This window comes from Pseudomonas sp. MM213 (assembly GCF_020423045.1).
Taxonomy (GTDB): Bacteria; Pseudomonadota; Gammaproteobacteria; order Pseudomonadales; family Pseudomonadaceae; genus Aquipseudomonas; species Aquipseudomonas migulae.
Genome location: NZ_CP081943.1, coordinates 1,837,952 through 1,895,622, shown reverse-complemented (window position 1 = coordinate 1,895,622; position 57,671 = coordinate 1,837,952). Strand labels below are relative to the sequence as shown.

General features: G+C 54.7%; 49 protein-coding genes, 7 pseudogenes and 1 riboswitch (2 of these 57 running past the window's edge). Of the genes and pseudogenes, 26 read left to right on the top strand and 30 right to left on the bottom strand.

The genetic code is table 11. From position 1 onward, the window contains the following. The 3 genes from kefC to K5R88_RS08510 form a co-directional block, all read right to left on the bottom strand. On the bottom strand, positions 1 to 1,768 hold the 5' portion of the coding sequence (gene kefC, locus K5R88_RS08520; RefSeq protein WP_226299723.1) for a glutathione-regulated potassium-efflux system protein KefC. It extends 59 nt beyond the left edge of the window; 1,768 of the gene's 1,827 nt are visible here — the first part of the coding sequence; it begins with the start codon at positions 1,766 to 1,768; its stop codon lies off the left edge, out of view. A 1-nt stretch (position 1,769) separates the two neighbouring features. Further along, positions 1,770 to 2,291, bottom strand: coding sequence for a glutathione-regulated potassium-efflux system oxidoreductase KefF (gene kefF, locus K5R88_RS08515; RefSeq protein WP_226299722.1), 522 nt, complete (start codon positions 2,289 to 2,291; stop codon positions 1,770 to 1,772). 188 nt (positions 2,292 to 2,479) lie between these two features. After that, positions 2,480 to 2,698 carry a tautomerase family protein gene (locus K5R88_RS08510; RefSeq protein WP_226299721.1) on the bottom strand — a complete coding sequence of 73 codons (219 nt, stop codon included), beginning with the start codon at positions 2,696 to 2,698 and terminating at the stop codon, positions 2,480 to 2,482. A gap of 297 nt (positions 2,699 to 2,995) precedes the next feature. On the opposite strand from K5R88_RS08510, the gene K5R88_RS30870 reads away from it, so the two are divergent. Continuing rightward, a complete protein-coding gene (locus K5R88_RS30870) occupies positions 2,996 to 3,856 on the top strand; it encodes a hypothetical protein (RefSeq protein ID WP_226299720.1) in 861 nt (286 codons plus the stop codon). A gap of 157 nt (positions 3,857 to 4,013) precedes the next feature. On the opposite strand, the gene K5R88_RS08500 is transcribed toward K5R88_RS30870, so the two are convergent. After that, positions 4,014 to 5,132, bottom strand: a complete 1,119-nt coding sequence (locus tag K5R88_RS08500; protein ID WP_226299719.1) for an alkene reductase — start codon at positions 5,130 to 5,132, stop codon at positions 4,014 to 4,016. A gap of 44 nt (positions 5,133 to 5,176) precedes the next feature. Further along, positions 5,177 to 5,509, bottom strand: coding sequence for a carboxymuconolactone decarboxylase family protein (locus K5R88_RS08495; protein WP_226299718.1), 333 nt, complete (start codon positions 5,507 to 5,509; stop codon positions 5,177 to 5,179). A gap of 311 nt (positions 5,510 to 5,820) precedes the next feature. Here K5R88_RS08495 and K5R88_RS08490 point away from each other — a divergent pair, with 311 nt between their 5' ends. Further along, the gene (locus K5R88_RS08490) at positions 5,821 to 6,432 is read left to right on the top strand and encodes an acyl carrier protein phosphodiesterase (RefSeq protein ID WP_226299717.1); all 612 of its coding nucleotides are present in this window, start codon (positions 5,821 to 5,823) and stop codon (positions 6,430 to 6,432) included. Positions 6,433 to 6,477: 45 nt separating this feature from the next. Here the strand turns inward: K5R88_RS08490 and K5R88_RS08485 are convergent, their stop codons facing one another. Then, the gene (locus tag K5R88_RS08485) at positions 6,478 to 6,981 is read right to left on the bottom strand and encodes an Lrp/AsnC family transcriptional regulator (RefSeq protein WP_008015727.1); all 504 of its coding nucleotides are present in this window, start codon (positions 6,979 to 6,981) and stop codon (positions 6,478 to 6,480) included. Between the two features lie 275 nt (positions 6,982 to 7,256). Here K5R88_RS08485 and K5R88_RS08480 point away from each other — a divergent pair, with 275 nt between their 5' ends. The 8 genes from K5R88_RS08480 (at position 7,257) to K5R88_RS08445 (ending at position 15,072) form a co-directional block, all read left to right on the top strand. Then, on the top strand, positions 7,257 to 8,078 hold the full coding sequence (locus K5R88_RS08480) for a substrate-binding periplasmic protein (protein WP_028941113.1): 822 nt from the start codon (positions 7,257 to 7,259) through the stop codon (positions 8,076 to 8,078). A gap of 46 nt (positions 8,079 to 8,124) precedes the next feature. Further along, the gene (locus K5R88_RS08475) at positions 8,125 to 8,928 is read left to right on the top strand and encodes an amino acid ABC transporter ATP-binding protein (protein ID WP_226299716.1); all 804 of its coding nucleotides are present in this window, start codon (positions 8,125 to 8,127) and stop codon (positions 8,926 to 8,928) included. Further along, positions 8,912 to 9,580 carry an amino acid ABC transporter permease gene (locus K5R88_RS08470; RefSeq protein ID WP_226299715.1) on the top strand — a complete coding sequence of 223 codons (669 nt, stop codon included), beginning with the start codon at positions 8,912 to 8,914 and terminating at the stop codon, positions 9,578 to 9,580. Before K5R88_RS08475 ends, K5R88_RS08470 begins: the two co-directional genes overlap by 17 nt. A gap of 10 nt (positions 9,581 to 9,590) precedes the next feature. Further along, positions 9,591 to 10,256 (top strand): amino acid ABC transporter permease, encoded by a 666-nt coding sequence (locus K5R88_RS08465; protein WP_226299714.1) that lies wholly within the window; start codon positions 9,591 to 9,593, stop codon positions 10,254 to 10,256. Between the two features lie 70 nt (positions 10,257 to 10,326). After that, positions 10,327 to 11,637, top strand: coding sequence for an NAD(P)/FAD-dependent oxidoreductase (locus tag K5R88_RS08460; RefSeq protein WP_226299713.1), 1,311 nt, complete (start codon positions 10,327 to 10,329; stop codon positions 11,635 to 11,637). Positions 11,638 to 11,915: 278 nt separating this feature from the next. Then, complete coding sequence (locus tag K5R88_RS08455; protein WP_226299712.1) at positions 11,916 to 13,418, top strand: FAD-dependent oxidoreductase; 1,503 nt, start codon at positions 11,916 to 11,918, stop codon at positions 13,416 to 13,418. Positions 13,419 to 13,522: 104 nt separating this feature from the next. Beyond that, positions 13,523 to 13,900, top strand: coding sequence for a Rid family detoxifying hydrolase (locus tag K5R88_RS08450; RefSeq protein ID WP_226299711.1), 378 nt, complete (start codon positions 13,523 to 13,525; stop codon positions 13,898 to 13,900). A 32-nt stretch (positions 13,901 to 13,932) separates the two neighbouring features. Next, positions 13,933 to 15,072 carry a PLP-dependent cysteine synthase family protein gene (locus tag K5R88_RS08445; protein ID WP_226299710.1) on the top strand — a complete coding sequence of 380 codons (1,140 nt, stop codon included), beginning with the start codon at positions 13,933 to 13,935 and terminating at the stop codon, positions 15,070 to 15,072. 101 nt (positions 15,073 to 15,173) lie between these two features. On the opposite strand, the gene K5R88_RS08440 is transcribed toward K5R88_RS08445, so the two are convergent. Next, positions 15,174 to 15,488 carry an EthD family reductase gene (locus K5R88_RS08440; RefSeq protein WP_226299709.1) on the bottom strand — a complete coding sequence of 105 codons (315 nt, stop codon included), beginning with the start codon at positions 15,486 to 15,488 and terminating at the stop codon, positions 15,174 to 15,176. 25 nt (positions 15,489 to 15,513) lie between these two features. Next, a complete protein-coding gene (locus tag K5R88_RS08435) occupies positions 15,514 to 16,581 on the bottom strand; it encodes a TauD/TfdA dioxygenase family protein (protein WP_226299708.1) in 1,068 nt (355 codons plus the stop codon). Between the two features lie 101 nt (positions 16,582 to 16,682). On the opposite strand from K5R88_RS08435, the gene K5R88_RS08430 reads away from it, so the two are divergent. Then, positions 16,683 to 18,281, top strand: a complete 1,599-nt coding sequence (locus K5R88_RS08430) for a phytoene desaturase family protein (protein ID WP_226299707.1) — start codon at positions 16,683 to 16,685, stop codon at positions 18,279 to 18,281. Here K5R88_RS08430 and K5R88_RS08425 read toward each other — a convergent pair. The 5 genes and pseudogenes from K5R88_RS08425 to K5R88_RS08405 all read right to left on the bottom strand — a co-directional run bounded on the left by K5R88_RS08425 (position 18,278) and on the right by K5R88_RS08405 (position 23,817). Further along, entirely contained in the window at positions 18,278 to 19,393 is a 1,116-nt protein-coding gene (locus tag K5R88_RS08425) for an AraC family transcriptional regulator (RefSeq protein WP_226299706.1), read from the bottom strand. The genes K5R88_RS08430 and K5R88_RS08425 overlap by 4 nt on opposite strands. A gap of 313 nt (positions 19,394 to 19,706) precedes the next feature. Next, positions 19,707 to 20,282, bottom strand: coding sequence for a peroxidase-related enzyme (locus tag K5R88_RS08420; protein WP_226299705.1), 576 nt, complete (start codon positions 20,280 to 20,282; stop codon positions 19,707 to 19,709). Next, the gene (locus K5R88_RS08415) at positions 20,279 to 20,776 is read right to left on the bottom strand and encodes a CMD domain-containing protein (RefSeq protein WP_008015713.1); all 498 of its coding nucleotides are present in this window, start codon (positions 20,774 to 20,776) and stop codon (positions 20,279 to 20,281) included. The genes K5R88_RS08420 and K5R88_RS08415 overlap by 4 nt, the downstream gene beginning before the upstream one ends. An 82-nt stretch (positions 20,777 to 20,858) precedes the next feature. Further along, positions 20,859 to 22,291, bottom strand: a pseudogene (locus K5R88_RS08410) (NAD-dependent succinate-semialdehyde dehydrogenase). A gap of 413 nt (positions 22,292 to 22,704) precedes the next feature. Continuing rightward, the gene (locus tag K5R88_RS08405; RefSeq protein WP_226299704.1) at positions 22,705 to 23,817 is read right to left on the bottom strand and encodes an AraC family transcriptional regulator; all 1,113 of its coding nucleotides are present in this window, start codon (positions 23,815 to 23,817) and stop codon (positions 22,705 to 22,707) included. Between the two features lie 127 nt (positions 23,818 to 23,944). Between K5R88_RS08405 and K5R88_RS08400 the strand changes: the two genes are divergently transcribed. Both K5R88_RS08400 and K5R88_RS08395 read left to right on the top strand, forming a co-directional pair. Beyond that, positions 23,945 to 25,615, top strand: a complete 1,671-nt coding sequence (locus tag K5R88_RS08400) for a GMC family oxidoreductase (RefSeq protein ID WP_228750502.1) — start codon at positions 23,945 to 23,947, stop codon at positions 25,613 to 25,615. After that, positions 25,602 to 28,037 carry a flavin-containing monooxygenase gene (locus K5R88_RS08395; protein WP_226299703.1) on the top strand — a complete coding sequence of 812 codons (2,436 nt, stop codon included), beginning with the start codon at positions 25,602 to 25,604 and terminating at the stop codon, positions 28,035 to 28,037. The genes K5R88_RS08400 and K5R88_RS08395 overlap by 14 nt, the downstream gene beginning before the upstream one ends. Before the next feature lie 72 nt (positions 28,038 to 28,109). Here K5R88_RS08395 and gorA read toward each other — a convergent pair whose 3' ends face one another. The 5 genes and pseudogenes from gorA to K5R88_RS08375 all read right to left on the bottom strand — a co-directional run bounded on the left by gorA (position 28,110) and on the right by K5R88_RS08375 (position 32,291). Further along, positions 28,110 to 29,468, bottom strand: coding sequence for a glutathione-disulfide reductase (gorA, locus tag K5R88_RS08390; protein WP_226299702.1), 1,359 nt, complete (start codon positions 29,466 to 29,468; stop codon positions 28,110 to 28,112). 390 nt (positions 29,469 to 29,858) lie between these two features. Further along, a complete protein-coding gene (locus K5R88_RS08385) occupies positions 29,859 to 30,491 on the bottom strand; it encodes a response regulator (RefSeq protein ID WP_226299701.1) in 633 nt (210 codons plus the stop codon). A gap of 27 nt (positions 30,492 to 30,518) precedes the next feature. Beyond that, positions 30,519 to 30,716 (bottom strand): annotated as a pseudogene (locus tag K5R88_RS30865) (cache domain-containing protein); the annotation flags it as partial. Between the two features lie 209 nt (positions 30,717 to 30,925). Further along, positions 30,926 to 31,678: an alpha/beta hydrolase family protein gene (locus K5R88_RS08380; RefSeq protein ID WP_226299700.1), complete on the bottom strand. Its 753-nt coding sequence runs from the start codon at positions 31,676 to 31,678 to the stop codon at positions 30,926 to 30,928. 280 nt (positions 31,679 to 31,958) lie between these two features. Then, on the bottom strand, positions 31,959 to 32,291 hold the full coding sequence (locus tag K5R88_RS08375) for a carboxymuconolactone decarboxylase family protein (protein ID WP_226299699.1): 333 nt from the start codon (positions 32,289 to 32,291) through the stop codon (positions 31,959 to 31,961). A gap of 536 nt (positions 32,292 to 32,827) precedes the next feature. Between K5R88_RS08375 and K5R88_RS08370 the strand changes: the two genes are divergently transcribed. Next, on the top strand, positions 32,828 to 33,427 hold the full coding sequence (locus K5R88_RS08370; RefSeq protein WP_226299698.1) for a SagB/ThcOx family dehydrogenase: 600 nt from the start codon (positions 32,828 to 32,830) through the stop codon (positions 33,425 to 33,427). Positions 33,428 to 33,601: 174 nt separating this feature from the next. After that, a riboswitch (cobalamin riboswitch) is annotated at positions 33,602 to 33,796 on the bottom strand. Between the two features lie 33 nt (positions 33,797 to 33,829). On the opposite strand, the gene K5R88_RS08365 is transcribed toward K5R88_RS08370, so the two are convergent. Both K5R88_RS08365 and K5R88_RS08360 read right to left on the bottom strand, forming a co-directional pair. Further along, positions 33,830 to 35,002, bottom strand: a complete 1,173-nt coding sequence (locus tag K5R88_RS08365) for a DUF1624 domain-containing protein (RefSeq protein WP_226299697.1) — start codon at positions 35,000 to 35,002, stop codon at positions 33,830 to 33,832. 112 nt (positions 35,003 to 35,114) lie between these two features. Next, positions 35,115 to 35,323: pseudogene (locus tag K5R88_RS08360) on the bottom strand (hypothetical protein). Between the two features lie 1,204 nt (positions 35,324 to 36,527). On the opposite strand from K5R88_RS08360, the pseudogene K5R88_RS30785 reads away from it, so the two are divergent. Continuing rightward, a pseudogene (locus K5R88_RS30785) lies at positions 36,528 to 36,782 on the top strand (ParA family protein); the annotation flags it as partial. A gap of 852 nt (positions 36,783 to 37,634) precedes the next feature. After that, a complete protein-coding gene (locus K5R88_RS08355; RefSeq protein WP_226299696.1) occupies positions 37,635 to 37,829 on the top strand; it encodes a DUF7740 domain-containing protein in 195 nt (64 codons plus the stop codon). 463 nt (positions 37,830 to 38,292) lie between these two features. On the opposite strand, the pseudogene K5R88_RS08350 reads toward K5R88_RS08355, so the two are convergent. The 8 genes and pseudogenes from K5R88_RS08350 to K5R88_RS08315 form a co-directional block, all read right to left on the bottom strand. Next, positions 38,293 to 38,732 (bottom strand): annotated as a pseudogene (locus tag K5R88_RS08350) (transposase); the annotation flags it as partial. 122 nt (positions 38,733 to 38,854) lie between these two features. Further along, on the bottom strand, positions 38,855 to 40,342 hold the full coding sequence (locus tag K5R88_RS08345) for an aldehyde dehydrogenase family protein (protein WP_226299695.1): 1,488 nt from the start codon (positions 40,340 to 40,342) through the stop codon (positions 38,855 to 38,857). A gap of 264 nt (positions 40,343 to 40,606) precedes the next feature. Beyond that, positions 40,607 to 41,464, bottom strand: a complete 858-nt coding sequence (locus tag K5R88_RS08340; RefSeq protein ID WP_226299694.1) for a GNAT family N-acetyltransferase — start codon at positions 41,462 to 41,464, stop codon at positions 40,607 to 40,609. A 59-nt stretch (positions 41,465 to 41,523) separates the two neighbouring features. Beyond that, a complete protein-coding gene (locus K5R88_RS08335) occupies positions 41,524 to 42,708 on the bottom strand; it encodes an NAD(P)/FAD-dependent oxidoreductase (RefSeq protein ID WP_226299693.1) in 1,185 nt (394 codons plus the stop codon). Next, positions 42,705 to 44,096, bottom strand: coding sequence for an FAD/NAD(P)-dependent oxidoreductase (locus tag K5R88_RS08330; RefSeq protein ID WP_226299692.1), 1,392 nt, complete (start codon positions 44,094 to 44,096; stop codon positions 42,705 to 42,707). The genes K5R88_RS08335 and K5R88_RS08330 overlap by 4 nt, the downstream gene beginning before the upstream one ends. Next, on the bottom strand, positions 44,078 to 44,386 hold the full coding sequence (locus tag K5R88_RS08325; RefSeq protein ID WP_226299691.1) for a (2Fe-2S)-binding protein: 309 nt from the start codon (positions 44,384 to 44,386) through the stop codon (positions 44,078 to 44,080). Before K5R88_RS08325 ends, K5R88_RS08330 begins: the two co-directional genes overlap by 19 nt. Then, positions 44,383 to 44,802 (bottom strand): RidA family protein, encoded by a 420-nt coding sequence (locus tag K5R88_RS08320; protein ID WP_226299690.1) that lies wholly within the window; start codon positions 44,800 to 44,802, stop codon positions 44,383 to 44,385. Before K5R88_RS08320 ends, K5R88_RS08325 begins: the two co-directional genes overlap by 4 nt. Then, positions 44,792 to 45,928, bottom strand: coding sequence for a DSD1 family PLP-dependent enzyme (locus K5R88_RS08315; RefSeq protein WP_226299689.1), 1,137 nt, complete (start codon positions 45,926 to 45,928; stop codon positions 44,792 to 44,794). The genes K5R88_RS08320 and K5R88_RS08315 overlap by 11 nt, the downstream gene beginning before the upstream one ends. Positions 45,929 to 46,023: 95 nt before the next feature. Here K5R88_RS08315 and K5R88_RS08310 point away from each other — a divergent pair, with 95 nt between their 5' ends. Next, on the top strand, positions 46,024 to 46,908 hold the full coding sequence (locus K5R88_RS08310; protein WP_226299688.1) for a LysR family transcriptional regulator: 885 nt from the start codon (positions 46,024 to 46,026) through the stop codon (positions 46,906 to 46,908). A gap of 69 nt (positions 46,909 to 46,977) precedes the next feature. Here K5R88_RS08310 and K5R88_RS08305 read toward each other — a convergent pair whose 3' ends face one another. Then, complete coding sequence (locus K5R88_RS08305) at positions 46,978 to 48,426, bottom strand: FAD/NAD(P)-dependent oxidoreductase (protein ID WP_226299687.1); 1,449 nt, start codon at positions 48,424 to 48,426, stop codon at positions 46,978 to 46,980. Next, complete coding sequence (locus K5R88_RS30780; protein WP_329959897.1) at positions 48,423 to 48,548, bottom strand: FAD-dependent oxidoreductase; 126 nt, start codon at positions 48,546 to 48,548, stop codon at positions 48,423 to 48,425. The genes K5R88_RS08305 and K5R88_RS30780 overlap by 4 nt, the downstream gene beginning before the upstream one ends. Before the next feature lie 542 nt (positions 48,549 to 49,090). Between K5R88_RS30780 and K5R88_RS08300 the strand changes: the two genes are divergently transcribed. The 9 genes and pseudogenes from K5R88_RS08300 to argE all read left to right on the top strand — a co-directional run. Further along, a complete protein-coding gene (locus tag K5R88_RS08300) occupies positions 49,091 to 49,759 on the top strand; it encodes a haloacid dehalogenase type II (RefSeq protein ID WP_226299686.1) in 669 nt (222 codons plus the stop codon). Between the two features lie 38 nt (positions 49,760 to 49,797). Further along, entirely contained in the window at positions 49,798 to 51,072 is a 1,275-nt protein-coding gene (locus K5R88_RS08295) for an NAD(P)/FAD-dependent oxidoreductase (RefSeq protein ID WP_226299685.1), read from the top strand. A 94-nt stretch (positions 51,073 to 51,166) separates the two neighbouring features. Beyond that, positions 51,167 to 52,804, top strand: a complete 1,638-nt coding sequence (locus K5R88_RS08290) for an ABC transporter substrate-binding protein (protein ID WP_226299684.1) — start codon at positions 51,167 to 51,169, stop codon at positions 52,802 to 52,804. Between the two features lie 45 nt (positions 52,805 to 52,849). Beyond that, on the top strand, positions 52,850 to 53,806 hold the full coding sequence (locus K5R88_RS08285; RefSeq protein ID WP_226299683.1) for an ABC transporter permease: 957 nt from the start codon (positions 52,850 to 52,852) through the stop codon (positions 53,804 to 53,806). Next, on the top strand, positions 53,803 to 54,678 hold the full coding sequence (locus K5R88_RS08280; RefSeq protein WP_226299682.1) for an ABC transporter permease: 876 nt from the start codon (positions 53,803 to 53,805) through the stop codon (positions 54,676 to 54,678). Before K5R88_RS08285 ends, K5R88_RS08280 begins: the two co-directional genes overlap by 4 nt. A gap of 1 nt (position 54,679) precedes the next feature. Further along, positions 54,680 to 56,524, top strand: coding sequence for an ABC transporter ATP-binding protein (locus tag K5R88_RS08275; RefSeq protein ID WP_226299681.1), 1,845 nt, complete (start codon positions 54,680 to 54,682; stop codon positions 56,522 to 56,524). Then, positions 56,521 to 56,661, top strand: a pseudogene (locus tag K5R88_RS08270) (2Fe-2S iron-sulfur cluster-binding protein); the annotation flags it as partial. The gene K5R88_RS08275 and the pseudogene K5R88_RS08270, both read left to right, overlap by 4 nt. Continuing rightward, positions 56,628 to 56,780: pseudogene (locus tag K5R88_RS30860) on the top strand (FAD/NAD(P)-binding oxidoreductase); the annotation flags it as partial. The pseudogenes K5R88_RS08270 and K5R88_RS30860, both read left to right, overlap by 34 nt. Positions 56,781 to 56,851: 71 nt before the next feature. Then, positions 56,852 to 57,671 carry the 5' portion of an acetylornithine deacetylase gene (gene argE / locus K5R88_RS08260; RefSeq protein WP_226299679.1) on the top strand. It continues 338 nt past the right edge of the window, so 820 of the gene's 1,158 nt are visible here — the first part of the coding sequence; the start codon lies at positions 56,852 to 56,854; its stop codon lies beyond the right edge, outside the window.

Below are 57,671 nucleotides of genomic sequence, written 5' to 3'. Positions count from 1 at the left end.
GAGCACGGTCTTCGTTGAAAATTTCCGTCAGAAGGGCGTTGGCCCGCTTGTATGCGTCGTACTTGAACTCAGTGTCGTCCTCGGGCTGCGCGGCCATTTCTTCAAGCATTTCCTGGTTCAGGCGGCGGAATCGATCCGCGCGTTCACGGGCCTCGTAGGGCCCTACGCCCAGTTGTTCCAGCGCTTTGCGTCCAAGGGACAAAGCGCTCTCAAAAGTTTCCCGCTCGACTGCCTCTATGCCCATCTGACGTAGGGTAATGATGTGCCCCATATCGCGAGCGCGCACCACCAGCTTCAGGGAAGGAAAATGCTCTTGAGCCAGCCGGGTCAATGCCAGGTTGTCTTCCTGATTGTCGATCGCGTTGATCAACACCACTGCTTGTGCAGCACCGGCGGCGTGCAGCAAATCGAGGCGGGTCGCGTCGCCGTAGAACACCTTGACCCCGAACTTGCGCAACGTCTCGATATGATCGGGATCGTGATCCAGCACCACTACTTCAAAGCCACAGGACATTAATAGACGGCCCGCGATTTGGCCGAATCGACCAAAGCCGGCGATGATTACCCGAGGATTGCGCTGGTCGATGGTGTCCGCTTCCTGATTGTCCTGTTTTCTTGCGGACTCCAGGCGATTGAGCACAAGGATCAGCAGAGGTGTGACGCACATGGACAGCGCTACCGCCAAGGTCAGGCTTTTACCCCAGGGGTCGACCAGGATGCCGGCAACCGTTGCTGCGCCAAACACGACGAAGGCGAACTCACTGCCCTGACCGAGAAACACCGCCTGCCAAGAGCGCTGTTCAGTAGGGACACTCAGGAAGCGACCAAGGAGTTTGATAATCAGCAGCTTGATCAGGATAAAACCCAAGGTCAGCGTTAAGACTTTCAGTGGCGCATCGATCAGCGTGCCGAAGTCGATCGACATGCCGACGCCGATAAAGAACAAACCGAGCAGCAGTCCCTTGAATGGCTCGATGTCACTTTCCAGCGCGTGCCGGTATTCCGAACTGGCTAACAGGACGCCGGCGAGAAATGCGCCCATAGCCATGGACAATCCTGCCTCTTCCAGCAACAACCCGAATCCAAACACCAGAAACAGCGCAACGGCACTGAAGATTTCGCGCAAGCCTGAGCGCGCGACAAAGCGCAGAACGGGCCGGGAAACGTACTGACCCAAGAGCACCACCGCGACGATCGCACCGACGATTTTTGCGATGGACAGCGCGAGTTCTGCGCCGGAAGGCGTACCACCATTTGTTGCTAACAATGGAATCATCGCGACCAGCGGAATCGCCGCGATGTCCTGAAACAACAGCACGGCAAAGCTGCTGCGACCCACTGCGGTAGGGATCATGTTTCGCTCGTTCATGGCCTGCATGGCGATGGCGGTCGACGACAGACTCAGCGTCAACCCAACCAACAGTGCTGCTGTCCAGTTCAAGCCCAGTGCGGCGCAAAACACGGCAATTGCAACACCGCAGGCCAGCATCTGCAATGCGCCGCCACCGAAGACCATTCGGCGCATGGCCCAAAGACGTTTGGGATCAAGTTCGAGGCCAATGATAAACAACATCAAAACTACGCCGATTTCAGCAAAGTGCAGGATGGATTCCACATCAGTTACCAGCTTCAGGCCCCACGGGCCGATCAGGCAGCCGGCCAACAGATAACCTAGAACCGGGCCAAGTCCTAACCGAACGGCGATTGGGACTATCAAGGCAGCCGAGCCCAAGTAAATGAGCATCTCAATCAGACTATGAGTCTCCATATCAATCTTCCTTCCAGGAGGCCAAGCGCGCGTAATAGTGCTCGATTTGTGAGTCTAGGGCCTCGGGTGCAGCTGCATACGCGCCGTGCACCACAATCGGGTTCAGCCAGTGCATGTTGCAATAGATTGCCGTTGCGTGAAGGGGTTGAGCCAACACCGAGAAACCTGGGTGGTCGCCTATGTGGAAATGATCGTGCTCGCCACCCGTCGTGACGGCCCAAATCAAGCTCTTATCTTTGAGGGCGACAGAGCCTTTACCGTATGCCCAACCGTGAGTGAATACTTTATCGATCCACAATTTCAGAAGAGGCGGGGAGCTGTACCAGTACATCGGATGTTGCAATACGAGCAGCTGTGCTTGTTCGACTACCCGCTGTTCGGCTTCAACGTCGACATTGAAGTCTGGATAAAGGTCGTACAGGGAGCGTATTACCACGTCGGGATTGCTGGATGCTCGTTTGAGCATTGCTTGGTTAACATGTGATTTTTCGGGGTAGGGATGGGCGTAAATGATAAGAATCAATGATGGCCTCCAGGATGTCCGTTAGGTCGATGGGTATTAAAGTATTCACATAACGGGTGGTTACCATTCAAATATCTAAGGCGCAATGGATGCGCCTTCAATGAAAAAGCCCTCCTTGAAGATAGGGGCAGGTCTCGAAAGACCTGATGCACCAAAATCAGGAAGGGCTGAATAATCAGGTTAGCGCTTTATCCACCAGCTTGGATCTTCAGCACCTTTTCAGCTGTGATCTGCTCGCCGGCAATACCCCAGCTACCGCTTTTAACTTCCTCAAAAAGAACCCAAGTGAGGGCGCGCATGTTTTCACCCTCAACTGAGACCATGGCCTCGGTAACTTTATGAATCGCCTCGGCTTTTTGTTCTTCCGTGAAAACGCCTTCAATACCTTTAATGATGACTAATGGCATAGTGTGCTCCATTTCAATGAGGGCTATTGGTCAGTGTCGAAGACGCCCATATCTTCGTGACTTTGGGAGGTCGGATTGCAGGAACAGCTTTTCACATACACCTGGACATGACAGGCAGGTCTGTATTACGAGGCCCATCCAACGCAGAGCTGAACGTAAGGTGTTTGTCTGAACTATTTACGCTTCAGCCCAAGCAGCTTGGACAGGCACATAATTTAGGTAGACAAACTACCTAGATGAAGCCACCGCATCTGAGCCGATACCACCGACCCGGATTCTGGTTTCATTGGAAGCTACTTGATTTCTACCCACGCGATCCGAGCCATCAGCGGCCAGGCTTTTGGCCCCGACATGGTCGGCACCATCGGAGGCTACGCTTTTGGCCCCGACATGGTCGGCACCGTCAGCGGCTACGCCTTTTGCCCCAACATGGTCGGCACCATCGGCGGCTACGCTTTTTGCTCCGACGTGGTCGGCACCGTCAGCAGCTACGCCTTTTGCCCCAACATGGTCGGCACCGTCAGCAGCTACGTCTTTTGCCCCGACATGGTCGGCACCGTCAGCGGCTACACGTTTTGCCCCGACATGGTCGGCACCATCGGAGGCTACGCTTTTTGCCCCGACATGGTCGGCACCGTCAGCGGCTACACGTTTTGCCCCGACATGGTCGGCACCATCGGAGGCTACGCTTTTTGCCCCGACATGGTCGGCACCGTCAGCGGCTACGCCTTTTGCCCCAACATGGTCGGCACCATCGGCGGCTACGCTTTTTGCTCCGACGTGGTCGGCACCGTCAGCAGCTACGCCTTTTGCCCCAACATGGTCGGCACCGTCAGCAGCTACGTCTTTTGCCCCGACATGGTCGGAACCGTCAGCAGCTACGCTTTTTGCCCCGACATGGTCGGCACCATCAGCAGCTACGTCTTTTGCCCCGACATGGTCGGCACCGTCAGCGGCTACACGTTTTGCCCCGACATGGTCGGCTCCATCGGCAGCCACCTGACCTGTGCCGTGCTCAGCCCCACTTCGTGCCACTGCGCCTGCTCCGACATGATCAGCCCCATCAGACGCGACCGTGGTAGGTGTGGCTTGGCTATCAACCACAAATGCTCTGGAGACTTCTTGTGCCTCTGCAAGGAATTGCGATTGAAGCCCTAAAGCGTATATTCCTACTGCTGATAAAAACAATCCGGAAACAAATTTACGGTTCATAATTTTTCTCCCTAACGTCCTTCATGTTTATTTTCAATAGCCGGTGAAGGTTTAGAGCGTGACAGCCTACGTATTGCTAAACGTAGGCTGTGCTTTAACGTAGTTACGCCGGAACAGTTTGCGCAGCGTTTACGTAATTCGGGTAATCGGTATAGCCCTTGTCAATCGAGCCGCTCACCCCGTAGTAAGTCGAGCGATCGCCCTCTGCCAACGGCCAGCCGTTCTTCATACGCTCTACCAGATCAGGGTTTGCGATGTAGGCGGTGCCGAAAGCGATGAGGTCGAGTTCACCTTTGGCCAGTTCAGATTCTGCGATTTCTTTGGTAAAGCCACCGGCAGCCATCAAGGTGCCTTTGTAAGCCTCGCGGAACGCTGCGCCGAAACCTGGTGGTGTTTGCGCGGCGAGGATGGTCGGCTGGTAATTCAAGTGAACAAACGCCAGCTCTCTTTCATTGAGGGCAGCCGCCATGCTCATCCAGGTTTCTTCTTCGCCTTCGTACACACCGAAGTCATACAGGCGACCAAACGGCGAGAACCGCACGCCGATCTTCGAACCACCGATTTCAGCAGCAATCGCGTCAATGGTTTCCAACAGGAAGCGTTGACGGTTGGCGATGGAGCCACCGTACTGGTCGGTACGAGTGTTCAGGGCGCTGCTAAGGAACTGATCGAACAGGAACCCATTGGCAGCCATGATTTCGATACCGTCAAAACCGGCATCCATCGCCATGCGCGCAGATTTCACGAAGTCCGCGATAACGCGTTTCACTTCGTCAGTTTCCAATGCACGTGGTGCGCTGGGTTGAACTGGGCCGGCTTTGCCAGGCTCAATCCAGGCATACACCGTAGTGTCCACAGCAGGCACTGTCCCCGAGGAGACGGGCGCCATGCCATGCACCGAGACATGGGACATGCGGCCAACGTGCCAGAGTTGCGCAAAAATCTTCCCGCCCTTGGCATGCACAGCGTCGGTAACTTTGCGCCAACCTGGCAAGTGCTCATCAGCGTAAATGCCAGGGGTGTAAAGATAACCACGAGCCTCGTCGGAAATCGGCAGGCCTTCTGTGATCAGCAAACCGGCAGAGGCACGTTGTGCGTAATACAACGCATTGGACTCATTTGGAATGTTGTCCAAGGTTCGGGTGCGAGTCATGGGGGCCATGACGACGCGGTTCTTCAAGGAAATACCGGCCAGATTGTAGGGAGTAAACAGCTTATTCATGATGAATCTCGACGTCGTTGAAGGGTGGTAGGTCGGCGTTTGATTTAGGATTTGTCGAACGCGTCGAGTACGTGGGTGCTGTAGACCAGCGCAGCACCAGCGTTCATGTTGATGGCTACACCCAATGCTTCGGCTACCTCTTCGCTGGTCACACCAAGTTTCTTGGCTTCAGCTGCGTGGAAAGCAATGCAGCCATCACAGCGGGTGGTCACCGCCACAGCTAGCGAAATCAGTTCCCGGGTTTTGGCATCCAGGTGGTTTGTTTTCGCGCCGGCACCACCTAGCGCAGCCATGCCTTTCAAGGTCTCAGGAGACAAGCCATTCAGCTGTACCAAGCGGGCATTGATGTCTTGACGAGTTTGCTTCCAATCTTGCATAGGATTCTCACATGGGCGTTAACGCCCTGTAGGTTCGCGGGATAATTTTGAATCTGCATATACGCTACCATCTAGTTGGTAGGCTTGCAATAGGTGATGCGACATTCGGTTTTATCATGTCATTCTGAAGGCATATACGGTCGACCGTTAGCTGCCATACGAGGGTGGTTGGGCGGCTCTAAATCTGGTATTGATGACCTACCTAGTGAATGGTAGTGTTCCTGTGGAGGGGATTTCGGACGGGAGGAGCCCGACTCCATCAATCCGACGGATGCTCATTCAGAAAGCCACATAGCTAGCAGGAATCGCTGATGAACTACCTTGCACATCTTCACTTAGGCGGTCAGGAGCCGCAGCAGCTGCTGGGGAGTCTCTATGGGGATTTTGTAAAGGGGAGGCTTTCAGGAAATTATTCTGCAGCGACTGAAGAGGCAATCAGGCTGCATCGCCAAATTGATGCTTTTACGGATTCCCATCCATTGGTTAGAAGGGCGCTTGATCGATTCCCGGCAACAAGACGTCGCTATGCGGGAATCGCGCTCGATATGTTTTTCGATCATTGCCTAGCGCGGGATTGGGAGCGATACGCCAATGTGTCCCTAGACGTTTTTTCTCAGAAGGTCTACCGGCTTTTAGAGGACGAGCCCGCTTTGCCGGAACGATTGGCTCAAATCGCGCCGTTGATCATCGCGGAAGATTGGCTTGGAGCGTATAGGGATTTTTCGATGATCGGCCATGGGCTGGAAGTCATCTCCCTGCGCCTATCCCAACCAGATGGCTTGCGTGGGGCATACGAAGAGCTGACAGCTCTGTATGAGCCGCTAAGTGCGGATTTCCTAGAGTTCTATCCATTGCTGTGGCAGTACGCCCAACCCGGTTCGGAAATAGGAAAAAAATTGCCAATTCCGATGGTTAGCGTTTAGACCAGGCAGCTCGTCTGGATACGAAGAGCTGCCTCTGAAGCTGATTTAGTCTGGAATAAAATCAAGCGGTACTTCACTTGTTGATTTTATTTCTTCCATTGCAAACATGGACGTGATGTTCGCTACGGGTAACTGACCGATGATTTTTTTATAAAGCACGTCATAGGCTTGGATATCCGGCAAGAAAGCGCGGATCAAATAATCAACCTCGCCGCTCATCCGATAGATATCAACAATTTCTGTCATATCGCGAGTCGCTTGATAGAAACGATCTATCCATTCGATGGAGTGCTCTCTAGTTTTAATCATGATGAACACTGTCACTTTTGCATTCAGCGTCGTTCTGTCGAGGATGGCGACACGTTTCTTTATGAAACCTTGCTGTTCCAGGCGTTGAATTCTGCGCCAGCAAGGCGTCATGGAGAGCCCGACCTGCTCTGCGAGCTCGGTCACGGGCTGAGTAGCGTCGCGCTGAAGGCCCGCCAGTATTCGACGATCGATACGGTCTAGACGGGAGGAGCGATCCGGCAGCTTTGAAGAACTGGTCATTTACACAGCCTCGAAAAAATATTGCACAGATAGAGAAAACATTGGAAGTGGCTTCCAAGTCAAGAGGTTCAGGTGTGGAAATTTTGCAATAGTTTACCTATTGTCAAATGGTAGTCTTTTTTCAACAACGAGACGGATCGAGCGGAGTGCTTCATCAGGGAGAAAAAAAGAGGTGCGTCCCAGCCCCAAAGCGGGCGCGCTGAAAATAACAAGAGGCTCAGAGGGCCATCCCCTCGAATCTGCGCTTGGCCGGCGCATCACTGGGAGATACCGATATGATTTTCAAACGTATGGGCATGCGTCTGTTACCGGCATTGGTTCTAGTAGGAGTGGTTTCCGGATCATCAGGCGTTTACGCCGAGGGAGAGGGGGATGGCATATGGGCCGCAGCCCAAAAATCTGGATCTATTCGATGTGGCACGGCGGAGGCTCCGCCCTACATCATGAAAGACCCGGCCACAGGGGAGTATTCAGGTTTCTTTGTCGACGCATGCAGAGAGTTCGCAGAAATACTGAAGGTCAAGCCGGTCTTTGTGGACACCAGTTGGGACAACATGATCGCTGGCTTGCAATCCAGAAAATGGGATTTGGCACCGGCACTTACGGCTACCCCGCAACGTGCGCTCTCTATCGTGTTCTCTAAAAACCTTTCAGCTACCGAATCGACCTTTATTTACAACCAGAAAAATCCCAAGACGAATCAGCCTAAGGGAGTTGCTGATATCGACCAACCGGGAGTCACCATCGCGGTGTCATCTGGCACGGCTCAGGATAAATCTTTAACGGCCATCATCAAAAACGCATCGATCATGCGGCTGCCTGGCCCCGACGAAATCCGTTTGGCTGTTATGTCCAAACGAGCTGATGTGATTTTCGATACATCGGCAGCTAATGACCTTTTCGCCGCTTCTCACCCCGACTGGGCGGTAGTTCTTAGACCTGTACCAGCGATCGATAAAAAAGGTGTTTCATTCGGCCTACGGCGTGATACCTCATACGCTGATCTTCAAGTATTAGACCTTTATATCAATGATGCCGTCGCGACCGGTCATATGGATGAGCTAATCAAAAAAGCTATCGCGCACGAGACTAAATAATTTTCTTGTGAATGGTAGTGGCTGTCTGAATTTGGAGTAGAAGCTAATGGCAAATACAAACTATCTCGTAGAAATGAAGGGGCTGCACAAGAGCTACGCAGGCGGCGTAAAACCTGTGCTGCAAGGTTTGGACATTAGCATGTGCCCTGGTGACCGTGTCGTCGTGATTGGGCCGAGTGGTGGCGGAAAAAGCACGTTGCTACGAGTGTTGATGGGTCTAGAAGATATTGATAAAGGCCAATTACTGTTTCAAGGTAAAAACTATATTACGACTGATAAGTTCGGAAGAACCGTAATTGATAAGGATATTCGTCGTAACATCGGTATGGTTTTCCAGCATTACACTTTGTTTCCGCACCTGAATATTTTACAAAATCTGACACTTGCGCCGATCAAGGCTCGGGGAGAGTCAAGACAATCGGCAGAACAGCGAGCGCGTGGTTTGTTGGCCAGATTTGGATTGGAAGGAAAGGAAAAAGCCTATCCAGCCCACCTGTCTGGTGGACAAAAGCAGCGAGTGGCTATCGCCAGGGCTTTGATGCTCGACCCAAAATTGATGCTATTCGACGAAGTTACGTCGGCTCTTGATCCTGAGCTTGTCGCTGAAGTCGAGCAAGTCATTATGCATTTGGCTGAACAATCCATGCCGATGGTGATCGTGACTCACGATATGCACTTTGCCAGGAATATCGCTTCTCGCGTCATTTTCTGCGCTGGCGGTGTGGTTGTCGAAGATGGCCCCCCGGAACAGGTACTTGGGAGGCCCAAGGAAGCTCGAACGAGAGAGTTCATACAGAGAGTCTTTCATATTGGCGAGACTGTAGGAGTCGGACGTGAACTATCAATTTGATTTGTTCTTTATCGCGAATGGGCTCTGGCCACTACTGAAAGGGTTGGTCGTAACCCTACAGCTCACCGTGGCGGCGAACATCATAGGGTTGACTCTGGGTTTCGTTATTGCGCTCTTGGTAATGAGCCCCAATCCGATACTCCGTTGGCCTTTCACTCTGTTCATTGAGTTCTTTCGCTGTACTCCTGCTCTCATCCAGATCGTATGGTTTTTCTACTGCATACCTATCATATTCGATGTGTACATAGATGCATTGACTATGGGGATCTTGGCGATTGGGCTTAATCTCGCAGCGTTCAACGCAGAAGCGTACAGGGCGGCCATCCAGGGAGTGCAAAGCAATCAGTACGACGCGACTATTGCGTTGGGCCTCTCTCCGTTTCAACGAACGGTCTATGTAGTCCTGCCCCAGGCGTTTCGCTCAGCTCTTCCTGTATTAGTTGCAAATGGTATCGGCGCTTTTCAGCAAACGGCACTCGTGGCGATCGTAGCGTTGCAAGACCTTATGTATATGGGAAAGATCTTGGCCACAGATACCTATCGTCCTATCGAGGTGTTCACGGTTATTGCACTCATATACTTTGCGATATCGTTCCCAATATCTCAGCTCGTAGAATACATAGAGCGCCGCCGCAAAGCGGAAAACTCATGAGGACGCGGCCATGGAACTAGACTTCTCAGTAATCTTCGATTACAAGGCTGCTTTGCTATATGGCCTTTTACTAACTCTAAAGCTCACCGCGATCTGTGTGATATTGGGATGCGCTTTAGGCTTTATGGTTGCCATAGCGAGGAGCTCAAAAAACAAAATTATATATGGAATTAGCACCGTATATGTGGCGTTGTTTCGTGGGACTCCTGTTCTGATTCAGCTGTTCTGGATGTTCTTCTGCTTGCCTCTAGTATTGGGTATTGAACTCTCAAACCTGACTTGCGGAATTATTGCACTTACGTTGTATATGGCGGCGATAACCAGTGAGACATTTCGTGCGTCGTTCAGCTTCGTTAGCAAAGAGCAACATGATGCGGGGGTTGCTCTCGGACTGACTTACCGTGTCCATACATTGTACGTTCTTCTACCGCAGGCGCTCCTCAGAGCGGCCCCCACGCTTTTATCGAATTGCACTAGCTTGTTTAAGGAGAGTGCACTCGTCTCCGCCGTGGGTATGGCCGACTTGATGTTCGTTAGTCAAAACATATCTAACCGAACGGGGCATCCGGTGGAGCTGTTGACCGCTGCTGCAGTAATTTATTTTGTAATTGCGTTTCCTATTACTCGCGCTGTCACGGCGCTGGAGCGGAAGATTTTGCATACCATGGCTATTTAGTTAAGCAAAAAACAAACCCTTTGTAGCGATTGATAACGGTTAATAATTTAAGCGCTCGTAGCGAAGTAGGATGACTATGTTTAATGGCGATAGACCTTTCATTAGCGGACAAGAATCTGAGATCGGCCATTCAATGTGGTCTGCGACTGGTGGGGCAAAGCCAGAAAGCGTGATCCTTGCACGGCAAGAATCGTGCGATGTGTTGATCATCGGTGGCGGATTTAACGGCGTGACGGCCGGACTCCACTGTGCGGAGCGCGGTGCTAAGACGATATTGGTTGAGGCCCAAGAAATTGGTTCTGGTGCGAGCGGTCGGAACGCTGGGCAAGTGAATCCCGGCCAGTTCCTCTCGCCCGAACAAATCCTCCGCGCGTTAGGCCCCGATTATGGCCAGCTCTTCTTGAAGGAATTGGGTAGCGCCCCAGACGTCGTCCGTCAGTTGATACGCGATTACGATATTGATTGTGCCGCTGACGAGAGGCCTATCATCCGCTGTTCAACGTCTCCTCAGAAAACACGAGAACTCGAAACCCAAGCCTCGGATTGGCAAGCCTTGGGCGCGAATGTTCAGATGGTCTATGGCTCTGAACTCGAAGAGATGAACGGATCGACCCGATACAAAGCTGCGCTGATCGATCATCGCGGATTTACGCTTCAACCGCTTGCCTACGTGCGCGGGTTAGCGCGAGCCGCAGTCGCCAGAGGTCTTAGAATTTCCACCGGGTCTAAAGTGACATCCCTGGAACCTTCAGGTAACGGATGGGTTGCTACCACCGGCAATACCACAATAAAAGCCGACAAGGTCATTCTCTCAACCAACGCATACAGCAATGATCTGGTACCAGGTTTCAAAGAGGAAATAATGCCTCTGGGTGCTTTCGGTATCGCCACTGCTGATCCGTTGCCTCCTGAGTGGAGAGAACGAATTTTGCCTCATTACATCGCCATGTGGGACACCCATAAGATACCGCTGTGGTTCAGATATGACCCGGTAGGGCGTCTTCATGTTGGATCTATTGGATTCCTTCCCATTCATTCAGAAGGGGATAACTGGGTAAACCGCGCAATGAAGTTTGTCTACCCATTCGCGCCTACATTCAAATGGGGCTATCGGTGGTCGGGCACGCTTGGCCAAACGGTCGACAGATTGCCGCATCTCGTTGAACCGCGCCCGGGCATCTTTGCAACCATTGGATGCAACGGGCGAGGCATTGCGCCAAACGCTTATTTCGGAAAAATGCTGGCTAAGATCGCACTCGGCGATGACGTAGTTACTCCGTTGCCACTAAGAAAGTCTACGAAATATCCAATGCGTGAGATCGCGTTAGAAGCATATGACGCTGGAATTCGTTTCTATCGTAATACGTTACTTTTTACGTAGCCAAAACGAAAAAAAATCGTGGGCTCTGCAGTGCTGTTGGAGGACTTCGTTCACGCGTTAGCGAATCCTGGGAAAATAATACCAAGAGTTGTGCATTTTTTAGAAGTTTATTCGGTTTTTCCTGGGTTTAGCGGTGAAGATTGGAAACTGCTTTTGATGAAGGAAGAATACACTGACTTTATCGAGCCCGATTAGCAAAATAGCGATATGAGTGGCCTCTAGGGCTGTTTGCGACGAGATGACCTATATTTCGGATCTATGTTGATAGGTGAAGAAAAATGAGTGTGAAATCAACAGAATGTAGTGCTCTAGATGAACTGGCGTCCAGGGTACAGGCCGATCTCCACGTTCTACGTTTTCCCCATGACCCTTGGGTGCTGCCCAAGACGCACCCTAGCGGCAAGCATGTCTATGACGTTGCTATCATCGGGGGAGGCCAAGGCGGGCTGGCAATCGCGGCGGGTCTTTTGCGCGAACGGGTTGATAACATCGTAGTTTTTGATCAGCAGCCCAAGGGACTGGAAGGCCCATGGAACAATACGGCGCGGATGCGCACTTTGCGTACCGTAAAGCATTTGCCAGGTATTGATGCGTCCTTAACCAGTCTTGCACCTCAAGCCTGGTACACAGCCAAATACGGCGAAGAGGCTTGGGAAGAGCTGATCAAAATTCCGAAAGGTGACTGGCAAGAGTATCTTACATGGTGTCGCGATACGCTGAAGATTCCAGTCGAGAATCTTACTGGTGTCTCCAACGTCATCCCAGAAGACAAACTGTTTCGACTAGAGCTGAACAGATTCGACGGTCAAGGGGAAATATCGGCTCGCGAGGTTGTTTATGCTCGCAGAGTAGTTGTAGCCACAGGTGTTGATGGCAGCGGGGCATGGCATGTACCTAAGTTTATTTCATCGGCATTGCCCAAAGATCGATATGCTTCTTCAGGAGAGTATATTGATTTTTCCAAGCTTGTAGGGAAGAAGATAGCTGTTCTCGGTGCAGGCGCATCTGCATTCGATAACGCTTCGACCGCGCTTGAGGCGGGAGCGTTAGAAGCGACTGTTTGTATTCGTCGCAAGGATATCCAGCGTATTAATCCTCAGATCTGGATGGCAAAAGCAGGGTTTCTTAATCATTACGCTGATATGGATGATCGCCTGAAGTGGAAATACATGCGGCATATGTTCAGGTACAACATTCCAGCTCCGCAGGACGCCTACAATCGCTTGTCAGGCTTAGAAGGTGCGAGCGTTCGTACCAATGCGGCCTGGGAAGGAGTAAAACTCGTAATTGATGATGGAAAAGAACAAGTTGAGATCACCCTTGCGTCTGGGGACAAGCTCAAAGTGGACTACTTGATAGTCGCCGTTGGTTTTGTGAATGATTTTTCTCTACGTCCGGAGCTTTCAAAAATTGCCAATGACATAGCACTCTGGCAAGACATATATAGCCCGATTCATGGAGAGGAAGACGCTCAAATTTCCAGTCATCCATACTTGGGCGATAATTTTGAGTTTGTCGAAAAAAGGCCTGGGGAAGCTCCCTACATTTCGAAGATATTTAATTTCACCTACAGTGCGCTCGTAAGTATGGGGCTTTCCGGCTCTGCTATCAGCGGGTTTAGATATTCGGTTCCTCGCGCGGTGTGTGGTATCACCAAATCGCTATATCTTGAGGATGCTGAAGAAATTTATAATAAATTTACCGATTATGCTGAGCTTGAGATGGTAGGGGTCGTTCCCTTCAGTAATTCAACTCAAACAAGCAAGATTTTCGCTGATTGAATTAAGTGTCGTTGTTCAGCCCATGAAAGGTATCGGCAATCGGTACCTTTACTAATTTCGAAGCTGTGAATTTTAATATTCTTAATAAGGGGTAGGATATTTTTATGAAAAATATTTCCACTTTGTTAGCGCCTGCTGCAGTTGGCCCATATTCGCAAGCAGTATGTCATGGCGAATATCTGTTTGTTTCGGGACAGCTCGGTATTGACCCTTCCAAGGGAGAGCTAGTGGCGGAAGATGCCTTGCTTCAAATGAAACAGTGCCTCAGTAATATTTCAGCGATTGCTGGAGCAGCGGGTACCGATATTTCGAAGACTATCAAAACAACAATAATGGTTACGAACTTAGGTGATTTCGCCAGGTTGAATGAAGTGTATGCGAGCTATTTTTCTTCACCGTTCCCCGCTCGCGCCACGTTCGAGGTTTCCGCACTACCGAAAGGTGCCCTCGTCGCAGTAGACGCAATTGTCGCTTTGGACTGAATGTTGAGTCAGTAGCCAAATACAGGATATTTATGAATCTTAATCTCGGAAATCAGGATAAAGAGTGGACACGCTGGGCGATTGGCGTGTTGCAGGGGGATGCTAATCGTTCTGCCGATACACATCTGATTCCTTTAGATTTTAATGGGTTGCCTGGAATATCGATTTATCTGAAAGATGAGTCTACTCATCCTACAGGCAGTCTGAAGCACCGCTTGGCACGATCGCTTTTCCTGTATGGCATCTGCAATGGCTGGATAAAAAAAGGTACTTTGTTAGTCGAGGCATCTTCTGGCTCAACAGCTGTCAGTGAGGCGTATTTCGCCAAGCTCCTAAATCTGCCTTTTACTGCAGTAATGCAGCGTTCCACCAGTTGCCAAAAAATCGATGCTATCAATCGATTAGGGGGGACATGTCACTTTGTTGACAATCCTGGGGCTATCTATACGGTCGCCGAGCAACTTGCTCATGAAACGGGTGGTCATTACTTAGACCAGTTTACAAATGCAGAACGCGCTACTGACTGGCGTGGCAACAATAACATCGCCGAAAGTATATTTTCGCAAATGGCGATGGAGAAAGATCCTGAACCAGCTTGGGTGGTTATGAGTGCCGGCACTGGAGGAACGTCAGCCACAATCGGAAGGTATATCAAGTATAAGCATCTGAATACTCGACTTTGTGTAGTTGATGTTGAACATTCCGCTTTCTACGAATCCTACGATACTGGGGATAAGGCGAGCACTTGTGCGACTCCGTCTCGCATCGAAGGTATCGGTCGGCCTAGGGTAGAGCCTTCGTTTATCCCTGATGTCATCGATCACATGATCAAGATTCCAGACGCCGCTTCACTTGCTGCCATGCACGTTCTTTCAGAGCGGTTATCGCGCCGTGTTGGTGGTTCTACGGGAACGAATTTCTTTGGTGTTTGTTGTATCGCGGAGCAAATGCGCTCACAGAAACAGACAGGTTCGATAGTATCGGTGATTTGCGATTCGGGAGATCGTTATGCCTCTACGTATTACGATGCTGATTGGCTTAAAGAAGCCAATATTGACATAAGGCCTTATGAGAAATATTTGAATTTGTTTCTCGACGGAAAGAGTTCGGATGTGTCACTGATCAGCCTCTGTAAAAATATATGCGGCAATAGTGTTGTGGCTCATTATTAGTTATTAATAATTTTATGGCTCTTATGCAAGCTTTAAATGATTAGGCACCTGGTTCTTGAAAACAGGTGCCTCTCGGTGTGCGCCAATCGGTTTTTTGGGGATCAGCCGACGATCACTTCGCTGATCTGAATGATGGGCTTGATACTGGTGTAATTGGCGATGTCCGCTCCGATAGCCTTGGCATGCGGCCCGAATGCGGAGGCGAATGCGTCGAGTGATTCGAAGAATAGATGACCTATCGCAATGTAGGTCGGAGCGCTTCCAGGTACTGGGCCTTGAAGGCCTTTTTCAATAGTGAAGTGACTGCAGGCCCCGGCCATCTTCTGCTTAATCATCGTCATATGCTGCTCACGATAGTAATCGAAGTCGAAGGTTGCACCAGCTTCATTCGGGTACAGAATGCTTACGTCAATCATTGGGTGTATTTCCCTGGTTTATTGATTAAACGACGGCAACACCAATGGGGCGTTCGCCTGAGATGGTTGTTCGATGCATGAGCCGTAGGTGACCGTCGTAGCCACCGTCTGCATTGTGTAGCGTACAGCGGTTGTCCCACAGGGTAAGCATGTCCGGCGCCCATCGGTGACGGTAGACATATGTGTCCTGCACCATGTGCTGATACAAATAACTCAGCAGCGCCGTTGATTCTCCATGAGTCAAACCCTGAATACCCTGCGTGTAGACAGGGCTCACGTAGAGAGATTTGCGACCCGTTACGGGATGTACACGTACCAGCGGGTGTGGCCAGGTTTTGTCGGCGTCTTCACTGACCACTATCTTCATTGAGCGTGCTTCAGTCTCTTTTGCGAATAGGCCATTTTTGCCATAGGGCATGCTCGCAGAATGTATCGCGACGAGATGATTCATGAGTCCTTTCATCGTCTCAGAAAGGTCATCGTAGGCACGATAGCCGTCGGCAAATAACGTATCGCCACCCACGGGCGGAGTGATCTTGGAATGTAGGATGGTTCCCGCCGGCGGCTGTTCCTGAAAGCTCCAGTCTGAGTGCCACTGGGCACCAAAGTTAACTGCCTTTTCATCAGCCTTGCGTCTGAGTTCGAGAATGTGCGGATGAGCCTCCATCGGGACGATATAAGGGTCTATTCCGAACTCACCAAACTGAAGCGTGAACGCCTCCAGTTGTGTGTGGGAGAGTGGCTGATCCGGAAAGTAAATGACTGAGTGCCTGGCCCACGCTTTCTTTACCTCTTCAAGCACAGCTGTCGCTAATGGCTGATCAATCGAAATACCAGTAACCCTAGCTCCGAAACCGTGAGCCTCGGGTTCCACATGAATATGCCTGAAGTCGCTCTCCATCATCGCAGTCCCTTCTCTCGTTTTTACTAAAAAAATCACAGGATGACCGTGAAGCGATTCTCCGATGTCAGTCCGCTGCTGTCGTTGCTCCCTTGCGACAGAGAATTGATCTGAGATGCCAATACCTTCGGCGGCTGTTTTCCCCGCTTTTGAATTGTCGTGTCGTAACAAATCTTTGGCGTGTGGTGCCATTCACGCCGATTGCCTACGTACCCACACTGAGCCGACCTGCGTAGCGACTGCGCCGCAATGATCAATAAAAATCCCGGGAAGGGTATGGAAGGGGACGAACGATGGGCGGTTACGATATGAGTTTTAAGCGTGCGTTGGCCCGTGGTGAGCTAGACGGCGGGTTCGACACGATCGTTATCGGTTCCGGTGCAGGCGGCCTAAGCACAGCCGCATTGTTGGCTCTCGAAGGACAGCGCGTTTTGGTGCTCGAACGCCACGCGGTGTTGGGCGGCTGTTTGCAGTCCTTCAAACGCCAAGGCTTCGAGTGGGACGTAGGCCTGCACTATATGGGGGAGGTACACCGCAAAACGAGTGGACTCTATCGCCTTTTCGACAAAGTCTCAGGCGGTCAGCTTGAATGGGCGCCCATGCCCGAAAATTACAATCGCATTATTGTAGGTGCCAATAGCTACGATCATATGGCCGGTGCACAAGCCTACAAGGATCGGCTTAAGGACTACTTTCCGAAGGAAGCGAGCGCGATCGATCGTTACGTAGAGCTAGTGGGTGAGGCAAGCCGGGCTGCGAAATCTTTCTTCGGAGAGCGGGCCTTGCCACATTCAGTTTCTGAGGCAGCTTTCACCAAGGCTCAGGCTGCATTCATGCCACTTGCACAGCGCACAGTGCAGGATGTTTTGGACGAGTTAACTGACAATGCTGACCTCAAAGCAGTCTGGTGTGGGAACTACGGCGACTACTGCAATTCCCCTGCGGAGGCCTCTTTTGCGATTCATGCCATGGTATTCAGCCACTACATCGATGGCGCTAGCTACCCCGTTGGCGGCTCGCAACGCATCGCCACAGCAATGGCCGACACCGTTCGTGCTGCAGGAGGAGCTTGCCTGGTGGCGGCAGAAGTTGTGAGCATCGAAATGTGTGATGGTTGTGTGGTGGGTGTACAAACCGCTGATGGAAGCCAGATTCGCTCGGACAGAGTCGTCAGTGCGATTGGTATCTCTCAGACCGTACCGCTTCTGGCTAATGCTGATCCTGAACTGACCCAGCCTTTGGGCGAGGTAACTAAGAGCATTGGTACCACTCAATGTTTTGCTGTGCTTAACCTTGGCTTCGACATCGCAAATGCAGATCTGAACATTCACCCAGCCAATCTTTGGGTGCACCCAAGCAACGATCTCCCAGCGAATCTCGCTCGGTACAAAGCTGATCCAGTTCGACAGCCCATGCCCCTGCATTTCATTGCCCATCCATCACTACGGGATCCCAGTTGGGCCGACCGCCACCCTAAGCAGAGCACGATGGACATATGCGGCCTGACTGATTGGTCGGTGTTCGAGCGTTTCACCGGCACGAAGTGGAAGCACAGAGGTGCAGAGTACGAGGACATGACGGCAAGACTGAGCGAAGACCTCTTGGCCGTGGCCTTAAAACATTATCCTCAAATCGGCGGACGCATTGCTCATGCCGAGTTAGCTACACCTCTAACTTTCAATCACTTTCTAAACCGCAGCCACGGCAATTTCATGGGTTATGAGCAAACGCCGCTTCGTTTTGCACAGCGATGGATGCGTGCACACGGCCCTGTTAAAGGCCTGTACTTCGGCGGACAGGATGTGACTGCTGCCGGAGTCAGTGGCGCGATGGTCAGTGGGCTGGTCGCGGCGAGTGCGGTTCTTGAGCGCGACCTTTTTCGAGAGCTTTAGCCCTCAACTTCGCACCGGGTTGAATTGGCTTCACATGTCGTAATTTGGTGGTGGGAACTCTCAGTGCTGTTGATTGCAAGGGCCTTTCCTCCTGCAGATAAGCTGCCTGCCAATTCATGGCGCAGTGCACTGGGTGCCTTACCGAAGTGACCTCGCACAGCATGCGAAAACGCACTGGGCTCAGCGTAGCCCAGCCGTTCTGCCAGCAAGACAAGCGGTAGTTCGGGATCAGCCAGGCCTTCCAATGCCTCGCTCATACGCACCGCTTCCAGTAATTGGCGGAAGGATGAACCGCGCTCAGCCAATCGACGCTGAAGAGTACGTCTGCTGAGATCCAGCGAGCGCGCTACGCTGTCGCAATTCGCCTGGGAAAATCCCTGCGCGGCGATGGCTGCACTGACGTAATCAAGAAGCGTGTCCGAGCGACCCTGGGTTTTAATCATCGCCTCAGCGCGCCCGAGTAGAATGCGAAGCAGTGTTGGATCAGCAGCCTGCCAGGGTGAGTCCAGCTGTTCAGCGCCAAATACGGCACGAGCGTGCTCGACTCCGAGAATGACCGGAGAATCAAAATAGACTTGATAGCGGTCGGCTAAACACGCGTCAGTACCAGGTAGCTCAATTCTGGTTGGCCTACGGTCAGCCGGCATACAGTTATAGAGCAGGCGCATGTACGCGGCAAACAGCGAATCTATCTGGGCTGGATGCATGGCAACCGGGCTGGGTGTTACGTGGTAAACCAGCTGAACACCATTGTTGGAAGCAGGTTCAATTAAAAAACGACCAGAGTTGCTAACCAATTGCTGCAGCCTGACCGTATGGGCGAGCGCCTGGCGTAAGGAGCTACTGTGCATCAACACCAGTGCTACGACGTTCATCGATTGCAGTGGCAGTGCTACGCCAACCTTCAAGCCGAGCAGCGGATCCTGGGAGAGTTGCATCGCGCGCTGCCAAAGCCTCCTCACTTGCACGAGTTGCAGCTGCCGCGTAGGCGCCACGTCTTCCCAGTGTTGAGTCCAGGGAGCGCCCAAACGGGAAGGCTCGATACCTTGCCGAGTCAGTTCCTCGATGACGCCTACAAGCCAAGTGGCACTGACGGTGAGAGGTCGGGTCATTTTATATCCGTTAGCCGCAGTGCATTGCTTGGTTGGAACGAGACGAGACCCTACTAGGTGTTGTATTGCAAATCGGTTGCTCAGGGCCATCGAAGTGTTACGACAAACTGTGTAGCACGTCTGATAGGGATATTCCAAGGCCTGGCCGGCCGCGTCGATTTCGCTTCGAGATACGCGTAGTGGGTTGGGAGTCAAAGAAAAGGGAGGGGGGTAAATCGTAGTGTGGAGCTGCAGCTATTGAACTCAATCATTTTGACAAGCGGGCAGTTTGGGGCTGCCCGCTATTTTGATATCACTTCAATGGAACGTCTGATCAGATTTTTACGGGTTCACCTAAAACATGCATCAGGCGGTTTGCCCAACCGAAGATGGCTGTGGCCAGCACGAGGTCGACAACCCCAAGCGTGTCAAAGCCGAGTTCTTTTAAGGCATCGGCATGCCGTGCATTCAGCACTGGAGGTGATTTGGCCAACTCAACCGCAAAGTCAAACAACGCCTGAGAGCGCTCATCCAATTGTGCTTCGGTTTCGTCTGCAAAGATTTTTGCGACCAGCTCTGTGCTTTTGGTCAGCTGATTGTATCGGGCGCCGTGTACTGCGGCGCAGTAGACGCATCGATTAACAATTGAAGAACCAATCGCCCCCAGTTCACGCTCAGCTGGGGGCAAGCCAGCACGGCCATACATAATGGCGTTGAACAAAGGGGATCGCACCGCGAGCGACTCAGGGTCATGAGCGAGAGTGAGCACATACTCCGAGATCTTTTTGCTCGACGGAGTCACTTTCATCGCATCAAGCTGCTCTTGGCTCGCACTTTCTAACTCAACTGGCTTGATGTACGGCGACCAGTGAGGCACCGATACGGTGAAATTATGCACGACCTGGCTCATTTCATTTCTCCTGCAATTTTGAATCCTGCTACGACCCGGAGCTGGTAGTTCACGAAAGCGAGGACTTCAGTGAGCCTTACGATGTCCGGTTCTGAAATCCCAGCGGCCTTTAACGTATCGATATCTTGCTTTGTAGCTTCTCGCGGCTTTTGAGTGACCAGATCCGTGAATCGGATGATCGCCATAAAGCGTTCATCCCCGTAAGCGGACTGCTGAGGATTGGCGGCAACATAAAGGCCTTCTTCGCCACCTGCTGTCTCAAGACAAGCATGGTAGTGATCAGCCAATTCTTCAGAGTTGCTCAACCGAGCGATTCGTTCAGCAAGGGCTGCACGTTCTGCATGTGACAGACCACCGGGATCCTTCGGAATGATCACTGCATCATGGCTCGCTTGACTCAGCGCCATAATTTCTGCCCGCTCAGCAATGGCCATCGCGAGCGGAGAGTTTTCGTTTGCGCCGACAAGACGCTCGATAATGTTCGGAGTAAGCATATGAGTTCCAATAGTTAGCGACGCGTTATTTCCTGAATGCAGCAGTGCTCGATAGCGACTAAAAAAACACGTTCGCCGAACCTTAAAGAACGCTCGCAAGCGAAACGAACTTCGTGGTCATGAAAGCATCCAGTGCGCCAGGGCCACCTTCGGTTCCGTATCCGGAATCTTTTACGCCGCCAAACGGGTGCTCGGGTAGGGCAACGCTGTGATGGTTGATCGAGATGGCGCCAGACTCGATGCCGTTAAACAGCTTATTAGCCGAGCTAAGCGATCGCGTGTATGCGTATGCAGAGAGGCCGTATGGCAGTCTGTTCGCTTCCTTGATGGCTTCATCGATGTCGTCAAAAGAATTGATCAACGCAATCGGCCCGAAGGGTTCTTCAACCATGGCGCGAGCGGTCACCGGTACATTCGTGAGAACGGTGGGTTCGAAGAAATAACCCTTGTCGCCTACGCGGTTGCCGCCAGTCTCCAGCTTCGCTCCATGGGATACCGCATCCGCCACGAGTTCTTCTGTTGCCTTAAGCCGGCCAAGGTGAGCCATTGGGCCCATAGTCACCGTCGGATCAAGACCGTCGCCCACCTTGATGGCGCGTGCGCCTTCCACGAAACGGGAAACAAACTCGTCGAACACTTTAGAGTGAACAATGAAGCGAGTCGGGGAGACACAGACTTGGCCTGCATTTCGATATTTAGCGGCGACAGAAATCTTGACTGCGGTAGCGATGTCCGCGTCGTCCATAATGATTACCGGCGCGTGGCCACCCAGCTCCATCGTGGATCGCTTCATGTGCAACCCTGCGAGGCTCGCAAGCTTTTTCCCACTGGCGTAGATCCGGTGAAGGTCACTTTCCGGATAGAGGGATGGGCAATCAAATACTCAGAAATTTGGCCCGAGTCGCCAAACAGCAGGTTGACTGCTCCAGGAGAAACGCCAGCGTCAGCGAGTGCTTTGACGAGCTCGACAGCACAGGACGGTGCCTCGGTCGCACCTTTCAAAATGATCGAACAGCCGGCAGCCAAGGCACCAGCGACTTTTTTTACGGCTTGAATGAGGGGGAAGTTCCATGGCGCAAATCCCACTACAGGCCCGATAGGCTCCATCAAGGTAAACTGATGAATACCTAATGCGCGAGACGGGATGACACGCCCATACGCGCGCCTGCCTTCTTCAGCGTGCCAATCGATTGTGTCCGCAGTTGCGGCGACTTCACCCATCGCCTCAGCCAGGGGCTTTCCGTGCTCAGCGGTAAGGATTAGCGCGATATTTTCTGCGCGCTCACGAATCAGGTTTGCCGCTTTGTGCATAATCGTTGCGCGATCGAGCGCAGACACCTGCTTCCAGGTGGCAAAACCTTTCTCCGCAGCGATTGCCGCATCTTCAATGTCAGCCAAGCTAGCTTTCGCAATGAGTCCGATCTGCTCTTCCGTTGCCGGATTGATTACGGGGATCGATTCACTGGGATGCGTGTTACGCCATACACCGCCAATAAACAATGGTATTTGTTCCATGATCACCTCTCAGTTGCTAATGGTTTTGACGTCCCACGGCTTGGCTAAAAACTCATTGTGGTGCTCAGCTACAAGCTATTTACGACACATGGGCTTCAACAAAATATAGGGCATCTCACCACGGAAAATTTTCCGTTTTTTTGCATAAATCGTCGAGAAATTAGAATTTATTTCTACAGATGGCGATTCTTGTAAAATAATTATTTAATCAGCGCGTCGTGTGCAATTTCGCGTCTACTAAGTGGGAGTTTCCGTCCGTAGTTGTTTCGAAGTGAGCAGTGGGTGATCCGACCTAGCTGAACAAATTCACTTATCGGAAAAGCGCTTTATTTTTGAACAGGAAGATGCCGCGAGCGCTATTGACTATTTTTTGGTAATGCCGAGATGGATTAGCTCAGAGGCCTTTCCGGTCTTCAGTTTTGTTTTTTTGAGTCGCGAAAATTAGTTGGTGCTACCCCATGCCACCGCTTGAACGCTTGAGAAAAGCTCGATAAGTCACTAAAGCCTAGTCGCTCAGCGATCCTGGTCAGACTCAGTCGCGAGTCCTTAAGCATCTCGATGGCACTACAGCTGCGGGCCTCAGCAAGCAGGGCCCGAAATGTGGTGCCTTCATCGCTCAGTCGGCGCTTCAGGGTGCGCGTGCTGATGTGGGTAAGACGGGCTATTTCGGAAAGATCCGGTGGTGTGTTGTCTAAGCTAGTTAGGTAGTGCTGCACTAGGGCAGTCATGCCCGAGCGGGCGACTCTGCTTTGCATCAATTTTGTGCACATCTGTTCGCACATGCTTACCGTGACGGCATTGGCCTGGGGCAAGGGGTGAGACAGGAACGCGCGATTGAAGGACAGGCTATTGCAGCTGGCCGAGTAGGCCGGAGGGGTACCCAAAAGGTGATCGTTGCCAGGTAGCATTGGCGCAGTGGCTCTGAGGGTAAAATGCGACAGTGCGAAGTGTTCACCAGCCAACTCTTTCAGCAACACCGCTGCTGCAGCCATATCCCGACCCAGCACAAAGTCACGCAAGTCTGACGCTAGCCCAGGTGCTTGAAAGGTCAACACACCATCATTGCCTTGCTCTTCATACAAAATGACGGTGAAAGCGTAGGTGAGCGGCAGAAAGCGCAACGCCAGTGCCAAGGCATCACCTGTAGTCGCACTGCTAATCAAGCCGTAACCGAACAGGCCATAGGTGGAGAAGTGATAGCGTGTACCAACTTCAAATCCCAAGCCGGATGGATTCCCCAGAAGCGTCAGCAAATTGCTGATCAAGCGTAGCTCCTGGTCGGCGGTCAACTCGACATTCGGATCACCCAATTGCGCCTGAGTCAGCCCAGAGCCCGCAAGAACTTTAGTGACCGACAGGCCTTTTTCACGACCGAATTCGAGCTGTAACAAGGCGCTGGCGGGGCCGCGCGTAAAATCCCGAAAGCTCATGCCTCTTTGCCTATTGCGAAAGATTGGCCCAAATAATAAAGCAGTTGGCCCTTTCCAGCATTGGTCTCTTCCCTGATGGGCGTCACCATCATCCATGTTCCGTTAGCCGTTTTAACAACAATAAAGGCCGTCTCGGTGCTTGGCGTGAATCAGAACTCGCTTTTAGACGTTTCTGATTTAGACGTTTGGGACTTCGCACGGTCTTGTGCGTGAGAAAACAATAATGAAAAAGACCTTCGATTACATTGTAGTGGGTGGTGGTTCCGGTGGGTGTGTGGTTGCGAGCAGGTTGACCGAAGATCGGAACGTCAGCGTTTGTGTTCTGGAGGCGGGGGGAGGCGGTCAATCAAGTCTGGTCAATGTCCCAGCCGCCGTCGTGGCCATGGTGCCGACTTCGGTAAATAACTGGTCATTCGAAACCGTTCCGCAATTAGCTCTTGCTGGTCGTAAAGGCTACCAACCTCGCGGTAAGACATTGGGCGGTTCATCAGCGATCAACGCCATGATTTATGTTCGCGGGCATCGATGGGATTACGACCATTGGGCTTCGTTGGGGAATACCGGCTGGGCGTTCAGAGACGTGCTGCCTTATTTCCGCCTCAGCGAACACAACGAGCGAATCGACAACGAATTGCACGGTCGAGGCGGGCCTTTGTGGGTAAGCGATCTTCGTTCCGACAACCCATTTCAGCAGCGATTTCTGGACGCGGCCCGCCAGACCGGGTTGCCGCTCAACGACGACTTCAACGGTGCCGACCAGGAAGGTGTAGGTATTTACCAAGTTACGCAAAAGCATGGCGAGCGTTGTAGTGCAGCACGAGCCTATCTTCTTCCTCATATCGGTGTACGCAACAATCTAACGGTGAAAACCCGGACACAGGTTCAACGCATCCTGTTCGAAGGTACCCGCGCCGTAGGTGTGGAAGTTCTTCAACATGGCCAGATTCACGTGTTACGGGCACATCGAGAAGTAATCCTTGCCGCCGGAGCCTTTCAGACGCCACAACTGTTGATGCTTTCTGGTGTGGGGCCGGAGGTGGAACTGCAACGCCACGGCATCACAGTTCTGCTGAATCTTCCAGGGGTAGGCCAAAACCTGCAGGATCACCCGGACTTTGTCTTCGTTTACAAAACAACCAGCCTCGATGCAATGGGCGTCTCCATTGCTGGCGGTGCCAAGCTGCTGAAAGAGGTAGTCCGTTTTCGAAATGAGCGTCGGGGTATGTTGACCTCGAACTTTGCCGAAGGCGGGGCGTTTCTTAAAACTCGCGAGGCTTTGGACAAGCCGGATATTCAACTGCATTTCGTCGTTGCGCCGGTCGAGGATCATGCTCGCAAATTGCGACTCGGCCATGGACTTTCCTGCCATTTTTGCCTTCTGCGACCACGCAGTCGCGGTGCGGTGTCGCTGGCCAGCAATGATCCGCAAGCGGCGCCCTTGATTGATCCGGCCTTTCTTCAAGACCCACAAGATCTTGAAGACATGGTCGCGGCGTTCAAACTCACCCGTCGGCTGATGCAGGCTCCCGCTCTTGCCAGTTGGATCACTCAAGATCTGTATACCGCAGAAGTTGGAACCGATGAGCAGATTCGCGCCATCCTGCGACGTCGCACCGACAGCGTTTATCACCCAGTGGGCACCTGCCGGATGGGAGTCGACGCACTTGCTGTGGTGGACTCGAACCTGCTCGTGCATGGGTTGCAGGGTTTACGCATTGTTGATGCTTCAATCATGCCGACTCTTATCGGCGGCAACACCAACGCGCCGACAATCATGATCGCTGAGAAAGCCGCTGATCTTATTCGGGGGATTCAACGTGTGAAATCGTGCGTAGCGCCGGAAGATTCGACCATTGCCAATAACAAGAATGAGGCACCTTATGTCGTTGCTTGATTTTGATGTCGACCCTGAGTCCGCAATGCCCCTGACCGCGATCATTATCGGAACTGGTTTCGCTGGCATCGGCATGGCCGTTGCGTTGCAAAAGGCCGGCGTCGAGGACTTCGTCATCCTTGAAAAAAAACATGACGTAGGCGGTGTCTGGCGGGACAACACATATCCTGGCGCAGCGTGTGACGTGCCTTCGCACTTATATTCGTTTTCGTTTGAACCCAACCCGGGCTGGAGCCAGGTGTTCGCTCCGCAGGGTGAAATTCATAACTATCTGAAACATTGCGCTGAAAAATATGGGTTGAGTAAATACATCCGTTTTGGCGCTGAAGTTGCCTCCGCTGAATTCGATGAAGCCACTTCGCTGTGGCAAGTCATACAGAAGGACGGAACTGTACTGAGTGCTTCGTTGTTGATAAGCGGAGCCGGACAGCTGAGCCGCCCGGCATTTCCAAAATTGGCGGGCATGGATAATTTCAAAGGCCACGTCTTTCACTCGGCCACTTGGGATCACAGCTACTCACTAGCTGGTAAGCGGGTAGCGGTAGTCGGCACCGGAGCCTCTGCTATTCAGTTTGTACCGGCCATTGCCGACCAAGTGGAGCACTTGAAGGTTTTTCAGCGCTCACCCGCGCACGTGATGCCACGTCCCGACCGCGCTTACTCCGAACGAGAAAAAACACTGCTACGCAATGTTCCCTGGTTGATGAAGGCTTATCGAGCATCAATATATCTCCGATATGAATCACGAGCTCTGGCGTTTACCCGGTTCAAGTCTTTGATGAAGTGGGCGGTCGGTATTCCATTTCGCAAGCTGCTGACCGAGCAAGTGACTGATCCCGTACTGCGGCAGAAACTTACTCCTGATTATCCGTTCGGCTGCAAACGCATTTTGCTGTCTAGCGAGTACCTCAAGACAATGAGCCGGCCCAACGTGGAGTTGGTCACCGACGGTATTGTCCGGGTTACGGAGGACGGAATTGAAACCGCAGACGGCAGACGGCATGAGGTCGATGCGATTGTCTACGGCACCGGGTTCGCGGCCACTGAATTTTTGTCTCCGATGCGCATTGTCGGGCGCGGCGGAATAAACCTTAACCAGGCTTGGCGCGACGGTACCCGTGCTTATCTTGGACTAGCGGTTCCGAACTTTCCCAATTTCTTCATGCTCTACGGCCCAAACACCAACCTCGGCCACAACTCGATCGTGTATATGCTTGAAAGCCAGATTGCCCACATCATGCGATGCTTGCGCACTTTGAAAGCAACAGAGACGAATACAGTTGAGATCGATCAGAGCGCGTATGACCGTTTCCACCGACAGATTCAGAACCGCCTGGCCAACACGGTGTGGAACGGCTGCCGGAGCTGGTACGTCGATGAAGCCGGCAACAACAGCACTAATTGGCCAGGCTTCACCTTAAGCTATCGCTGGCTGACGCGACTCTCGGCTTTGCACGTGTACCGCTTTAGCCGTCAGTTCGAAAGCGGCGCCACAATAGCGGAATCACCAGATTGGTTTGAAGTGCTGAAAACTCGTTTTTTGCGGGGCTTCTTGCGCACCACATTTCGGTCACTGATCGGCCCGGGATTGGGTGTTGTCGCGCAGAGAAGGGTGGTCAGGGGACTTTCCCAGCTGATGCCCGGTACCACTGGCGTGATCCGATATCGCCAGCAGGTCAACGGCGTTCCCGTGCAAGTGGTTGCTCCCAAGCAAGGCGAGAACGGCGGTGTCATTTTATACCTGCACGGCGGAGCGTTTTGCCTCGGCTCCCCGGACACGCACTGGAGCATCACCAGTCGCTTGGCCAAGGCATCTAGGATGTCGGTATGGGTTGCGAATTACCGATTGGCTCCAGAGCATCCCTCCCCAGCAGCACTGCATGATGCGCTGGCATGCTATGAAGCCTTGCGGGCTCAAGGTTATGCCGCCGACCGGATTTTTCTCGCAGGCGATTCGGCGGGCGCTGCGTTGGTATTGGCCTTAGCCCTCAAGCTTCGAGATCGTTACGAGCGTTTTGCCGCTGGGCTGCTGCTGATGTCACCGGTAACCGACGAGCACTTGACTGGCGCCTCAATGACCTCGCGACTTAAGGAAGACCCCATGATTCGTCGCGGTTGGCTTGAGCAGGGATTGGGTTGGTATGCCTCCGAGGCGACGACCAGTCCATTGCGAGTGGATCTGCAAGGACTGCCTCCGATGCTGGTTCAGGTTGGCGACCATGAACTGCTGTTATCCGATTCCATCCGTTTGGCCGAACACGCAGTCAACAGTGGGGTGAATTGCCGGCTGGAGATGTACGCGGAACGATGGCACGTCTTTCAGCTTCAAGCCTTTTACCTGCACTCAGCGGCCAAAGCGCTGAACACAGTGGGTGAGTTTGCCCGTGAGCAACTTTCACAGGCGGAGAGAACAAGTTCGTGATGATGGCGAAAGCGTGCGTCTAGCTACTGTCGTTGCGACAGGGCCAGACGCATCAGATACACCGAAGAGCGGTTAACCCTCAACCGGTGTGCGCATGGTGACGAACTCTTCAGCGGACGTCGGATGCACGGCGATGGTTTCGTCGAAATCGCGCTTGGTCGCGCCCGCCTTCAGCGCAATCGCCAAACCCTGCACGATCTCGCCGGCCTCCGGGCCGACCATGTGGCAGCCCAAGACCTTGTCGGTCTTGGCGTCCACCACCAGCTTCATCAAAGTGCGCTCCTGACATTCAGTCAGCGACAATTTCATCGGCCGGAAACGGCTTTCAAAGATCACCACTTCGTGCCCGGCCTCTCGCGCCTCTTCTTCGGTCAACCCGACAGTGCCGATGTTAGGCTGGCTGAACACCGCCGTCGGGATCATCTTGTAATCCACCGGACGATACTGCTCAGGCTTGAACAAGCGCCGAGCAACGGCCATGCCTTCAGCCAGAGCGACCGGCGTGAGCTGCACCCGACCAATCACATCACCCAGAGCCAGGATCGACGGTTCAGCGGTTTGATACAATTGATCGACCTCGACAAAACCTTTCTTATCGAGTTTGACGCCAGTGTTTTCCAAGCCCAGGTTGTCGAGCATCGGACGTCGACCGGTAGCGTAGAACACGCAGTCCGCCTCAAGCTGACGACCATCCTTGAGGGTTGCTTTCAGGCTGCCATCGGCTTGTTTGTCGATTCGCTCGATGTCCGCATTGAATTGCAGATCCATGCCACGCCTGGTCAACTCATCCTGCAAATGTTTGCGTACTGCACTGTCGAAGCCGCGCAGGAACAGATCACCGCGATACAGCAGCGTGGTCTTGGCGCCTAGGCCGTGGAAGATCCCGGCAAACTCCACGGCAATGTAACCACCACCGACCACGAGAACGCGCTTGGGCAGATCTTTAAGGAAGAATGCCTGATTGGAACTGATCGCGTGTTCGTGCCCCGGAATCTCGGGGATCTGCGGCCAGCCACCAGTAGTGATCAGGATGTTGTTGGCGGTGTAGCGCTCGCCATTGATCTCGACGGTATGCGGATCGACGATTTTCGCGTGACCCTCATGCAAGGTCACGCCGCTGTTGGCCAGCAGATTGCGGTAGATGTCGTTCAGGCGATTGATTTCGCGATCCTTGTTGGCAATCAGCGTCGCCCAATCAAACTTCGCCTCGCCCGGAGTCCAGCCAAAACCTTGCGATTGCTCGAAGTCTTCGGCGAAGTGCGCTCCGTAGACCAGCAGTTTTTTCGGCACGCAGCCAACGTTCACACACGTACCACCCAAGTAGCGACTTTCGGCCACAGCCACTTTCGCGCCAAAACCGGCGGAGAAACGCGCGGCCCGCACACCGCCGGAACCGGCACCAATTACATAAAGGTCAAAATCATAGGGCATTTTCAATCTCCGTGGCAGGCAACCGGCGTGATGACTGGTTGGCTAATATTGGGCCGGACTATCGTAGGAAGTCAGCAACTCATCGAGCACAGGCCGCATAGGGTTACCTGGAAATTTCCAGAGGATGCTTGAAAGCTACCATCCGATTGGTAGGGTTGCAATGGCGGGCCGACTTGTTTCATCATGTGAGGGAGTATGGGGCAGGAGAGGGGTGGGCTGCGAGCTTATAAATCAATTAACATTCGAGTTCGCCCACTCTCGTCGACCTTTATATCTAGCATTAGCACGAGTAGTGACGCTCACATCTGGTGGGCGTTAGATAGCTTTCGTCCTGGATGAACGATACAGTTCCAATGGAGGGTGTTATAAATATGCACTGGCGAAAATTCCTTAGCTTGGAATTATTCCATGGTCTATTGCATACTTTACCAATGCAGCAGGTTTGTCGATGTTGAGTTTGCGTCGAATGCTCATGCGATGGGTTTCTACAGTCCTGACGCTGATGTCCAGTTCTCGTGCCATTTCCTTGTTGTTCAGCCCTTGGGTAATTTTATATAAAACTTGGCTTTCCCGGGGCGTTAGAACGTTGGTAGTACCATCATCTAGAAGGAGCTTTTGTGCGATTTCAGCACTGTAGAAGGTACCTCCGTTTTTAATTGCTTCAATCGCAGCGACAATCTCTCTTGAGGGTGCATTTTTCAATACATAGCCACTCGCGCCCGAGCGTAGGGATTCACTTACATACTCTTTACTATCATACATGCTGAGCACGAGTACCTTCACGGTGGGGTACCTGTCGCGTATTTTTCGCGTCAACTCAAGACCGTTCATGTCGGGAAGATTGATGTCGACCAACAGAAGATCTGGATTGCAGTGCTCAACCATCACCATAGCATCCTTGCCATTTTCAGCCTCACCAACCACTGTCACAGTCGGAATGACTGATAGTAGAGCCCTGATCCCATCGCGCACTAAGGTGTGATCATCGATCAAGGCTAAACGGATTTGTGTTAATAAGTTCATTGAGGGTGCCCACTGTTATCGATGTAGTCAGACCTTCTTGCAGGGGATACTCATGGATATCACGATATCCAGCTCGCTCCGGCCAGGTGCTGATGCCATATGAAATCGGCTACCAAAGTGCTCGATGCGCTCGCGTATGTTCCTCAGCCCCGATCCCAGCATGGCGACGCTCAACGTTTAACAACGTTAGCCGATGCCATCGCCGATGATCTTCAACCGCCGAGAAAAAACTTGTACTCATAATTATCAAGAACCTTATCGACCCTGAGCTTCTTTTTGTCGTAACTTTCTCTCCTTGCTGTGCCGACTCACTATCGCAACAAAGTGACATCTCTCTTTATCGTTCTCTGGCTCTTTTTAGTTCCAGTATTGAGCGATATTGCATGTGAGGAGACCTGGTAATTGCATTTTTCAGCGGGAAGCAAAGCCTAGGATTACAGATACCTAGAGCTCCAGGCGGTAATGCATGACGCTACATAATCCGCATCCTGATTGTTAGTAAGCAAGTGGTCAGCCGAGTCGAGCGAAATGAAGCTCTTGGGGTGTTTAGCTGTCAGGTAAATTTTCTGGGCTTGCTCTATTAATACAACGCTGTCCACTGGGGAGTGAAAAACAAGTAGTGCGCGTCGTAGGTTAGCGATATTTGTATCCTGCTGTTGGGCTTCAATATCATCGAGAAACTGTTTTTTTATGGTGAACTCTCTTCCTGCCAGCATTACTTTATATTCACCAATGTCTCTGATCGCTTCTACGTGACCTTTGAACTGCTTCATGACATGGGCCGCTTCAGCAGGGGCACCGATTGTCACTACACCCTTTGCCTCTGGAATGTGCTTCGCCGCCGCTATGACTGCGGCTCCACCCAGGCTATGACCAATCAAGATGGATGGAGCCTGATATGTGTCACGCAAATACTCCGCCGCCGCTACCAGGTCGGCAACGTTGGAGGAAAAATTGCTGTTGGAGAAGTCGCCATCACTGCTGCCTAGGCCAGTGAAATCAAACCGGAGTACAGCGATATTATTGTCGACTAGCGCTCTAGCAATTCTGGCGGCAGCTTTAATATCCTTTCCACAGGTGAAGCAGTGGGCGAACAATGCGTAGGCTCTGGGCGACTCCGGCGTTTCAAGCAGACCTGACAGGCTTATACCCTGGGGGTTTCGGAACGTTATCTTTTGTTTGCTCATGATGAATTTTCCTTGAACGGCTTTGCTACTTGGTCTGTGAACCGGTAGGTGCAAGTTTTTCTCTACCAGATGCTTGTGCACACACCTGCTCAAGGGCTGCTTAAAAGCGCCGCTTAGCAATCCAGCATAAAGGGCAGACGAAATCTGACCACACATAAATTTGAATCGGATTTTGCGACTTTCTCATGTCAGACACTCTCGGTAGTGGCAGCCAATCCTCAGGATTGAACAGCGGACGGACTGCCTCAGTAAGAGCCTAACTTCAGATAAGCACTCCCAATTACTCTTTGTCGAAGGCGTCCAGCACGTGAGTGCTGTAAACCAGAGCCGCGCCGGCGTTCATGTTGATTGCTACACCCAAGGCTTCAGCAACCTCTTCAGCAGTTACGCCAATTTTCTTGGCCTCAGCAGCGTGGAATGCGATGCAGCCATCGCAGCGGGTAGTCACTGCTACAGCTAACGAAATCAGCTCCCGCGTTTTGGCATCCAGGTGGTTTGTTTTTGCGCCGGCGCCCCCTAGGGAAGCCACACCTTTCATGGTCTCTGGAGACAGGCCATTCAGCTGTACCAGGCGGGCGTTGATGTCTTTACGAGTTTGATTCCAATCTTGCATGGGATTCTCACATGGGCACAGGCGCCCTGTAGGTTTACGGGAGGTGTTGTGAATTTGAGCGAAGCCTACCATCTAGAAGGTAGGCTTGCAAGATGGCGCAATAACCGGCTTGATCGTATGTGGAGTGAGGGAGCTTCGGAGGGGCAAGAGAGGACAAAGGTTAGGCGTTTTCGACGACTCCAGAGCGCTGGACTACCGTAAGCATTGATCCAGAACTATTAAGCCAGTTCAAACGAACCAAGCAAGTAACTGAACAGTGTTGGCGCCGATGCCGAATATACCCAGTTGCCGAGATGTCACTGATCCAATCTGATTCCTCACAAACCGTTGCCAGTGTTGGATTTGTGCTGATTCGGCGGCGGGTGAGTCTTGCGTCGGCACACAGTTAAGTTCGGCGCCAGCGTCAACAGCGCGCGACGTCCGTCAGCACCTGGCAGACCTCGCGCGCGGTGAGGGAGACAACCAGGGAAGACGTTTCCCAGGTTAGTGTTCGTGCGTCTGCTACTGTCAGCACAAACTCGCATGGATGAACGTCGATGGATACCCAAAACACTGCGCTGCTGAAAGACCTTCTATCCACTAGGCGAAGTGTTAGAACCTTCAGTGAAGAGCCGCTGAGCCTGGCCGTTCTGGAGACATTCCTTTATGCCGGACAGGGGTGCACCTCTACGGACGGAAGGCGAACGGCACCATCGGCACACGCTCTGCATCCACTTGTATTGAGGGTGGTTGTGCGTCAAGTAGAAGGGCTTGCACCCGGGGTATACACATACGATTCCCTGGCAGGAAAACTCTCCCTCATTGCCGATCTAACCGAAGATGGATTGCTGAACTCTGCGGCGTTAGGCGATGAAAAGTGGTTGGAAGACGCTCCTGTCGTCATCGCCATCGTCGCTGAACGAGCGCTCGCAATAGATCATTTCGCGGCTCAACAAGCCGATGGTCTAAGGGGGGCACGCTACGTTGATTTCGAAGCTGGAGCAGCCGCTCAAAATATGTATCTGGCGGTCACCGCAGCGGGTCTGGGCGGTGTAGTCGTGATGGGGTTTGATGACATTAAGATGAAGGAAGCCTTGCGTCTTGAACGGCCCTTTTTTCCGGTCGCCCTTTTCTGTGTAGGGCATCCTCTCAAATAGAGCTGTGGCGCTCGACATCGAATACGTCCGGCGTGAAATCGAGCTTCTCGGTAAGCGTCTGCCCACCAAGCTTGCGAGGTTAAACATCATCGAACGCTGCTGAAAAGCAGTGCATGGCCGATCACCTGAGTGAAGCGCGCGCAAGGATGTCCTTCCCGGGCACCCCGCCGGTTAGTGATTGTTACTTGGCCGGCAGGTCTCCTGACTGATGTGTCATAGCGTGCTCCAGCCTTCCCAGAAATCATTTCCAGTGGCAGTTCAGGAGCAGGCTCAGCACCTACAGTTGCGGGGGCAGTTCCGTTTGATGTGTTGCTAGCATCACGGATTCCCTATTAATCCCATTTGGAAACCGGCGGCGGCATGTTAGTCGATCACGCCGCCTGAGGCGAACCTGTGTCCGTTTCAGAAGTATTTGAGCCAACCGATATCACGACGACGAGCCTTCAATGCGGCGAACCAACGCACAGGTAAGTACAGCGTTGTAGCCAGGAGCGCCGCCATCAGCCACACAGCCCAAATGTCGTCGAAACCGAAGTAGTTACCTTGGTTCAAGCCGAATAATGCCACGCTGATCAGATACAGCATTTTCAGCACGCAAAGATGGAGCAAATAGAAGAACATCGGTGCCGCACCAAATACCGCCAAGGTGCTGATCCACTTACATTGCTGAGCCCGCTCAAAGCCAAGAAGAAGCAACAGCCCCACCCCTAGCGTCAGAGAGAGGAACAGCAGGGAAGGTGGGTATTTTGTGATATTGAAGAAGCTCATGATGGTTTGTGTGGTGCTTTCATAGGACACCCAATGAGCCTCGCCATAACCATTAACAAGGCGTAGTGCTAAGAAGCTGATTAATGCACCGACCCCAGCCACTAACAGATATTGCTGACGCATGGTGGGGAGGGCTGAACGAACGAACCATGGGCCGATGCAGTAACCCAAGGCGATCACACCGATCCACGGCAGCACAGGATAAGAGCTGCGCACGCGCAAGTTGTCAGCGAATTCGAGCCAGCCGCGATCATGCAGAATAGCCCAGGGCACGTGCATCGCTGAACCGACTGGGAAGTGCAGCGAATCGAGCAGGTTGTGCCCGGTGATGATGACCATACCCAGTACACACAGTATTGGTCGAGGTAGCCAGACCAGTGCAGCGAGGGCGACCATGCTTACACCAATGGCCCATATCACCTGCATGTAAATCACACTGGGCGGGAACTGGAATGTCCAAGCGAAATTCACCAAGGTGAACTCAAGCAGTACCAGAACTAGACCACGCGTGAACAGGAAGCTCGACACATCGCTCTTACCGTGGTGTTTTTCGCCGTACAGGTAAGCGGATAATCCAGTTAGAAGTACGAACACTGGCGCACATAAATGGGTGAGAGCTCGGCTGAAAAATAACGCCGGTTCGATGGTGTCGATGGCCATGGGGTCGGCAACTTGTCGGTGCAGAAAGAACGTCTCGCGCACGTGATCCAACAGCATAAAAATGATCACTAACCCCCGAAGGGCATCTATGGACAGCAGGCGTTGGCTTACGCTAATGGTCGGTGGGATTTGAGTATAGTTTGTCATCGAAAGTCGCAAGCAAGGAGTGGGTAGCGCTGCCAGGAAAGACTGACAGATCAAATGTGGTTATCTTATAACATACCATTAACATGGTCGTAACGCTTACTAGCAGGTTGGATCACTCCGGTTTCATGAGTACCGCGAGTGTCATTTTTATGAACTCTTCGTTTTTATTGATGGTCTCCAGAGCGCTTCGAACGTTACTAGCGACCTCTGCTGATCCGTGCTGCTCGGCCCTGAGGGTCAGCTCCATGATGGCGGCCTCAGGGCGAGTTGGTTCTGATTGATTTTGCATAGCAGTGAAGAGTGCAGCTCTGAATTTGGCACCGCGAATCCTCCGTGAAGGAGGGTCAGCGTAGCGGCAGGAAACTCTTCAGGAATAGATGGTCGTCCCAGCTAGAGGTACGGGGTAGCGCTTCGCTCATGCCTTTCTACGATGCTGCCAGCCTCTCCAGGCCGCTCGTGCTTCTCATCGAAAACTGACTGCGGTCTCTTGCGATGATGGCTCATAGCCGCTAATAGTGAAGAGGTGCTTGGAGAGGACGTGAAGATGATTTCGAGATTTGTTGTTGTCCCTGCAATCCCAACGGAAACGGGATCAATGCGTAACGGATCGCGCTTCTACTGCCAGACCGCACCTATAGGCTTCAACCTCTATGACAATGAGGAGAAGCTGCGGCTGAAGACTACCTATCAGAGCCGAGAAGAAGCCGAGGGAGAGTGTCAGCGGCTTAACCTTGAGTGGCTTCAAAGAGTCCTTTCGGAACGGGAATCCGTGACTGCGCTATAGGCGTTCGCTCCCGCATAGTCATCAGGCGCCCGGCGTTCCGAAAGGAGTAAGTCAGGAGCTTGCGGAAGCACGACCTACTGCATTTTGACGTGGATGTGCGGCATTCAGGAGTGAACAAATAGCGTCTGCCTCGGCCCTGGCCTTGAACACACCATGCTTGCTAGCTGAGCCCCCTTCTACAAGATCAACGACCCTGTATCGCTTACTGCCATCGTCCAGTCTGGTGGTCTCGATCACCTTGAATCTTGGCTGCATGGTGCGTTCCCTGCTAACGATTGGTGTTCTACAAGTACCGGTTAGGCTCCATGATTTCAACAACTATGCAGGACTGAGCTGAGACAATTTATGACAGCGCATCGTGCCTCTCTTTCCCCCGACTGCTGACGGCTAGCTGCAATGAAGCGTTTTGCTAAACGGTCATCAACCCCGTCTCAGAGTCGTTTATAAATCCTCATTCTGGTTGCGCCGATTCCATTGTTATTACGTTGTATCGCCAGGCCATCCCTCTAGCCCAGCCCTTTCGTCAATCGCAGTCGTAAAACTGAAATATTACGGTCATAGAATTGACACGACTTCTTCCACCTTCTTTCAGTCGGCCTTCGGCCTTTTTCATGGATGAGCAAGCCCCATGCGTCGTGTTGTATTCAATCAGTAAGGGGGCGTTGGAAAATCCAACGAGAGCATCCCTTCGGGCATCGCCGATTTTTTCAAACAAACACTATCCGGCGGCTTCGAAAGTAGAAGAATGATCACAATGAATTACTGAAAGTGGAAGGGGTGGTGGTCAATCAGTTCACCAGGCATACCGGCTTGCACCAAAATCTCGTTGATGCACTGTTGGCCGAAGATTTGCCTGTGCTACCGGTTTATCTGAGCAGCTCCGTCAAGATGCGCGAATCTCACGAAGTTTCAGTACCCATCATCCATTTGGCTCCTCGGCATAAGCTTTCTCGGGAGTTTTTTGGTTTGCTGGATGCTCTCGAGCGAACCGCTTAGCTTCAGTCTTTACGAGTTTGCTTCCAATCTTGCATGAGATACTCACTTGGGCGGGGCGCCCTTTAGGTCTACGGAGGAGTTGTGAATTAGAAGGAGGCCGACATCTATTTGGTAGGCTGGCACGTGTGCAGTTCAAAAGCAGCGTAGTCAAATGTCGTCGATGCGCCGCCCGTTCCAGGCGAGAGAGAGGTGCAGGGACGGGAAGGGGCGAGGCGTCTGTCTGAGGCGCTGCCACCGCCGCAGTGTCTTGGAGCCGGAGTGTGCTGTTGCGCGCGTTCGGGCGAGCGGGGTGATGGTGCACAATTTGAGCGCCAAAACGTTGAGTTGCATGTGTGGGGCCGCTTTGCTCAATCTGTTGAGCCAGATCGGTTGCCCTCTGACAGTCGTCGCTGCATGAGATCGTCAGGGGCTAAGGTGTTGGCGCTATTTTGTCGCGATAGCTGAGATTTCGACCATAACGTCCTTCTGTAGAGGTAAACCTGGACGGCAGCGTTTACCTAGTGATCGCTGGCTTCAAACGGTGCTGGAGAAAATCGAGCCTGGCTGTGAGGTCGGCATGGAAAGTTGTGGTGGTGCGCACTATTAGGCGCGGCAGCTACAGGCACATGGATTTCGGGTAGTAGCTCTCAGCTCGATGGCGCGTTAGGACGTGAGCGGGCGGTGTTGTCGCGGGGGACTTTGACCTGCCGATATTTCTGGGCCGATTGGGGTAATCATTGCCATCAGCTTGTTGGAATAATTGCATCAAAATACAAATAGGTCACAAACGCGTCAGTATTGCTTTGCTCATTGAGCGTGCGTTCACAAATGTGAATTCGCTACACTGAGAAGCTAAATTATTGGGGCGTTGTTATGAACCTCTCTGACGCAACACTGGTGCTACTTCTGGCGGCTCGAATCCATGGGACGGACGAAGCTGTCAGGGCTTCGGCGAAGAGCGTCGTTAAGAAGCTGCCACGAAGCAAGCGTGATCTCATCTACAAGGTGATTGAATCAAAAAATCCACTTAATCTAGTGGGCTTTATTGCTGAAAATCTGGACGACTGACGGAACCCCCATCGTTAGGTCGCCACGAGCGTATCCAGAGCTAAGCGTTGGCGGCTGAGTCGAATTTCCTCGCTCAATGATTCCGAACCTCCTGTCTTGGGTCGGGACATTTCTGCTTCCCTATTTAGGAGGCTGCCCGAAATAAGTGACCTCAATTTTCGCTGCATCCTCTGTTCCGTGCCGAGTACTCCTATATTTTCCCTTCAGCGTATTTACTAGCGTAAGCGTTTTGATATGGGCGTTCACTCAGTGAAGGCGGTGAGCCGTCTTTACCAGAAAGGAAGTAAGCCCAAGACCTTGGCTGTCAACCTATCGGAGCTTCGATCGCTCCTTTTTGATGCTGGAGGTTGCCAGCCAAGGTCTGGGGCTCGCTTTGGAAAGCACGTTACCTGCACGAAAAGGCGGATGAGCTCCCCGCCGAATCCATTGCCGCAAGATAGCAATCGATGCTTTGTTCGATTTATTGCATGCGTGCCTTCACTTTGCGATGGCTGAAATTACGGTCGTGGTTGTTGACGGCTTTGAATTTGCTGCCGTCGAAGATGATCGACTGAGGAAAGGAGATTCAGGTTGCGGCAAAGAACCACGAACTGGCGACATACGCTGCGAATGGCTTTGCCGTTATCCTTGCGAATGTTGGCGATGTTTTGAAGTCCGGAGCCAAGCGCCCCGTGAGCCACATCAACTGCATGTTGCGCTTGGCCTCTGGTTCCAGCCGGCAGCTAGACTGCGTTTGATTGAGATAGCCGTAAACAAAGATCTTCGGCAAGACCGCTTGGTGATAGGCCGGGCGGCCAGTACGGCAAGGTCGACACCGTCAAAACCTAGTGCATCTAGGTTGAGTTTATCGACGAAGACATCGACGAGACGCACCGGATTTTGTTCCGCCAGGTTTTTCGGCATTGTGCTTGCCGAAAAACCGTGGTCGCGCAAGCAGGCTTGTGAGGAAATAACCTCACTGCCTGCCAGCTATTTATGATTAATGGACGCTAAAAATTGCCATAGTTGTATCGACTAAAAGTGTTCTATGTGCGTGAAGGAGAACCTAGCGATTCGCCAAATCCAATGATTGCTTTGGTTTCCAGGTACTCTTCAAAGCCATAGACACCGTACTCACGACCATTACCAGATCGCTTGTAACCGCCGAACGGAGCCATCGGATTCCAGGCGGGGTAATTCAGATGCACTTGTCCCGCACGAATACGAGAGGCAACGGCACGCGCAAGATCAAGGTTCTGAGCCTGAACATGGGCGCCCAGCCCATAGACCGTATCGTTTGCGATAGCGACTGCCTCATCGATCGTTTCATACGGAATGATGCACAGCACCGGACCAAAAATTTCTTCTTGAGCGATCCGCATTGCGGAATCGACCTCGGAGAAAACAGTCGGTCGGGTGTAAAAGCCCTTTTCAAAGCCCGGCACACGTCCTGGTCCACCGCAAACGAGTTTTGCGCCCTCAACAAGGCCGGCCTCGATCATTGCTTGCACGCGATTGAACTGGGCCTCGTTGGCAATCGGACCGAGTACCGTATCTTCCGATTGTGGGTCACCCACGATGATTGCATTGGCGGTTGCGGCAGCCAGCGATTCGACCTCGGCCAGCCTGTCCTTTGGGACGATCATTCTTGTTGGGGCACTGCACGATTGTCCGACGTTGCGAAACGCAGACATCACTCCCAGTGGAACGGCTTTAGCGAAGTCGACGTCGGGAAGCAGTAGGTTCGGCGACTTGCCTCCCAGTTCTTGTGTGACGCGTTTCACCGTATGGGCAGCCGCCTGAGCAACCAGCGCGCCTGCGCGGTTGGAGCCGGTGATCGAAATCATATCGATATCGGGATGCGCCGCCATGGCTGCGCCGACCTCGGGACCACTTCCGTTCACCAGGTTGAAGACGCCCGGCGGCAGGCCTGCGTCATGCACCAGTTGTGCAAAAAGAAGGGCACTCAGAGGCGACAGTTCGCTGGGTTTCAGAACTACAGTGCATCCGGCAGCAATTGCCGGGGCGACTTTCGCGGTGATTTGATAAAGCGGCCAGTTCCACGGAGTGATGAGGCCGCAGACGCCTATGGGTTCGCGTTCAATCGCGGTGCCGCCTTCAACCGTTTGGAAACGATAAGTGGACAGCAGATCGCGGGCGACCCGAACGTGTTCGGCCGCGAGAGGCACCTGCATTGCCCGGGCGGAACCGATGGCTGCGCCCATTTCGAGAGAGAGGGCCTGCGCGAGCACTTCTTTTCGCTCAAGGATGAGCTCATGGATCTTTCCAAGGACAAGCGCGCGCGACTCTGCGCAGGTAGCAGACCAACCAGGAAACGCTGCTCGCGCCGCAGCTACTGCCCGATCAACATCCTCGGCAGAGCCTTGCGCGACCTGCGCAACGACCTCTTCAGTTGCCGGATTGACCACCGGCAAACTTGCCGGGATTGCAGGGGAAGACCAGCGGCCGTTGATATAAAACTTGTGAGACGTTTGAGGATCAACGCTGTAGCCATTCGAAGATTGTGTTGTCATTCAACTAGCTCCTTGGAGCGGTAATAGGCGCTGCGAACAGCAGGGCCGGGGAGGTCGCGAGTCAGAGCATCACCGTAGCGACCAGTACATCCCTAGTGCCCTGTCACCTCAATAAGCTAACAAAACGGCTCAGGTAAAATATGCCGTTATTCAAGTCGGCAAGGGATAATCTGCTGTATCTGCCAGGCTAACTTTGCATCAATGCAACTGAGCCGTTTACGTTGGTATTGCGTCCGATAAAACCCTTGCTGGCGGTCGTGATCGCTAGCCGATAGCTTGAGTCACCAGAGCAAACTGCCTGATTCCGTCGCTAGATTGCGGGGGTACTCCCAGAACCATTCGCGGCGCTCTGTCGACGCACAACAACCCCAGGCTCTCCAACCAGTCGGCCAACCCGCAATCGGCCAGAATGTCGAAACGAACAAAAGCACCAGGTATCAAACGCAGAAGGTGGGTAATCAAGTGCTGGGCCTGTTCCTGGTTTTGTGCGACAACCGGACCAATGATATGGCCACGACCAAAACAACGGAGCAGGGCAGTGCCTTGTAGCTGTCCATCCACGTCGATGCCGACCACGTACTCGGCCATCGGGAGCAAATCGTTGAGTACCGCTGTGCGGTCCAGGCCGCTACCAGCATTGGCCAATTCAATCAGTCTCGGGTAATCGGTTGGGCCTAATGTGCGACACTGCGAGCCCTTGATCAAAGTGATCAGCGTCGGTGTCTGTGGCACGCCTTGATGCTGCTGGATTCGCGCGAAGTCGACGAACCCCAGGCTTGCATAGAGCGGCGCACCCGACTCGGTGGCATTGAGCATCGGCGTGCGGGGTGCAATGGCTTCCAGGCACAGGTTCATCAGTCGACGTCCGATCCCCTTTCCTTGGTGCTCATCACTCACGATCACCAGGCCGATGGAGGAATAAGCGCCTTGATGGCAGGCGAATGCTACGCCGACCAACTGACCGTTATGTTCCGTGACAAAGCCTTCGGACGTGCGCTGCACCATGGCCCAGTCTTCTTCTCGGTGAGGCCATTTCAGGTGCACGGAGAGCGCGTGTGCCGCGGGCATATCCGCCGCGGTAACAGTGCGGTTCAGATAGGCAGAATCTGACGTTGCAGGCATGGAGCCTCCTTGAAGATGGCGGTCTTGAGTGGGGCGATCAGGGAGTTGCGGTGCGCGGCTCATATAAGTTTGCCTGTGCTGAGTAGGCTTGTAGATAACGGCATCGCAATCGCGGAGGGGTGAGTAAACCGACGGATATCGAATGGACTGATCAAGGTACGGGTACTGCCGGTGCTGATCAGTTCGGCCATCACGTCGCCGACGCCCGGGCCGAGCTGAAAGCCATGGCCGCAGAAGCCGAAGGCATAGAACAAGCCATCGATGTTGCCACTGGGGCCAATGACCGGCAGGGAGTCCGGTGTATAGCTCTCGATGCCGCTCCACACCCGGATGATGTTCAGCTTCTCGGCCCCCGGCAGCAGGCGGCGAATTTGCCGCATCTGGTTGAGCAAGCTTTCCGGCTTGAAGTAGGCGCGCCGGTTGAGCATGTCAGGTGTGCAGCGGTTGCCGCCGCCGATGATGATGTTGCCGCGGGGGATCTGCCGGAAGTAGATCACCTCTTCCTTGATTTTGGTAAACACGCCGATCACCGTCGGCAAGGCGTAAGGCACCGGCTCGGTCACGGACATCTGCGGACCATTGGGTTCCAACGGCACGGGTTCACCGAATTGCTCGGACAGTTTGGCGGCCCAGGCGCCCGCGGTGATTAACAATTGCTGGGCGACAAACAGTTGGCCATCGGTGGTCGTGACGTGGAATTCGTCATTGACCTTCTGCACCTCGGCGACTTCGGTGCGCTCTTCGATCCGGGCACCGAGGCGACGGGCCGCCCGGGCGAATGCCGGCGCCGCTAGACGTGGGTTGGCGTGACCATCGTGGGGCGCGTAGGAGCCGCCCTTGACCTCCGGGCCGAGGAACGGGAAGCGTGCGTGCAAGGCCTTGCCCGTGAGGAGCTGCAAGTCCAGTTCACGGGCCTCCGGGGCCGCCGCATAGGCCTCCAGTTCAGCAATTTCGTCTTCGCGATAACACACACGCATATGGCCGCTGGCGATGAACTCGAGGTCGTCGTCGATCAGCTCCGGCAGTCGTTTCCACAACGCCCAGGAACGGTTGGCTAGTTCCAGCTGCCCGAGGTAACGCCCCTGGCGTCGCACGTTGCCGAAGTTCACGCCGCTGGCGTACTGACCGATCTGGTCGCGCTCCAGCAGGGTGACCGAGTGTCCACGCTGGCGCAGGAAAAACGCCGACGTCGAGCCCATGATGCCGCCGCCGATAATCAGGACATCGCTTTTTTGCGGTTTCATGAGGGCTCCTCGATGATCGTCATCGGTAAGGGTTTGACCGGGGCCTGACCGCGCTGCCGACCGACCTGTTCCACGCAAACGCCGGCGGCTGCGGCAATCACTTCAGCCCCGGCCTGGGAGCAATAACGCCCCTGGCAGCGACCCATGCCGACCCGGCTGAACGCCTTGGCCCGGTTGACTTCACAAGCGCCTTTTTTCCGGACCACTGCACGTAATTCGCCCACGCTGATCATTTCGCAGCGGCAGACGATGGCCGTGTCCGGCAAGGCTTTGGCTTGCGCCGCCGGCCAGGGAAACGCCTGCGCCAGACCCAGACGAAACTGATCCATTACCGCCAGCGCGTGGCGTTGTTCGTCGCGCAACCCGACGTTCACCGGTTGCTGCTGATCCTCCAGCAGCGCCATGGCCACCAGGCGCCCTGCGTGCTCGGCCGCATCGGCACCGCGAATCTTCGAACCGTCGCCGGCGGCATATACACCGCTGACCGAGGTCCGACCGTCTTCATCCACCGCCAGCCACCATTGGCTCGACGCTTCATCGAAGCGCATACGGCAACCGGCCAGGTCGGCCAATTGGGTTTCCGGGCGCAGGTGATAACCCAGCGCCACGGCATCGCAATCCACCGTCAAGGTCTCACCGCGCGCCGTGCGCACGCGCACGCCACTGACACCGCTGGCTGCATCGCCCTGCACTTGGAGTGGCGAAATGCCCAGGTGCACCGGGATCTTCGCCCGGTACAACTGCGCCAACAGCTTCATTCCGGTGAACAGCAATCCCGGACGCGCCAGCAGTTTCGGCAATGCGCCAATCCGTTTGCTCAACGGCGAGGTATCGAGCACTGCCGCGACTTTGGCCCCGGCTTTCACATACTGACTGGCGACCAGATACAGCAGCGGTCCGCTGCCCATGAACACCACGCGGTGGCCGATGGACACGGCCTGGGATTTCAAGGCGATCTGCGCCCCGCCGAGGCTGTAATTGCCCGCCAACTGCCAGCCTTCGATCGGCATCAAGCGGTCGGTGGCACCGGTGCAGAGGATCAGCGCGTCGTAATCCACCGTCGCGTGCTTGCCCTGGCTGACGCAGCACAGTTGCCCCGGCGTCAGGTTCCACACCAGCGTGTCCGGACGATAGTCAATCTGCCCGCGCAAGCGGTCGAAGCTCTGGTGCAGGTCATTGGCCTTGGCTGCCTCGGTGCCATACAGGGTGGCATAACCGCGGGTAAAACCTTCGGGTTGGCGACGGTAGATCTGCCCGCCATCCCGACGATTCTCGTCGATCAGGATCGGCTTGAAACCAGCGGCGACCAGGGTTTCGGCACAGCGAACGCCGGCCGGCCCGGCACCGACGATAACGACTTTATGAGCGCTCAGCCGTGCAGTGGCCATATCGCCTCCGGTTGTGTGGTGACAATATCCAGGTCTTCACGGACCTCATTGGAACAGGCGCGTAGACGCTCGCCGCTGCGGGTCCAGACCCAACAGTCCTGGCACGCGCCCATCAGGCAGAAACCGGCGCGTCGGCCCGAATCGAACTCCGATTGACGCAAGGCCGAACCCTGAGTCAGCAACGCGACCATCAGGGTGTCGCCCTGCAACGCTGTGATGGGCAAGCCGTCCACCCAAAGTTTTACGCTGGGGCGTTCGTGCTCTCCCAGTCTTGCAAGGCGCCCCGTCATAGGTAGGTTTCCTTTTGTTCACTGCGGGCCAGTGCTTCGATTTCGATCAAGTAACCATGATGCAAGACCGGAACGGGTACCACGGCGCGTGCTGGCCGATGTTCACCCAGGTAATGGGCATAAATTCGATCAAAGGCGGGCCAGTGTTCTATCCCTACGACATAGACAGTGACCTTCAGGAGGTCACTCGTGCTCCGGCCCGCTTCGCTGAGGATCGCCACGAGGTTGTCGAGGGCGATTGATGCTTGAACCTCAAACGGTTGGTCGGCACTGTGGTCGCCATTCGCGCGTACCGGCAGTTGCCCGGACACATATAAAACACCCTCGTGCGCTACCGCCTGGGAGTAATGTCCACCCGGAGCTGCTGCGTTAGCCGTGTGGATTAAGTCGATCGAACCTGCTTGATTACCAGCCATGTAAGCGACTCCAGATGTGCACGACGCCCTCGGCGTCACAGGCGTGATAGTCCGGGAATTGCGCGCCTGTGGCACATGCATGGTTGGGCAGAATGCGCAGACGGCTGCCGATAGGGAAGCGCGCTACGATATTGGCGCTCTCGGCCGCTCCAAGTGTGATGATGCCGTGTTCCTGGTTGGCGCCAGTGACCAGCGCGCCCTCGATCCAGTCGCCAGCTTCGGTACACACCTGTCCGTAACCGAAGTCCTGTCGTTGGCGCTGCGTGCCGCGATCACGACTCATGGCCATCCAGCCGGCATCGGTGATGATCCAGCCTTTGTCTTGCTGGTGACCGATAACGGTGGTCAACACGCTCAGTGCCAACTCGTCTGGCTGGCAGACGCCGATGTTGTGCATGACCAGGTCGAAGAACACGTAGACACCTGCGCGTACTTCAGTGACGCCTTTCAGGCTCAGCGCCGACAGTGCCGTGGGAGTGGAGCCGATGCTGACCTCTGGGCACGCCATCCCGGCGTCGCGGATTCTTTCGGCGGCGCTGACGCAGAGGAAGCGCTCTTGTTCGGCCAAGATCTGCAGCGCTTCAAGATTGTCGAGTTCGTAACTGGATCCGGCGTGGGTCATCACGCCTCGCAGTTGCATGCCCCCCTCGGAAAGGACCCGTGCGACGTCTATGAGTGCGCTGTCCTCAACGGTCAGACCTGATCGGTGGCCGTCGCAATCTATCTCGATCCAGACCTCGAATCGCTCGTCGTTTTTCTGTCCGAAAGAGACGATGTCTTGAGCCCCAATGACACTGTCGGTGAGCACACTCAGATTGCAGCCTTTGCGCCTGAGTGTCAGTGCCTGAGCCAATTTGCCAGGCGCTATTGCGACGGCATAGAACACATCGCTGATGCCCTCAGCGAAACAATGCTCAGCTTCTTTCAGGGTGGAAACCGTGACACCGCTCGCGCCAGCGGCTATCTGTGCCTTGATGACGGGGAGGCATTTGCTGGTTTTGATGTGCGGGCGCAAACGCACACCCAGGGTGTCCATGCGTTGCTGCATGCGCTGGATATTGCGCTGCATTCGCGGGACATTGACTATCGCGACGGGGGTATCGAGGGAGGCAATAGAGGCTGGCATGACAAAACTCGGGTGGCTGGGTACGGGGCCCACTCTACTCAGCCATCGTGAAGTTATGGTTCAATGAATAGTCATCAATCATTAAGTAAAATTGAATGATCTCTGTCGAAGACCTACGTCTGGCCGTAACGCTGGCGCGCTCCGAGTCTTTAAGCGCTGCCGCCAGAGTCCTGAATGTCTCGCCACCGGCGCTGTCCATGCGTCTGCGTAAGCTGGAGACGCTGCTGGGGCTGACCCTGGCCAATCGCGATGCCCGGCGCCTGAGTCTTACTGCCGATGGCGAGCGTTTCTCCCGTGAATGCGCGATCTTGCTGGACCAGCTGGATGCGCTCCCGGAATCCTTCAAGCAACATGACGAGCGACTGGTTGGCACACTCAGGCTGGCGGCGCCGTTCGGCTATGGGCGACAGCGCATTGCGCCGCTGCTGGCCCGCTTTGCCAGGTTGCATCCACAGCTGTGCCTGCACCTCGATTTGCGCGAAACGCCGTGGCCTGATCGTCACGACAGCGATGCGGTGATTCACATCGGTAACCTCAACGACAGCCTGTGGATCGCCAGGCCACTCACACAAAACAACCGATGGTTATGCGCCAGTCCGGCCTATCTTGAGCAGCACGGTGTGCCGTCGTCGCCGGATCAACTTGCCGAGCATCGCTGCATTTGCATTCGAGAAAATGATGAAGATGTCACGCTGTGGCATATGCGTAAGGGGCAGGGGCGCAAAACGCTGCGCATCGAACCCGTGTTGTTGAGCAATGATGGAAGCGTAGCCCGGCGTTGGGCCGAGCAAGGCTTGGGGTTGGTGCTACGTTCGCAATGGGATGTCAGTGACGCAATCGCCAACGGCAGCCTGATACGGGTGTTGGCGGATTGGCAATTCGACAGCGCACCGATCAACCTGTTGGTGCCCTCACGCAAACTCCGCAGCCCTCGCGTACAGGCATTGGTGGCATTTCTGGAAGATGCATTGAAAGCATGACCGTGGTGTGAAGCAGGTCGGACACTTCGTTGGAGTGGGCGCCGGTCGGCGATGCATGATCGGCGTATTTCAGATATCTGTTGAGGGGCGTACCTCTGTTCTTTCAGGTATTGAATTTTGCCCATCTGGCCACTTCCCTGTTACAGCGAACACCGAGGTCGGTGTAAAGGGCATGGCCGCGATCTCTGCCAGGCGGATTGGCTTTACCGGAGGGCGGATGCGGATGCTGCCGATGTGTTTGGGACTGATGTTGAGGCTGTCCGACAACAGATGGGTGATCGTTGCATCACACAGTCGTCCTTGACACGGCCCCATACCACAGCGGGTCATCGTCTTGAGTTGATTCGGCCCGGTAGCCCCCAATTCGATCACCTGGCGTAGTGTGCCAGCGGTGACTTCCTCACATCGGCACACCAGTGTCGAGTCAATTGCAGGTATCAAGAATTGAGGCTCGGGCAAATACAGCGCGTTGATGAACCTGCGGCCTCGCCTATATTTTTTGAGCGAGATCTGTACTTGCCTCTGGCGTTGCTCAAATAAACAAGTATCTATGAGGCCCAAGTCCGCAAGGGCGTTCAATGCCACGGCCTGACCTTCCAGTTCTGCTACATGAGCACCTCCGATACCCGCCGCATCGCCAGCCACAAGGATGTCCCTGATGCTGCTGCGTCCCTGGGAATCAAGCTGTGGGGCAAAAGCTTTTTGGCTCTCGTTCCAGGACAATGCGCAACCCGCAGAGCGCGCCAAGTGTGTTTCAGGAATCACTCCCTGATGGAGCAAGAGACAGTCGGCGGCGATTTGATGTTGAACGCCGGAAGCGGTGTATTTAACGCTTTCGACTTTATCGCTCCCCGTTAGGGCAATCGCGGTCACGCCTTTAACGACACGTGTCTTCAGGCTCACCTTAGCGAGAAGGGCGAGGCCCTTCAGAGCGTAGGGGGAGCGGATGAAGCCACCCAGTCCGCGTAGTGCGTCCGGGCGTCGATGCAGGCCCGGCGCGGTATCAAGGATGGTGTCGATCTTCGTGCCCGCTTTTAGCAACTGCGCAGCCAGTTGATAGAGCAATGGCCCGCAGCCAGCCAGGACCAGTTGTCCTTGGGGAACCAACCCCGCGGTCTTGAGGGCAATCTGTGCTGCCCCCGAAGTCAACACCCCGGGTAAGGTCCAGCCCGGAACTGGCATGGGGCGTTCCATTGCATCCGTAGCGAGAATGACCCTGCGCGCCTCCACGAATCGCGCAACACCTGCGAGCGAGATGCCCACTTTCGCGAAAGGGTGGGCTGATGTCGTTTGTGCGCCCTCCAGGCACCAGACCCGCGTTCGCGGCGCATAATGCACAGCGGCGGCTTCGAAGGTGTCGGACAGCGTGCGACCGAGCCAAAAGTTCTTGCCCAGGTAGGGACGCGACTCCAGGCGATTGCGCGTGATCGCCCGGTAAATCTGGCCGCCTTGCGCAACGGCTTCGTCAACAATCCGCACACTCGCACCGCTCATGCAGGCTTGTGTCGCAGCGCTCATCCCTGCGGGACCGGATCAGCACCATCCAACACCACAGTGTTCAGGCTACTTCTTGCTAGCCCCCAGGCTATCGCTGCACCGCAGAGTCCGGCGCCAATTACTATTACGTCGTGATCTCGCACCTGCACGGCACTCCCCCGATGAGTTTCGTTGCCGACTGCATCAGCCTATGGCCTGAGTCACCAGAGCAAATTGGCTGACGCCGCCGATAGTTAAATTTATATCCCACCGGTGGTGACGCCTGACAAGAGGCTGAAGTTGATTCGGCAGATTCCCTAAATGACGGCGCCACAAGCCGTTGTTACTGCTCAATTGCGTTTCAATGTCGGCAGTAAATGCTTGGACTGTTTTGCGTTGGAATGCTTGGTGTCGGCAAGGATCAGGCGCTGTGACTTCCAGTGGGAAAATCAGCCCGGTCGCGATAAAAAAGTGCTCAAAAAAGCGCATTTATAGAAAAGGATGCCCACGCTTGGAGCGCTCCGCAAACTCTGCTGAGGGTGGCCCGTAAAACGGTGGTTTATGCCAGCAAGACTACACTTTTAACGATATATGAACGGTCTTGTGGTGTTGTAATAAATCCGTGATGCAGCGTTGCACTGATGCTTCCCGAGCGGTGTAACTGCTTGGCCCGTCATGCCCTTAACAATAATCCAGGACCGCACCCATGAGCTTTCTTCGACCCAAGTACATTACCTTCGACTGCTATGGCACGTTGACCAACTTCCAAATGGGCACCATGACGCGTGAGCTGTTCGCTGATCGCATCCCGCCCGCGCAGATGGACCAGTTTGTCTTGGATTTCTCCGCCTATCGTCTGGATCAGGTCATGGGCGACTGGCGGCCTTATGATGAAATTCTCAAGACCGCCCTGGCGCGTGTCTGCAAGCGTTGGGGTGTCGAATACCGCGACGAAGGTCAGCTGTATTACGACGCCGTGCCGACCTGGGGTCCGCACCCGGACGTACCGGCCGGGTTGTCGAAAATTGCGGACAAGATTCCGTTGGTGATCTTCTCCAATGCAATGGACGATCAGATCATGTCCAACGTCGACAAACTCGGCGCGCCGTTTCATAAGGTCTTCACCGCCCAGCAGGCGCAAGCTTACAAGCCGCGTCTGGCAGCCTTCGAGTACATGCTCGATAACCTCGGCTGCGGTCCGGAAGACATCCTGCATGTGTCGTCGAGTTTTCGTTACGACCTAATGCCGGCCCACGACATGAAGATCAAGAACAAGGCCTTTGTTGCCCGTGGTCATGAGCTGCCGGCCAATGCCGTTTATGGCTACCGGCAGATCCCTGATATCGGTGGGTTGGCCGGGTTGGTTGGTCTCTGATCCTCAACGGTCGATCTTCAAGGCTCAAGGGGTTGGACATGCATAGTGAATCTTACTGGCTCGATACCGCACCAGTGTTCCTCGGCACGCAAGAAGGCGCGCTGCCTGAGCAGGTGGATGTTGCCATTGTGGGCGGCGGTTTCACCGGGTTGTCGGCAGCCCGAGCATTGGCCTTGAAAGGGGCCAGCGTGGTGGTGCTGGAAGGTGGGCGAGTGATCGGCGAGGCCTCTGGGCGCAACGGTGGTCAGTGCAACACCGGCGTTGCCCAGGACTATGCCGCTCTGAGCGCAAGTCTTGGTGCCGATAAGGCCAGGGCTTACTACCAAGCCTATGAAAACGCTGTGCAGACCGTGGTTGCACTAGTCGAAGACGAGCAAATCGCCTGCGACCTCAAGCGTAACGGCAAGCTGAAGCTCGCCGCCAAGCCACTGCATTACGAAGGGCTGGCGCGGACCTGTGAATTGATTCGCCGGGAAGTCGACGCCGATGTCGAGTTGTTGACCGCCGAGCAGACCCGTGCGGAAGTCAATTCGTCGCAGTTCCACGGTGGCTTGCTGCAGCGCAACGGCGTGCAGATGCATGTCGGGAGTTTCGGCGTCGGGTTGGCCGAAGCCGCCGCCCGCTATGGTGCGTTGATCTACGAGAATACGGCGGTGAGCGACTGGCAAGCCAATGCCAACGGTTATCGGGTCAATACCACCAAAGGTTCGCTGCAGGCGGGACAGGTTCTGTTGGCGACTGGAGCCTGTCAGCACGGAGATCTGAGATGGTATCGGCGACGGATCGTGCCGGTGGGCAGTTTTGTGATTGCCACCGAAGTCCTTCCACCGTCACTGATCGAGCAGTTGTTGCCGGGCCGCCGCGCCTATGTCACCAGCCGCATGATCGGTAACTACTTCCGCCTGACCCCGGACAATCGCCTGCTGTTTGGCGGCCGTGCGCGGTTCGCCATGTCGGACAGCGTCAATGACGCCAAAAGCGGCAAAGTGCTGCAAGCGGCGATGGTGCAGATGTTTCCGCAGTTGGCCAACGTGAAGATCGACTACTGCTGGGGCGGACTGGTGGACATGACGTCCGACCGCTTGCCCCGGGCCGGCCAACACGGCGGGATTTATCACTCCATGGGCTACAGCGGCCATGGCGTGCAGATGTCGGTGCACATGGGCCAGGTCATGGCCGATGTCATGGCCGGCAACGTCGAAGCCAACCCTTGGCGCGAACTCGAATGGCCGGCGATTCCCGGGCATTTCGGCAAACCGTGGTTCCTGCCGTTCGTGGGCGCCTATTACCGCTTCCAGGATTATTTGCATTGAGTTGATGTTGTGGCGTCACCGTCGTTTGCGTTTCCAGACGCTCCGGATAACCAGGAGCACTCGAGCCTTCTCATTTTCGACAGGTACAACTGATATGACTGACAACAAGATCGACTCCCAACTGATCTCCGGCCAGGAAAGCCTGCGGGTATTCGAAGGCCTCAATCGCGGCATGTCGCGCCGTAACGCCTTGCAAATGCTCGGCCTGGCCGGTGTGGCTGCGGCGGGCGCGGGCAGCCTGTTCGGTGCCGCTGGCAAGCTCTTCGCCGAAGAAGCTGCAACCCCCGGCAAAGGCAAACCGGGTGGGCGGATTCGTGTCGCCGGCATGACCAGTTCCACCGCTGATACCCTGGATCCGGCCAAAGGTTCCTCGTCCACCGACTATACGCGCATTTACATGTTCTATAACGGCCTGACCCGTTTCGACAGCCATATGGTGCCGCAACTGGAGTTGGCCGAGCGCATCGATACCACCGATGCCACGCTCTGGGTGATCACCCTGCGCAAGGATGTGACCTTCCACAACGGAAAGGCGCTGACAGCCGCCGACGTGGTATTTTCTCTACTGCGGCACAAGGACCCAATCACCGGTTCCAAGGTCATGCCGCTGGCGGAGCAGTTCGCCGAGATCAAGGCCACTGGTACCAATGAAGTGCAGATTCGTCTCAGCGGCCCGAATGCCGAGCTGCCTTCGATTCTCGCGGTTTCGCATTTGATGATCGTTCCCGAAGGCACCACCGATTTCAACCTGGGCATTGGTACCGGGCCGTTCAAGGCCAAGGAGTTCAAACCCGGTGTTCGCTCGATTGCCGTGCGCAATACCGATTATTGGAAACCAGGTTTGCCTTATCTGGACGAGATCGAATTTATCGGCATTGCCGACGAGCCATCACGGATTAACGCCCTGTTATCGGGCGACGTGCAGATCATCAATGAGGTCAACCCGCGTTCGACGGTGCGTATCAAGGCCAGCGCCGGGCATCGGGTGGTGGCTGCGCCATCGGGCAACTACACCGACCTGATCATCCGCCAGGATCAGTTGCCCGGTAAAAGCCCGGAATTCACCCAGGCAATGAAATACTTGCTGGACCGTGAACAGGTCAAATCGGCGGTGTTCCGTGGCTTTGCCGTGGTCGGTAACGACCACCCGATTTCCCCAGGTTCGCGCTACTTCAACGCCGACTTGCCACAGCGGGTCTACGACCCGGAAAAAGCCAAATTCCTGCTCAAGAAGGCCGGCATGGAAAGCATCACCATGCCGCTGGTGGCATCGCCGGCCGCCACCGGTTCGGTGGACATTGCCGTGTTGTTGCAGCAGTCGGCCAAACAGGTCGGGCTCAAGCTCGACGTCAACCGCCTGCCGGCTGATGGCTACTGGTCCAACCACTGGGCGAAGCACCCGCTGAGTTTCGGCAACATCAACCCGCGGCCGAGCGCCGACGTGATGTTCTCGCAGTTCTTCCAGTCGAGCGCGCCCTGGAACGAGTCCGGCTGGAAGAACGACCAGTTTGACCAGTTGCTGGTGCTCGCTCGCGGTGAAACCGACGACGCCAAACGCAGCAAAATGTATGCGGACATGCAGACCCTGGTGCACGAGCACTGCGGTATCGGCGTTCCGGTGTTCATCAGCAACATCGATGGTGTCGACCAGCGGGTCAAAGGCTATGGCACCAATCCCCTGGGCGGTTTCATGGGGTACATGTTCTCCGAGCAGGTCTGGCTAGACGCTTGATGAAGTCGGGTTTTTGCGGCAGCGACATTGCATGAGGATTGGGTGATGAATAGCAACACACTGTGGTTGATCGGCCGGCGCCTGGGCGCGGCGATCGTGACCTTGTTGATTGTGTCCATGGTGGTTTTCGCCATCACGGCGGTGCTGCCGGGGGACGCGGCGCAACAGTCTCTGGGGCAGTTCGCCACGCCGGAACAGGTGGCAGCCTTGCGCCTGAAAATGGGGCTGGATCAGCCCGGTGTGTTGCGCTACCTGCGCTGGTTGATGAGCCTGCTCAGCGGTGACATGGGATTGTCGGTGTCCAACGCCATGCCGGTCAGCGAGTTGATGGCCGGACGGGTGCCCAACACTCTGATGCTGGCGGCTGCTACGGCGCTGGTGTCAGTGCCGGTGGCATTGATCCTGGGCATCGGTTCGGCCATGGGCCGGGGCGGGCGCATCGACAGTGTCCTGAGCTTTTTCACCTTGACCATGGTCGCCGTACCGGAGTTTCTGGTCGCTACCCTGGCGGTGCTGATTTTTGCGGTGAATCTGGGCTGGTTGTCGGCACTGTCCTATGCAAGTGAGATCACCTCGCCTTGGCAATTCATGCGTACCTACGCTTTGCCGGTGATGACACTGTGCTGCGTCATTGTCGCGCAAATGGCCCGCATGACCCGGGCGGCGGTGATCGATCAGCTCGACAGTCCCTACGTGGAAATGGCCCGGCTCAAAGGCGTGAGTCCGATGCGAATCGTGCTGCGCCATGCCTTGCCCAACGCGATCGGACCGATTGCCAATGCCATCGCCCTGAGCCTGTCGTACCTGCTGGGCGGGGTGGTGATCGTCGAGACGATCTTCAACTACCCCGGTATCGCCAGCCTGATGGTCGATGCGGTGACTAACCGTGACATGGCGCTGGTCCAGGCCTGCACCATGCTGTTTTGTACGGCGTATTTAACGTTGGTGCTGATTGCCGACCTGTGCGCGATTCTGTCCAATCCGAGGCTGAGAAATCAATGAATAATCTCACTGTGAAGTCGACGCCTGCTGCGCCCGATCGGGTGCTCGACAAGGTGTCCAGTGGGCGGTCCTTGCTGGGACTGGTCGGGGCTGCAATGTGTTTCCTGTGGTTGCTGGTGGCGATCTTCGGCCCGTGGCTGGCGCCGCACCCGGTGGGGGAGGTGATCTCTGACAGTGTCTTCGACAACCTGAGCGTGGCTTACCCGTTTGGCACCGATTACCTGGGCCGTGACATGCTCAGTCGAATTCTCATCGGGGCGCGATTTACCGTGGGCTTGGCGCTAGTCTCGGCGGTCCTCGCCAGTGGTCTTGGGACCCTCTGCGCCTTGCTGTCGGTGGTCGCACCGAAGTGGCTGGACGAGATGATCAGTCGCTTGATGGACGCCTTTATCTCGATTCCGAGCAAAATGCTGGCGCTGATCATGGTCTCGGCCTTCGGTTCCTCGGTGGTACTGCTGATCTGCACTGCAGTAATAAGCTACACCCCGGGCGCCTTCCGCGTCGCTCGCAGCATGGCGGTGAACATCGAAGCCCTGGAGTACGTGCAAGTGGCCCGTACCCGTGGCGAGCGCCGTTTGTACGTCGCTTGCATGGAAATCCTGCCGAACATGCTCAATCCCGTGTTGACCGATCTGGGCTTGCGTTTCGGTTACATCGTGCTGTTACTCAGTGGCATGAGCTTTCTAGGTCTGGGTGTGCAACCGCCAGATGCCGACCTCGGCTCGCTGGTTCGCGAAAACATTGGTGGCCTCAACCAGGGCGCGCCGGCCATCGTGATTCCGGCCTTGGCCATCGGCACCCTGACCATCGGTGTGAATCTGCTGATCGACCAGCTGGCGTCGCGACGCAGTCGACGTGCGGGAGGTCATTGAAATGAGTGATTTGATTCGAGTCGAGAACCTGCGCGTGGTCGCTTGTGGCGAGCGTGGCGAGGTGGAAATCGTCAAGGGCGTGAGTTTCTCCTTGGCCAAAGGTGAAGTGCTGGCGTTGATTGGCGAGTCTGGTTCCGGCAAGACCACCATCGCCCTGGCGTTGCTCGGTTATGCCCGGCGCGGTTGTCGACTGGCGGGCGGCGTGGTGCAAATCGGCGAGCACGACATGCTGGCGTTGAGCGAAGGCGAGCTTCAAGGCCTGCGGGGCAACCGGGTGTCGTATATCGCCCAGAGCGCCGCAGCGGCGTTCAATCCGGCGAAACGACTCATCGACCAAGTGGTGGAGGGCGCATTGATTCATGGTCTGGGCAGCCAGGCCGCGCTTGAGGCAAAGGCCATCGAGTTGTTCCGCGACCTGGCCCTGCCGGATCCCGATCGCATCGGCCAGCGCTACCCGCATCAGGTATCCGGCGGGCAACTGCAACGAGTGATGGCGGCCATGGCACTGATCAGCGATCCGCTGCTGGTGGTGCTCGACGAACCGACCACGGCACTCGATGTGACGACCCAGATCGACGTGCTGCGTGCCTTCAAACGGGTGGTACGTGAACGTGGCGCGACGGCAGTCTATGTATCCCACGATCTGGCCGTAGTGGCGCAGATGGCAGATCAGATCGTGGTGCTCAATGGTGGCGAAATCTTCGAACAGAGTGCCACGGCGCCATTGCTCAAAGGCCCGGCCCACGAATACACCCGCAGCTTGCTGGCGGCAGCACGGCCGGACACCACTATCCGTCCACCCTGCGGCATCGCTGAAGACACGCCTTTACTGACTATCCAGGGCTTGACCGCTGGTTACGGCAACAAGAACGCGCAAGGCATGCCGGCCATTCGCGTGCTGGAAGACATCGACCTGACGGTTCGCAGAGGCCAGGCCATTGGGGTGATCGGTGAGTCGGGTTCTGGCAAGTCGACCCTGGCGAGGGTGGTGGCCGGATTGTTGGCGCCGGCCCTCGGCGGGCTGACCTTCGATGGCCAGCCCTTGGGTGGCAGCCTGTCGTCGCGCACCGACGAGCAGTTCCGACGTATTCAAATGGTCTTCCAGAACGCCGACACCGCACTCAACCCGATGCACAGCGTCAGCACGATTCTGAGTCGTCCGCTGAAGATGTATTTCGGTCTTAAGGGTGCCGCGCTGCGAGAACGTATCGGCGAGCTGCTGGATCTGGTGCGTCTGCCGCGAACCATGGCCGAACGCCGCCCGAACGAACTGTCCGGCGGGCAAAAGCAGCGGGTCAACCTGGCCCGCGCCTTGGCGGCCAAGCCGGATCTGATTCTGTGCGACGAGGTGACCTCGGCGCTGGATACCGTGGTCGGTGCAGCAATCCTCGAACTATTGCGCGACCTGCGTCAGCAACTGGGGGTGTCCTATCTGTTCATCAGCCATGACATCTCCACGGTCCGGGCGCTGTGCGACGACATTGTGGTGATGTACAGCGGCCACAAGATCCAGGCCGGCACTCGTCAATCGTATGCCCAGGCACCGTTCCATCCCTACACCGACTTGTTGATCCATTCGGTGCCGGAGTTGCGTCAGGGCTGGCTGGAAAGCTGTGGCACAACGACCTGCGCCACGCTGCCGTCCATTGGTGCAAAAGCCAATGTGCCTGGGCTGTGCACGTTCCTCAATCGTTGCCCTGTGCGGGTCGATGGCCTGTGCAATTGTGTTCCGCCGGACCGTCGGATGATTGTGGGCGGCAGTGAAATCCTTTGCCATCACGACAGTGCCGAATTGCTGAAAACCCAGCAGGACTCCAACAGCATGACCATGGGAGCCTATGCATGAACGGGCGTTTCGTAAGACTGGCCGAGCAGGGCCGGCCCACTGTCAAACTGCAGGTGGACGGCGCACCCATCGAGGCGCTGCAGGGCGATACCCTGATGGTCGCGCTGCTGACCCAGGGCTCGGCGTTGCGCCAGTCGCGGGCATGAAACTCTTGGTGCAGCTGTACCGGGCGAAAATCCCGGTGTATCTGGGGATCAAACTTCAGCAAGTACTGGGTGATACCGCGAGCGGTGTCAGCGGCGTGCAGGTCAGCACCGGCAGCACGTCGATTGAACTGTTCTCCATCAACCGGTTCGCTTCTTCAGCCGAGCAACGGAGCAAGGCCTCATGAAAACCCGCGTACTGGACATTCTCAAGCGTTTGATGGCCTTTGACACCGTCTCTTCGGAGTCGAACATGGCCCTGATCGAGTACGTGCGCGATCTGCTGCTGACCAAGGGCATCGAGTCGTTGATCGTCAAGGATTCCACCGGTAAAAAAGCCAACCTGTTTGCTAGTACCGGTCCACGGGAAGTGCCGGGGATTTTGCTGTCCGGGCACACCGATGTGGTTCCCGCTGCGGGACAGGCCTGGACCTTCCCGGCGTTTCAGGCGACGGTGCAGGACGGGCGGATTTATGGCCGTGGCAGTTGCGATATGAAGGGCTTTGTCGCGCTGGCTATCGACGCCATGCTCGATGCCGCCGACCATTCATTGAACCGGCCATTGCAACTGGCGCTGTCCCACGATGAAGAAATCGGTTGCGTCGGTGTGCGCCGATTGCTCGACGTGCTGCACCTGGCGCCGGTGCGGCCGTTTTTGTGCGTGATCGGTGAGCCGACCAACATGCAGTTCGTGCTCGGCCACAAGGGCAAGGGCTCTTACCGCACTTACTGTCGCGGTCTGGAGGCGCATTCATCGCTGGCACCGCGTTCGGTCAATGCGATTCACGTGGCTTGCGATTTCATCGCGGCACTGCGTCAGAGCCAGCAGCAACTGCAAGAGCAGGGCGCTCAGGATGCCGATTACGACGTGCCCTACAGCACCGTGCATGTCGGGCAGATTGTCGGCGGCAAGGCGCTGAACATCGTGCCGAACCTGTGTACCCTGGATTTCGAAGTGCGCAACTTGCCGGCGGACGATCCGGATCAGTTTCTGGAGCAGGTGC

Coding starts and splice junctions, on each gene's coding strand:
- K5R88_RS08445 (WP_226299710.1), top strand. CDS start 13,933: ATGAATCTTAATCTCGGAAATCAGGATAAAGAGTGGACACGCTGGGCG.
- K5R88_RS08375 (WP_226299699.1), bottom strand. CDS start 32,291: ATGCAAGATTGGAATCAAACTCGTAAAGACATCAACGCCCGCCTGGTA.
- K5R88_RS08335 (WP_226299693.1), bottom strand. CDS start 42,708: ATGAAACCGCAAAAAAGCGATGTCCTGATTATCGGCGGCGGCATCATG.
- K5R88_RS08500 (WP_226299719.1), bottom strand. CDS start 5,132: ATGAATAAGCTGTTTACTCCCTACAATCTGGCCGGTATTTCCTTGAAG.
- K5R88_RS08435 (WP_226299708.1), bottom strand. CDS start 16,581: ATGGCACCACACGCCAAAGATTTGTTACGACACGACAATTCAAAAGCG.
- K5R88_RS08400 (WP_228750502.1), top strand. CDS start 23,945: ATGAAAAAGACCTTCGATTACATTGTAGTGGGTGGTGGTTCCGGTGGG.
- K5R88_RS08460 (WP_226299713.1), top strand. CDS start 10,327: ATGACTATGTTTAATGGCGATAGACCTTTCATTAGCGGACAAGAATCT.
- K5R88_RS08355 (WP_226299696.1), top strand. CDS start 37,635: ATGAACCTCTCTGACGCAACACTGGTGCTACTTCTGGCGGCTCGAATC.
- K5R88_RS08340 (WP_226299694.1), bottom strand. CDS start 41,464: ATGCCTGCAACGTCAGATTCTGCCTATCTGAACCGCACTGTTACCGCG.
- K5R88_RS08480 (WP_028941113.1), top strand. CDS start 7,257: ATGATTTTCAAACGTATGGGCATGCGTCTGTTACCGGCATTGGTTCTA.
- K5R88_RS08405 (WP_226299704.1), bottom strand. CDS start 23,817: ATGGATGATGGTGACGCCCATCAGGGAAGAGACCAATGCTGGAAAGGG.
- K5R88_RS08420 (WP_226299705.1), bottom strand. CDS start 20,282: ATGAGCCAGGTCGTGCATAATTTCACCGTATCGGTGCCTCACTGGTCG.
- K5R88_RS08280 (WP_226299682.1), top strand. CDS start 53,803: ATGAATAATCTCACTGTGAAGTCGACGCCTGCTGCGCCCGATCGGGTG.
- K5R88_RS08450 (WP_226299711.1), top strand. CDS start 13,523: ATGAAAAATATTTCCACTTTGTTAGCGCCTGCTGCAGTTGGCCCATAT.
- K5R88_RS08290 (WP_226299684.1), top strand. CDS start 51,167: ATGACTGACAACAAGATCGACTCCCAACTGATCTCCGGCCAGGAAAGC.
- K5R88_RS08475 (WP_226299716.1), top strand. CDS start 8,125: ATGGCAAATACAAACTATCTCGTAGAAATGAAGGGGCTGCACAAGAGC.
- K5R88_RS08285 (WP_226299683.1), top strand. CDS start 52,850: ATGAATAGCAACACACTGTGGTTGATCGGCCGGCGCCTGGGCGCGGCG.
- K5R88_RS08315 (WP_226299689.1), bottom strand. CDS start 45,928: ATGCCAGCCTCTATTGCCTCCCTCGATACCCCCGTCGCGATAGTCAAT.
- gorA (WP_226299702.1), bottom strand. CDS start 29,468: ATGCCCTATGATTTTGACCTTTATGTAATTGGTGCCGGTTCCGGCGGT.
- K5R88_RS08320 (WP_226299690.1), bottom strand. CDS start 44,802: ATGGCTGGTAATCAAGCAGGTTCGATCGACTTAATCCACACGGCTAAC.
- K5R88_RS08325 (WP_226299691.1), bottom strand. CDS start 44,386: ATGACGGGGCGCCTTGCAAGACTGGGAGAGCACGAACGCCCCAGCGTA.
- K5R88_RS08495 (WP_226299718.1), bottom strand. CDS start 5,509: ATGCAAGATTGGAAGCAAACTCGTCAAGACATCAATGCCCGCTTGGTA.
- K5R88_RS08385 (WP_226299701.1), bottom strand. CDS start 30,491: ATGAACTTATTAACACAAATCCGTTTAGCCTTGATCGATGATCACACC.
- K5R88_RS08345 (WP_226299695.1), bottom strand. CDS start 40,342: ATGACAACACAATCTTCGAATGGCTACAGCGTTGATCCTCAAACGTCT.
- K5R88_RS08430 (WP_226299707.1), top strand. CDS start 16,683: ATGGGCGGTTACGATATGAGTTTTAAGCGTGCGTTGGCCCGTGGTGAG.
- K5R88_RS08305 (WP_226299687.1), bottom strand. CDS start 48,426: ATGAGCGCTGCGACACAAGCCTGCATGAGCGGTGCGAGTGTGCGGATT.
- K5R88_RS08300 (WP_226299686.1), top strand. CDS start 49,091: ATGAGCTTTCTTCGACCCAAGTACATTACCTTCGACTGCTATGGCACG.
- K5R88_RS08440 (WP_226299709.1), bottom strand. CDS start 15,488: ATGATTGACGTAAGCATTCTGTACCCGAATGAAGCTGGTGCAACCTTC.
- K5R88_RS08380 (WP_226299700.1), bottom strand. CDS start 31,678: ATGAGCAAACAAAAGATAACGTTCCGAAACCCCCAGGGTATAAGCCTG.
- K5R88_RS08310 (WP_226299688.1), top strand. CDS start 46,024: ATGATCTCTGTCGAAGACCTACGTCTGGCCGTAACGCTGGCGCGCTCC.
- K5R88_RS08370 (WP_226299698.1), top strand. CDS start 32,828: ATGGATACCCAAAACACTGCGCTGCTGAAAGACCTTCTATCCACTAGG.
- K5R88_RS08365 (WP_226299697.1), bottom strand. CDS start 35,002: ATGACAAACTATACTCAAATCCCACCGACCATTAGCGTAAGCCAACGC.
- K5R88_RS08465 (WP_226299714.1), top strand. CDS start 9,591: ATGGAACTAGACTTCTCAGTAATCTTCGATTACAAGGCTGCTTTGCTA.
- K5R88_RS08510 (WP_226299721.1), bottom strand. CDS start 2,698: ATGCCATTAGTCATCATTAAAGGTATTGAAGGCGTTTTCACGGAAGAA.
- K5R88_RS08425 (WP_226299706.1), bottom strand. CDS start 19,393: ATGACCCGACCTCTCACCGTCAGTGCCACTTGGCTTGTAGGCGTCATC.
- K5R88_RS08485 (WP_008015727.1), bottom strand. CDS start 6,981: ATGACCAGTTCTTCAAAGCTGCCGGATCGCTCCTCCCGTCTAGACCGT.
- K5R88_RS08330 (WP_226299692.1), bottom strand. CDS start 44,096: ATGGCCACTGCACGGCTGAGCGCTCATAAAGTCGTTATCGTCGGTGCC.
- K5R88_RS08490 (WP_226299717.1), top strand. CDS start 5,821: ATGAACTACCTTGCACATCTTCACTTAGGCGGTCAGGAGCCGCAGCAG.
- K5R88_RS08395 (WP_226299703.1), top strand. CDS start 25,602: ATGTCGTTGCTTGATTTTGATGTCGACCCTGAGTCCGCAATGCCCCTG.
- K5R88_RS08415 (WP_008015713.1), bottom strand. CDS start 20,776: ATGCTTACTCCGAACATTATCGAGCGTCTTGTCGGCGCAAACGAAAAC.
- K5R88_RS08275 (WP_226299681.1), top strand. CDS start 54,680: ATGAGTGATTTGATTCGAGTCGAGAACCTGCGCGTGGTCGCTTGTGGC.
- K5R88_RS08295 (WP_226299685.1), top strand. CDS start 49,798: ATGCATAGTGAATCTTACTGGCTCGATACCGCACCAGTGTTCCTCGGC.
- K5R88_RS08455 (WP_226299712.1), top strand. CDS start 11,916: ATGAGTGTGAAATCAACAGAATGTAGTGCTCTAGATGAACTGGCGTCC.